Origin of the sequence: Pseudomonas sp. CBZ-4 (assembly GCF_000346755.1) — a bacterium.
Lineage (GTDB): Bacteria > Pseudomonadota > Gammaproteobacteria > Pseudomonadales > Pseudomonadaceae > Aquipseudomonas.
The window spans coordinates 115,344-173,014 of the sequence record NZ_ANNV01000150.1 but is presented as its reverse complement, the minus strand read 5'-3'; the positions used below and the strand labels follow the sequence as shown (position 1 = coordinate 173,014).

The 57,671-nt window shown below is 60.4% G+C and carries 35 protein-coding genes and 1 pseudogene (2 of these 36 cut by a window edge); 12 read left to right on the top strand and 24 right to left on the bottom strand.

Annotated features, from left to right (window positions below; translation table 11 throughout):
* From B348_RS1000000132260 to gap, 7 genes and pseudogenes are all read right to left on the bottom strand, one after another.
* Window positions 1-929 (bottom strand): annotated as a pseudogene (locus B348_RS1000000132260) (HAMP domain-containing protein); its annotated part reaches 211 nt to the left of the window's first position; the annotation flags it as partial.
* 277 nt (window positions 930-1,206) lie between these two features.
* Window positions 1,207-1,608, bottom strand: a complete 402-nt coding sequence (locus B348_RS0121365; protein WP_017738083.1) for a YbaN family protein — start codon at window positions 1,606-1,608, stop codon at window positions 1,207-1,209.
* A 158-nt stretch (window positions 1,609-1,766) separates the two neighbouring features.
* Window positions 1,767-2,375: a biliverdin-producing heme oxygenase gene (locus B348_RS0121360; protein ID WP_017738082.1), complete on the bottom strand. Its 609-nt coding sequence runs from the start codon at window positions 2,373-2,375 to the stop codon at window positions 1,767-1,769.
* 137 nt (window positions 2,376-2,512) lie between these two features.
* Window positions 2,513-5,083 (bottom strand): TonB-dependent receptor, encoded by a 2,571-nt coding sequence (locus B348_RS0121350; RefSeq protein ID WP_017738080.1) that lies wholly within the window; start codon window positions 5,081-5,083, stop codon window positions 2,513-2,515.
* 115 nt (window positions 5,084-5,198) lie between these two features.
* Window positions 5,199-6,167, bottom strand: a complete 969-nt coding sequence (locus tag B348_RS0121345) for a FecR domain-containing protein (RefSeq protein WP_026136963.1) — start codon at window positions 6,165-6,167, stop codon at window positions 5,199-5,201.
* Window positions 6,168-6,228: 61 nt separating this feature from the next.
* The gene (locus tag B348_RS0121340; protein WP_017738078.1) at window positions 6,229-6,747 is read right to left on the bottom strand and encodes an RNA polymerase sigma factor; all 519 of its coding nucleotides are present in this window, start codon (window positions 6,745-6,747) and stop codon (window positions 6,229-6,231) included.
* A gap of 220 nt (window positions 6,748-6,967) precedes the next feature.
* A complete protein-coding gene (gap, locus tag B348_RS0121335) occupies window positions 6,968-7,969 on the bottom strand; it encodes a type I glyceraldehyde-3-phosphate dehydrogenase (RefSeq protein ID WP_017738077.1) in 1,002 nt (333 codons plus the stop codon).
* Window positions 7,970-8,190: 221 nt separating this feature from the next.
* Here gap and edd point away from each other — a divergent pair, with 221 nt between their 5' ends.
* From edd to B348_RS0121315, 4 genes are all read left to right on the top strand, one after another.
* Window positions 8,191-10,017 (top strand): phosphogluconate dehydratase, encoded by a 1,827-nt coding sequence (edd, locus tag B348_RS0121330; protein ID WP_017738076.1) that lies wholly within the window; start codon window positions 8,191-8,193, stop codon window positions 10,015-10,017.
* Window positions 10,014-10,970, top strand: coding sequence for a glucokinase (locus tag B348_RS0121325; protein ID WP_017738075.1), 957 nt, complete (start codon window positions 10,014-10,016; stop codon window positions 10,968-10,970). Before edd ends, B348_RS0121325 begins: the two co-directional genes overlap by 4 nt.
* A 127-nt stretch (window positions 10,971-11,097) precedes the next feature.
* The gene (locus B348_RS0121320) at window positions 11,098-11,832 is read left to right on the top strand and encodes a response regulator (protein WP_017738074.1); all 735 of its coding nucleotides are present in this window, start codon (window positions 11,098-11,100) and stop codon (window positions 11,830-11,832) included.
* A complete protein-coding gene (locus B348_RS0121315) occupies window positions 11,822-13,291 on the top strand; it encodes an ATP-binding protein (RefSeq protein ID WP_017738073.1) in 1,470 nt (489 codons plus the stop codon). Before B348_RS0121320 ends, B348_RS0121315 begins: the two co-directional genes overlap by 11 nt.
* A gap of 154 nt (window positions 13,292-13,445) precedes the next feature.
* On the opposite strand, the gene B348_RS0121310 is transcribed toward B348_RS0121315, so the two are convergent.
* Window positions 13,446-14,375, bottom strand: a complete 930-nt coding sequence (locus B348_RS0121310; protein ID WP_017738072.1) for an AraC family transcriptional regulator — start codon at window positions 14,373-14,375, stop codon at window positions 13,446-13,448.
* Window positions 14,376-14,703: 328 nt separating this feature from the next.
* Between B348_RS0121310 and B348_RS0121305 the strand changes: the two genes are divergently transcribed.
* Both B348_RS0121305 and B348_RS0121300 read left to right on the top strand, forming a co-directional pair.
* The gene (locus tag B348_RS0121305) at window positions 14,704-15,045 is read left to right on the top strand and encodes an antibiotic biosynthesis monooxygenase family protein (protein WP_017738071.1); all 342 of its coding nucleotides are present in this window, start codon (window positions 14,704-14,706) and stop codon (window positions 15,043-15,045) included.
* Window position 15,046: 1 nt separating this feature from the next.
* The gene (locus tag B348_RS0121300) at window positions 15,047-15,325 is read left to right on the top strand and encodes a hypothetical protein (RefSeq protein ID WP_017738070.1); all 279 of its coding nucleotides are present in this window, start codon (window positions 15,047-15,049) and stop codon (window positions 15,323-15,325) included.
* 127 nt (window positions 15,326-15,452) lie between these two features.
* Here B348_RS0121300 and B348_RS0121295 read toward each other — a convergent pair whose 3' ends face one another.
* On the bottom strand, window positions 15,453-16,085 hold the full coding sequence (locus tag B348_RS0121295) for a flavin reductase family protein (protein WP_017738069.1): 633 nt from the start codon (window positions 16,083-16,085) through the stop codon (window positions 15,453-15,455).
* Window positions 16,086-16,251: 166 nt separating this feature from the next.
* Here B348_RS0121295 and B348_RS0121290 point away from each other — a divergent pair, with 166 nt between their 5' ends.
* On the top strand, window positions 16,252-17,007 hold the full coding sequence (locus B348_RS0121290) for a membrane protein (RefSeq protein WP_017738068.1): 756 nt from the start codon (window positions 16,252-16,254) through the stop codon (window positions 17,005-17,007).
* Between the two features lie 118 nt (window positions 17,008-17,125).
* Here the strand turns inward: B348_RS0121290 and B348_RS0121285 are convergent, their stop codons facing one another.
* The 9 genes from B348_RS0121285 to B348_RS0121250 all read right to left on the bottom strand — a co-directional run bounded on the left by B348_RS0121285 (window position 17,126) and on the right by B348_RS0121250 (window position 40,553).
* A complete protein-coding gene (locus tag B348_RS0121285; protein ID WP_017738067.1) occupies window positions 17,126-18,445 on the bottom strand; it encodes an MFS transporter in 1,320 nt (439 codons plus the stop codon).
* 271 nt (window positions 18,446-18,716) lie between these two features.
* Window positions 18,717-20,042, bottom strand: coding sequence for a sigma-54 dependent transcriptional regulator (locus B348_RS0121280; protein WP_017738066.1), 1,326 nt, complete (start codon window positions 20,040-20,042; stop codon window positions 18,717-18,719).
* Window positions 20,027-21,802, bottom strand: coding sequence for an ATP-binding protein (locus tag B348_RS0121275; RefSeq protein ID WP_017738065.1), 1,776 nt, complete (start codon window positions 21,800-21,802; stop codon window positions 20,027-20,029). The genes B348_RS0121280 and B348_RS0121275 overlap by 16 nt, the downstream gene beginning before the upstream one ends.
* Window positions 21,803-21,865: 63 nt before the next feature.
* Entirely contained in the window at window positions 21,866-24,709 is a 2,844-nt protein-coding gene (locus B348_RS01000000130195) for an RHS repeat-associated core domain-containing protein (protein WP_017738064.1), read from the bottom strand.
* A 3-nt stretch (window positions 24,710-24,712) separates the two neighbouring features.
* Window positions 24,713-27,514: an RHS repeat domain-containing protein gene (locus B348_RS01000000130190; RefSeq protein WP_157356539.1), complete on the bottom strand. Its 2,802-nt coding sequence runs from the start codon at window positions 27,512-27,514 to the stop codon at window positions 24,713-24,715.
* A 4-nt stretch (window positions 27,515-27,518) separates the two neighbouring features.
* Window positions 27,519-32,138, bottom strand: a complete 4,620-nt coding sequence (locus B348_RS0121260) for a SpvB/TcaC N-terminal domain-containing protein (RefSeq protein ID WP_017738062.1) — start codon at window positions 32,136-32,138, stop codon at window positions 27,519-27,521.
* Window positions 32,135-33,022, bottom strand: coding sequence for a hypothetical protein (locus B348_RS1000000132045; protein ID WP_050558328.1), 888 nt, complete (start codon window positions 33,020-33,022; stop codon window positions 32,135-32,137). Before B348_RS1000000132045 ends, B348_RS0121260 begins: the two co-directional genes overlap by 4 nt.
* Window positions 32,962-36,978, bottom strand: coding sequence for a neuraminidase-like domain-containing protein (locus B348_RS1000000130520; protein WP_050558327.1), 4,017 nt, complete (start codon window positions 36,976-36,978; stop codon window positions 32,962-32,964). Before B348_RS1000000130520 ends, B348_RS1000000132045 begins: the two co-directional genes overlap by 61 nt.
* A 5-nt stretch (window positions 36,979-36,983) precedes the next feature.
* The gene (locus B348_RS0121250) at window positions 36,984-40,553 is read right to left on the bottom strand and encodes a Tc toxin subunit A (protein ID WP_017738061.1); all 3,570 of its coding nucleotides are present in this window, start codon (window positions 40,551-40,553) and stop codon (window positions 36,984-36,986) included.
* A gap of 225 nt (window positions 40,554-40,778) precedes the next feature.
* Here B348_RS0121250 and B348_RS0121245 point away from each other — a divergent pair, with 225 nt between their 5' ends.
* Entirely contained in the window at window positions 40,779-47,252 is a 6,474-nt protein-coding gene (locus B348_RS0121245) for a hypothetical protein (RefSeq protein WP_157356538.1), read from the top strand.
* Window positions 47,253-47,333: 81 nt separating this feature from the next.
* Here B348_RS0121245 and B348_RS0121240 read toward each other — a convergent pair whose 3' ends face one another.
* Window positions 47,334-48,857, bottom strand: a complete 1,524-nt coding sequence (locus B348_RS0121240) for a fumarate hydratase (RefSeq protein WP_016971118.1) — start codon at window positions 48,855-48,857, stop codon at window positions 47,334-47,336.
* 215 nt (window positions 48,858-49,072) lie between these two features.
* Between B348_RS0121240 and B348_RS0121235 the strand changes: the two genes are divergently transcribed.
* Both B348_RS0121235 and B348_RS0121230 read left to right on the top strand, forming a co-directional pair.
* A complete protein-coding gene (locus tag B348_RS0121235) occupies window positions 49,073-50,005 on the top strand; it encodes an iron-sulfur-binding ferredoxin reductase (RefSeq protein WP_017738059.1) in 933 nt (310 codons plus the stop codon).
* A gap of 30 nt (window positions 50,006-50,035) precedes the next feature.
* Window positions 50,036-50,785, top strand: a complete 750-nt coding sequence (locus B348_RS0121230) for an enoyl-CoA hydratase-related protein (protein ID WP_017738058.1) — start codon at window positions 50,036-50,038, stop codon at window positions 50,783-50,785.
* A gap of 166 nt (window positions 50,786-50,951) precedes the next feature.
* Here the strand turns inward: B348_RS0121230 and pyk are convergent, their stop codons facing one another.
* Complete coding sequence (gene pyk, locus B348_RS0121225) at window positions 50,952-52,403, bottom strand: pyruvate kinase (RefSeq protein ID WP_017738057.1); 1,452 nt, start codon at window positions 52,401-52,403, stop codon at window positions 50,952-50,954.
* A 173-nt stretch (window positions 52,404-52,576) separates the two neighbouring features.
* On the opposite strand from pyk, the gene B348_RS0121220 reads away from it, so the two are divergent.
* Both B348_RS0121220 and B348_RS0121215 read left to right on the top strand, forming a co-directional pair.
* A complete protein-coding gene (locus tag B348_RS0121220) occupies window positions 52,577-52,951 on the top strand; it encodes a hypothetical protein (RefSeq protein ID WP_017738056.1) in 375 nt (124 codons plus the stop codon).
* Window positions 52,952-53,176: 225 nt separating this feature from the next.
* On the top strand, window positions 53,177-53,536 hold the full coding sequence (locus B348_RS0121215) for a pilus assembly protein PilZ (protein WP_017738055.1): 360 nt from the start codon (window positions 53,177-53,179) through the stop codon (window positions 53,534-53,536).
* Window positions 53,537-53,595: 59 nt separating this feature from the next.
* Here the strand turns inward: B348_RS0121215 and B348_RS0121210 are convergent, their stop codons facing one another.
* The 4 genes in view from B348_RS0121210 to B348_RS0121195 are tightly spaced (at most 7 nt apart) and all read right to left on the bottom strand, a layout consistent with a single transcriptional unit that may run on beyond the window.
* The gene (locus tag B348_RS0121210) at window positions 53,596-54,927 is read right to left on the bottom strand and encodes a DUF58 domain-containing protein (RefSeq protein ID WP_017738054.1); all 1,332 of its coding nucleotides are present in this window, start codon (window positions 54,925-54,927) and stop codon (window positions 53,596-53,598) included.
* Window positions 54,928-54,934: 7 nt separating this feature from the next.
* On the bottom strand, window positions 54,935-55,930 hold the full coding sequence (locus tag B348_RS0121205; protein ID WP_017738053.1) for a MoxR family ATPase: 996 nt from the start codon (window positions 55,928-55,930) through the stop codon (window positions 54,935-54,937).
* The gene (locus B348_RS0121200; protein WP_017738052.1) at window positions 55,927-57,084 is read right to left on the bottom strand and encodes a DUF4350 domain-containing protein; all 1,158 of its coding nucleotides are present in this window, start codon (window positions 57,082-57,084) and stop codon (window positions 55,927-55,929) included. The genes B348_RS0121205 and B348_RS0121200 overlap by 4 nt, the downstream gene beginning before the upstream one ends.
* A protein-coding gene (locus B348_RS0121195; protein WP_026136961.1) for a DUF4129 domain-containing protein crosses the window boundary here: on the bottom strand, window positions 57,081-57,671 show its 3' end. Its footprint extends 939 nt past the window's final position; the window shows 591 of its 1,530 coding nt (coding positions 940-1,530); the start codon falls outside the window, past its right edge — the gene reads right to left on this strand; the stop codon is at window positions 57,081-57,083. Before B348_RS0121195 ends, B348_RS0121200 begins: the two co-directional genes overlap by 4 nt.

Below are 57,671 nucleotides of genomic sequence, written 5' to 3'. Positions count from 1 at the left end.
CCAGCGTCCTGGGCTTTGTCGAGCAGGTTTTGCAATTTTTCCGTGTCAGCCAGCATCACCTGTTTGGGCAGCTTGATCAGCACGCCCCAGGATTTGGCGTCGGCGATCGGCTTGACCGGGTACACGGCTCGGATGGTGTCGTCCTGTTCGCGGATCGTGTGCGTGCCGTTGGCCAACAGTTGCACGATCTCCTTGCCTTCGGCGCCGAGGATGTCGACCAGGTTTTTGCCGACCCGGCCCGGCTCGCCACTGTAGGCCGCAATCAGGCCGGTGCTGGAAAGGATTTCCAGGTGGGCGGCGCCGTCGAACAATTCTTTTTGCGCAACGTCCGTGGTGGCTTGCAGGGTGTCGAGGGCGATGTCGATACCGACCACGCCGATGACGTTGCCGTCGACGATCAACGGCAGGGAGATGGTGGTCATCAGCATCGACTTGCCCGCCACTTCATCGGCGTACGGGTCCAGCAGGCAAACACTGCGGGTGTCCCGTGGGCAGGTGTACCAGATGTTGTAGGGCGTACCGCTGAGGTTGAGGCTGGTCTTGGTCAGGTCGTCCTCGACCATGATGGTGTTCAAGCCTGCGCCGCCGGCGCGGCTCCAGTAGGTGGAGAAGCGCCCTTTCTCGTTGGAGACGCGGGCCTTGTCGTCGATGAACTCGCTGTCCTTGCCATCCAGTCCGTTGGGCTCGAACGACAGCCAGATGCCCAGGGCCTTGCGGTTGCGCTCAAAGGCGGTCTTGACGCTCTGGTTGAGGGCTTCGCGCAGGGCGCCGGGCTCCAGCGAGCGTTGGCTGGCGAGGGCGCGCAGGTCTTTGACCTGGTCGGCGAGGGCGGTCACCACCAGCAGGTTTTCGCCAAAGGTTTTCTGCAGTTGCACCGCTTGTTCGGCGGCCTTGGCCTGCAACAAGTCCTGCACGCTGTCGGTGAGCATTCGCGAGCTTGAGTCGCGGACCAGATGGTTGTTCTGATCGGCTTCGTACAGGTTGACGCCGACGACCAGGGCAATCACGCCCAACAGGCAAAGGCCGGACAACAGGACGATTTTCAGGCGGATGGAGAGGGTGTCGAACATAGGTTCACTCGCGAATGGACTTATTGGTATGCGAAGCACGGCCAAGTCCATTCGGCGCTATGTCTTGGGCATCGGCGCAGAGGGGCGTTTCATGAGAGGGAGGCGATGAGTGGTAGGAAGTGTCCTACACGCAGCGTTATGCGGGCCGTGCGAGCCGCTCTGGGCGCGACCAGATCCACAGGTTGCCCAGGCTCATTCCGGCAATTGCCAGGTAGATCGGCCAGCCGTGATCGAGCATCACCAGCATCAGCCCGGCGCAGAGCAGCATGCTTACGGTGGCGCTGACCTTGGCCCGGCGGGCGATGATCTTGCCGTTGCGCCAGTTGAACAGGATCGGCCCGAACAAACGGTGGTTTTCCAGCCAGGCGCTGAGACGCGGTGAGCTTTTGGTGGCGGCCCAGGCGGCAAGCAGGATGAATTCGGTGGTGGGCAAACCCGGTATGACAATCGCCACCAAGCCAATGCCCAGGCTGACGTAGGCCAGCAGGCCGAAGAGGACCCGGGCGATTTTCGAGGTGGATTGGGTTTTGCCGGTCATGGGGGTATCACAGGAATTCAATATGAAATCAGACCTGAATGTGGGAGCGGGCTTGCCCGCGATTGCGGTGTATCAGTGGTGAATGTATTCACTGGCACACCGCAATCGCAGGCAAGCCAGCTCCCACACTAGCCTGCTCCCACATTTTTATCGAAAGGTCAGGCCAGTTCAGGGGCGCTAGCGTACGCCTGTTCCAGCAGCACGGTGAAGCGTACAAACGCATCCACGGCACCTTTTTCCACAGCAGCTTCTTCTTCAGCGCTGAACTCCAGGCCATCGAGGGTGCGGGTGAAGCTCTTCCAGCCTTCAGCACGACCACCGGCCGGCTCGCCCAGGTGACGGGCACCGAAGGTTTCGCTCAGGCCCAGGCCCACGGCGCGCTTGATCAGGAACGCGGCGCCCAGCTTGGAACCTTCGGACACGAACAGCCAGCCCAGGGCTTCGGCCTTGCTCGGGCTGTTCACCGCACCGGCAACGGGCGCCGGCACGTCGGTGTCGAGGTCGGCCAGGTCCAGCTTGGCGGCGTCGGCGCGGCAGCGTGCGGCCAGGTCCGGGACGATCTTGATCAGTTCGGCATCGGTGTACAGGGCCACCAGTTCCGACTGGAACAGGTATTGCGCCACCACAAAGCGGGCAAAGTTGGCTTGGGTTTCGAACGGCGCGTGGGCTTTGACGAGGGCGTCGAGCTTGGTGTGCGGCTCGTTGGTGATCTGGTTCAGGCGCTGGGAGCGCAGGCTTGGGCGTTCTGCGGTAGAGGTAGCGGTCATGAAAAAAGTCCTTGAGAAGGGGGAGCGCCTTGTTGCTCTTAAAGAGAGCCGTTATCAAATAGACGAACAAGAAGACGCGGCACAGTAAAAAAACCTCACCCCGCCGCGGAAATATCGGCGGGGTGAGGCAGGCGCTGTCAGATATCCCAGATCAGGTTGATCGCAAAGTTGCGGCCGGGCTGGGTCAGGCGGTCGATATTGGCGGGCGCGGTCACACCGGCTTCGCCAATGCTGTCGAAGCTGCGCACGTCGTCCCAGTTCCAGTATTTCTTGTCGGTCACGTTGTACAGGCCGCCATTGATGGTCACGTCGTGGGTGACTTTGTAGAAGCCGGTCAGGTCGACGATGCCAAAGCCTGGGGTCTTGAACGGGGCTTTGCTGGTGTCGCCGTCGGGCGAGAAGAAGGTGTTCTTGTCGACACGATCCTGCTTCTTGACCAGGGTCCAGCTGACCAGTGCGCCATAGTTTTGCTGCTCGTAACCCAGGCCAAACACGCCCTTGAGCGGGTTGACGCTGTTGATCGGCTCGCCGGTGTCTTCGTTGCGGCCGTAGGCATAGGCCACCGAGCCCTGGGTGTACAGGCCCTGCGGTGCGCCGAAGCTGTCGAGGTTCAGGCGACCCTTGGCTTCCACGCCCTTGATGGTGGCGCGCTTGATGTTGCTGGCCTTGAACGCAGTGCCGGTGGGGGACAGCAGTGCCGCGTCTTCGTTGATGAAGTCGTGGTACTTGTTATAGAACACCGCCACGTCGAAGTTGCCTTCCTCGAAGTTGCCGCGCAGGCCGGTTTCAAAGCTCTTGCTGCTTTCTGGCTTGAGGTCCGAGTTGGGTTCGACCACGTAGCCTTGCTGGATATTTTCGAAACGGCCGTACAGGGCCTTGGCCGACGGCGTGCGGAAGCCTTCGGCGTATTGGCCGAACCAGGTGTAGTTGTCGGTCAGGGCGTAGGTCAGGCCGAATTTCGGTGACACGCGGTGCCAGGTCTTGTCGCTGTCGTCGTGGGCGTAGATGCGATTCGGGTCGGTGGCGTTGAGGAAATCCTCGGTCAGCTTGGGCTTGAGCTGGGTGTAGTCATACCGCACGCTGGGCAGGAAGGTCCATTTGTCCCAGGTGATCTGGTCCTGGGCGAACAGCGCGTAGGTGTTGATGGTCGGGTCCGGGAAGTCGCTGGCCGGGACGACCTTGTCCGACGGGAAGGTGCTCGGGCCGCCGACGGTTGCGCAGTAGGTGCTGACGGTCAGGCAGGTGGCGCTGCCGGTGCGTGAACCGGTGACTTTCGCCTGCTTGATTGTGGTGCCGTAGGTCACCACGTGGTCGGTGTCGCCAATGGCAAACGCCTTGTCCAGCTGGGCGTCAAACACCCATTGTTTTTCCTCGTAGAGCGTCTGCCGCTGGCGCAGCAAATTGCGCGCGCCCGACACGTAGTGTTCGTCCGTGGTCTGGTCGGTCTTGGCGATCTGGTAGTTGAGGCTGGTCTTGATGCGGTCGGCAAACAGCGTGTCGACGGCAACGCTGTTTTCCAGGCCGAAGCGTTCGCGGCTGATGGTGTCGTTGCCGGTGCGAGCGCGGTACAGGTTGCTGTTGAAACCGGTGTTGTACGGGCCGCCCACGGCGCTTTTCTGGTTGGTGTCGCGGTCGTCCTTGTACTTCTCGTAGGTGAAGCCCAGGCGGTTGTCATCGCCGTAGTTCCAGCCGAGCTTGGCCAGCACGTTGGTGGTGCGCGCGTCTTCCGGGTTGGCGGCGGTGCGGTTCAAGCCGGTGACGTTGTTGCCGTCGTAGGATTCGGTCTCGTGGCCGTTGCGCTGGCTCAGGTGCAGCAAGCCGTCGAAGTCCTGCACGCGGCCGGCGACGGTGCCGGAGGTCAGCCAGCTCTCGTCGGCGGAGCTGTAGCCGGTCTTCAGGCGGGCGCCGACGTCCTGGCCGGGCTTGATGATGTCGTCGGGGTCGAGGGTGAAGTAGCTCACCGCGCCGCCGATGGCGCTGCTGCCGTACAGGGCCGAGGCCGGACCGCGCAGGATCTCGACGCGCTTGACGATCTCCGGGTCGACATAGTTGCGGCGGGTCTGCGCGTACGGGCCGTTGGAGAAGTGATCGGGCACTTCGACGCCATCGACCTGGGTGAGGATGCGGTCGCCGTCGATGCCGCGGATATTGAAACCGGCATTGCCCGAACGGGTGCCGGCGCCGCCCACGGAGACACCGGGCTCGTAGCGCACCAGGTCGCGGCTGTTGCCGACGTTGAGGCGGTCCAGCTCCTGGCGGTCATGCACGCTGACGGTGCTCGGTACGCTGGTCACGTCCTGCTCATGGCGGGTGGCGCTGATGGTCACTTGTTGCAGGTTGAGGGTGCCACCGGCGGCGCGCTTTTCCAGGACGATGTTGTTGTTGCCCAGTTTGCGGTAGCTCAGGTTGGTCCCCACCAACAACTGGTCCAGGGCTTTTTCCGCTGACAGCGGGCCACGTACGCCAGGGGACGACACACCCTGGCCCAGCTCTGCCGGCAGGCCGACTTGCCAGCCAGTGACATTGGTGAAGGCGTTCAGCGCCGACACCAACGGCTGTTGCTCGATGCTGAAGGTGTAGTTGCCGTGGCTGCGCGGGGCAGGTTCGGCAGCGGTGGCGGCCATCGCCGGCGCGCCAGCCAGCAGGATGGCGGCGGTCAGCACGGACAGCACGGGCAAGGAAGACCGGCGGTTGAAACGAGAGGACATCGAGAGCGCTCCGGGGTACGAATCTTATAGTCGCGAACTGAAACAAATAGGAATCAGTTGCATTGGCTAAGACGAGACGTACCGCCAGAGGTTATCGAGTAAAAATAATTCTCATTTAGTTCAAGATCACCAACGCCGGGTATTCCGACAGCTTGGCCGAGGTGATGTGGGCCAGTGAGCGCACCACGTCCAGGGGCTGGTCGAGGCGGTAGTTGCCGGTGACGGCGACGCTGGCCAGTTGCTCGTTGTTGTTGACGATCCAGCCGGGGTAGTAGCGGCGCAGCTCGGCGAGCACTTCGCTCATCGGGCAGTTTTCAAAGATCAGCCGGCCCTGGACCCAGGCCAGGTCCTTGTTGGCGTCCAGCTTGGCGGGCGGGCCGAAGCCCTTGGGGCCGATGCGGATACTTTGCCCGGCGCTCAAGCGCACGCGGGCGTCGTCGAAGGTGTTGCTCAGGTCGACGTCGCCACGTTGCACCTGCACCTGCGCCTCGCCATTGAGGTAGCGCACGGCGAAGGCGGTATCGCGCACGCTGGCGCGCACCGGGCCGGCGTCGATCTCCAGGGGCAGGCCGTGGTTGGGAGCGACTTCAAAAAAGGCTTCGCCCTGGTACAGGCGGGCGATGCGCTGCTGGTCCTTGATGCGGCTGGAGAACGCCGAGTTGGTGTTCAGCAGCACCTTGGCGCCGTCGTCCAATTGCACGCGCTGGCGTTCGCCGACCACGGTGAGATGGTCGGCTTGCAGGCGCACCGGCAGGTTGCTGAAGCTGAACAGGCCGATCAGCAGCACGGCGGCGGTGGCCAAGGGTTTCCAGTGCGGTTTGATCCGGCGCCAGGCGCTCGGCTTGCGCGGCGCGGCGAGGGCCACGGCGGCGCTGTGCACCGGCGCGCCACCCCAGGCCGCCTGGGCCTTGGCGAATGCCTGGACGTGGGCCGGGTCGCTGGCCAGCCAGGCTTCGAATTCGGCCTGCTGCCCGGGCAACGGGCATTGCAAGGCGATCAGCCAATCGAGGGCCTGGTCCATAGCCGTGTCTTGCAACACCTCATGAGCCAGCTCATGGGGGTGTCGTTTATTCGGGTCCGTCACGGTGTTCCTCGGGTCTTCGCCACGTTTTATTGATCTTTCCTACCGCTGAATCGGATGCAGCTTAAGGCCGATCCAGCCTTTCGGCCACACCTACGCAGATGGCCATGATCAATTTGAGTTCCTTTTGCACGGTGCTCAAAGACACTTCCAACTGATCGGCAATCTCCTGGTAGCTGCAACCGTGCAGGCGGCTGAGGATGAAAATCTGCTGCTGGCGGGCGCTAAACTGGCCCAGGCTGACGCTCAGGTGCTCAAGCAATTGCTCGGCCTGGGTGGCATCTTCGGGCGTGCTGATGGGGGCGGCGACGCTTTGCAGGATGTCCAGCGGGACATCTTCCTGCAACGTGCGGGCCTGGATCCTGCGGGAGCGCAGGTGGTCCAGCGCCAGATTGCGCGCCGTTTGGTAGACGAAAGGTTCGAGGTGATCGATAGGCCGCTCACTGAGGGCCCGGGTGACGCGCAGGTAGGTTTCCTGCAACAGGTCCTCTGCGGTGCTGTGGTTATTCACCATGCGCTGCAAGGTGCGCAGCAGAATCACCCGTTGGGTGAGAAAGACGTGGTTGAAGCGAGATTGGCTCACAGTGATACCAGACCGATTTGCAGTGAATGATAATGCTTATCATCAGCGCAAATGGCAAGCGGCACTTTTTGTGGGCCGACACCAAAGCCAGCAGGTTGCACAAAAACCCTGTGGGAGCGGGCTTGCCCGCGAATGCGGCCTATCAGAGCCAGATGTGCTGTCTGATCCACCACTATCGCGGGCAAGCCCGCTCCCACAAAAAGCCCGGCCCTACTGGGGATTATTCGGCGTTGCACAGCGCCAGGCAGTTATCCAGCATGCGGTTGGAGAAGCCCCATTCGTTGTCATACCAGGCGAGCACCTTCAGCAATTTGCCGCTGACCTTGGTGTGATTGGCATCGAAAATCGACGACAACGGGTTGTGGTTGAAGTCACTCGAGACCAGCGGCAGGGTGTTGTAGCCGAGGATTTTCGAGTGCTGGCTGGCTTCCTTCAGCAGCGCGTTGACCTGTTCGGCGCTGGCTTCTTTCTTCAACTGGACGGTGAGGTCCACCAGCGACACGTTGATCACCGGCACGCGCACGGCCATGCCGGTCAGCTTGCCCGCCAGTTCCGGCAGCACCAGGCCGACTGCTTCGGCGGCGCCGGTCTTGCTTGGGATCATGTTCTGGGTGGCCGAGCGCGCGCGGTACGGGTCGGTGTGGTAGACGTCGGTGAGGTTCTGGTCGTTGGTGTAGGCGTGGATGGTGGTCATCAGGCCGCTTTCGATGCCCAGTTCGCGGTGCAGCACCTGGGCCACCGGCGCCAGGCAGTTGGTGGTGCACGAGGCGTTGGAGATGATCTGGTGGGATTGGCGCAGAATGTCATGGTTCACGCCGTACACCACGGTGGCGTCCGCGCCCTTGGCCGGTGCAGAAATGATCACCTTGCGCGCACCAGCGGTAATATGGGCGGCCGCCTTGTCACGGTCAGTGAACAGGCCGGTGCATTCGAACACCACGTCGATCTTGTGGGCAGCCCACGGCAGCTCGGCCGGGTTGCGAATGGCACTGACGGCAATCCGGTCACCATTGACGGTCAGGCTTTCCTGATCGTGGGCGACCTCTGCTTCGAAAGTGCCATGTACGGTGTCGTATTTGAGCAGGTGGGCGTTGATCGAACTGTCGCCCAGATCGTTGATGGCGACGATCTGCAAATCCTGGCGGTAGCCTTGGGTATACAGTGCGCGCAGGACATTGCGGCCGATACGGCCAAAACCATTGATTGCGATACGAAGAGTCATTGGAGAGTGCCTGTCGTCGATTTGTTGTAAGAATTACAAGATTATTCGCATAAAAATAGAAAACAAGCCTTTTTAGTGGCAATATTTTGTTCAATCTACAACGAGTGACCTGAATCAACTGGTCCGATGATTTAAACGACACCCTGCCATCCCATGCGTAGCGGGCGTTTGATCAGCATAGACACTCAGGTCGCCACATCCGTTAGCCTGGAGTTCTACACATGCATCCCCGCGTTCTTGAGGTCACCGAACGGCTTATCGCCCGCAGCCGCGCCACCCGCGAGGCATACCTTGCGCTCATTCGCGGCGCAGCCAGCGACGGTCCGATGCGCGGCAAGCTGCAATGCGCCAACTTCGCCCACGGCGTGGCCGGTTGCGGTACTGAAGATAAAAACAGCCTGCGCATGATGAATGCCGCCAACGTGGCAATTGTTTCGTCATATAACGACATGCTCTCGGCGCACCAGCCGTACGAACATTTCCCCGAACAGATCAAGAAAGCCCTGCGCGAAGTCGGCTCGGTCGGCCAGTTCGCCGGCGGCACCCCCGCCATGTGCGACGGCGTGACCCAAGGCGAGCCCGGCATGGAGCTGAGTCTGCTCAGCCGTGAAGTGATCGCCATGTCCACGGCGGTAGCGCTGTCCCACAACATGTTCGACGCCGCACTGATGCTGGGCATCTGCGACAAGATCGTCCCCGGCCTGATGATGGGCGCGCTGCGCTACGGCCATCTGCCGATGATCTTCGTGCCCGGCGGGCCAATGCCTTCCGGCATTTCCAACAAGCAGAAAGCCGACGTGCGCCAGCGCTACGCCGAAGGCAAGGCGACTCGCGAAGAGCTGCTGGAGTCGGAGATGAAGTCCTACCACAGCCCCGGCACCTGCACCTTCTACGGCACCGCCAACACCAACCAGTTGCTGATGGAAGTGATGGGCCTGCACTTGCCCGGCGCGTCATTCGTCAACCCGTACACGCCGCTGCGTGACGCGCTGACCCGCGAAGCCGCGCACCAGGTCACGCGCCTGACCAAGGCCAGCGGCAACTTCACGCCGATCGGCGAGATCGTCGACGAGAAATCCATCGTCAACTCCATCATTGCCCTCAACGCCACGGGCGGCTCCACCAACCACACGCTGCACATGCCGGCCATCGCCATGTCGGCGGGCATCATCCTCACCTGGGATGACATGGCCGACCTCTCCGAGGTGGTGCCGACCCTGTCCCATGTCTATCCAAACGGCAAGGCTGATATCAACCACTTCCAGGCGGCGGGCGGCATGTCGTTCCTGATCCGCGAACTGCTCGAAGCCGGCCTGTTGCACGAAGACGTCAACACCGTCGCGGGCAAGGGCCTGAGCCGCTACACCCAGGAACCGTTCCTGGTGGACGGCGAGCTGATCTGGCGCGACGGGCCTATCGAAAGCCTCGACGAAACCATCCTGCGTCCGGTGGCCCGTGCGTTCTCCCCGGAAGGCGGCCTGCGGGTGATGGAAGGCAACCTCGGGCGTGGCGTGATGAAGGTCTCGGCCGTGGCCCTTGAGCATCAAATCGTCGAAGCACCGGCGGTGGTGTTCCAGGATCAGCAGGATTTGGCGGACGCCTTCAAGGCCGGCCAGCTGGAAAAAGACTTCGTTGCTGTGATGCGCTTCCAGGGCCCGCGCTCCAATGGCATGCCCGAGCTGCACAAGATGACCCCGTTCCTCGGTGTGTTGCAGGACCGTGGTTTCAAAGTCGCGTTGGTCACAGACGGGCGCATGTCCGGCGCCTCGGGTAAGATCCCCGCCGCGATCCACGTCAACCCCGAAGCCCAGAGCGGTGGGCCACTGGCGCGGGTGCGTGATGGCGATATCATTCGCGTCGATGGCGTGAAAGGCACCTTGGAGCTTAAGGTGGACGCCGAAGAATTTGCAGCGCGCGCGCCTGCCACGGGCCTGTTGGGCAATAACGTGGGGGCCGGTCGCGAGCTGTTTGCATTTATGCGCTTGGCCGCAAGCTCCGCAGAGCAGGGCGCCAGCGCCTTTACCTCTGCCCTGGAGACGCTTAAGTGAAGCTTGCGCTGGTCGGTGATATCGGTGGAACCAACGCGCGGTTTGCGTTGTGGCGGGACCAGGAACTGCATTCGATCCGCGTGCACGCCACGGCGGATCACGCCAGCCCTGAGGACGCGATCAAGGTTTACCTCAAGGAAGAAGGCCTGCACATCGGCGACATCGGCGCGGTGTGCCTGTCGGTGGCGGGGCCGGTGAGTGGCGATGAATTCAAGTTCACCAACAATCACTGGCGCCTGAGCAAGACCGCGTTTTGCAAGACGTTGCAGGTGGATGAACTGCTGCTGGTCAATGACTTCTCGGCCATGGCCCTGGGCATGACCCGTCTCAAGCCCGACGAATTCCGTGTGGTCTGCGCAGGCACGCCGGAACCGTTGCGCCCGGCCGTGGTGATCGGCCCGGGCACCGGCCTGGGCGTCGGCACCCTGCTGGACTTGGGTGGCGGTCGCTTTGCGGCGCTGCCGGGGGAGGGCGGCCATGTCGACTTGCCTCTGAGCAGCCCGCGGGAAACCCAGCTGTGGCAGCACATCTACACGGAAATCGGTCACGTCAGCGCCGAAACCGCCTTGAGTGGCGGCGGCTTGCCGCGTCTGTACCGGGCGATTTGCGCGGTGGACGGGCATGCGCCGGTACTGGACACGCCCGAGGCCATCACGGCCGCAGGCCTGGCCGGCGACCCGGTGGCGATGGAAGTGTTGGACCAGTTCAGCATCTGGCTGGGCCGCGTGGCCGGCAACAACGTGCTGACCACCGGCGGGCGCGGCGGTGTGTATATCGTGGGCGGGGTGATACCGAGGTTTGCCGACTTCTTTATCAACAGTGGTTTCGCCAAGAGCTTTTGTGACAAGGGCTGCATGAGTGACTATTTCAAAGGTATTCCAGTGTGGTTGGTGACGGCGCCTTACTCCGGGTTGACTGGGGCGGGTGTGGCACTGGAGCAGGCTTTTGCGTAGGCAGTGATGGCCCTGTCGCAGGCAAGCCAGCTCCCACACTTGATCGGGTTCACACGGTCAACATGTGGGAGCTGGCTTGCCTGCGATGAGGCCCGAGAGAACACCCCATAACAACAAGGAGGCCCCCGTGAGCGTAATCAGTAAATCCATTCTCCTCGTCGACGACGACCAGGAAATCCGCGAATTGCTGCAAACCTACCTCAGTCGTGCCGGCTTCCAGGTGCGTGGCGTGCCGGACGGCGCGGGGTTCCGCCAGGCGATGAACGAGGCGCCGTGCGACCTGGTCATCCTCGATGTGATGTTGCCCGACGAAGACGGCTTCAGCCTCTGCCGCTGGATCCGCCAGCACCCGCGCCAGGCGCAGGTGCCGATCATCATGCTCACCGCCAGCTCCGACGAAACCGACCGCGTGATCGGCCTGGAACTGGGCGCCGACGATTACATCGGCAAACCCTTCAGCCCCCGCGAGCTGCAAGCGCGGATCAAGGCGCTGTTGCGCCGTGCGCAGTTCGGCCAGGAGCAACGGGGCAGCAGCGACGTGCTGGTGTTCGATGAATGGCGCCTGGATATGATCAGCCACCGTCTGTTCCACCTCGACGGCGAAGAAGTGATCCTCTCCGGCGCCGACTTTGCCCTGCTCAAGTTGTTTCTCGACCACCCGCAACAGATCCTCGACCGCGACACCATCGGCAACGCCACCCGTGGCCGTGACCTGATGCCGCTGGACCGGATCGTCGACATGGCCGTCAGCCGCCTGCGCCAACGCCTGCGCGATACCGAAAAACCGCCACGGCTGATCCGCACCGTACGCGGCAGCGGTTATCAACTGGCAGCCAGCGTGGTTGCCGGCAATGCCCACTGAACCTGTGACCGAGCGCCGCCGGCGCCTCCCGGTGCCGCGCTCCTTGCTGGGGCGCATGTTGCTGCTGACCTTGCTGGTGGTGCTGTTCGCCCAGGCGCTGTCGAGCGTGATCTGGGTCTCGCAATTGCGCGCCACCCAGCTCGAAGGCCTGGTCACCAGCGCCCGCAGCCTGGCGCATTCGATGACTGCCAGCGTGAGTTATTTCCGCTCGTTGCCCGTGGCCTATCGCCCGTTGGTCCTCGACCAATTGCGCAGCATGGGCGGCACGCGGTTTGTGGTGACCCTCAACGACCGTCCGCTGGACATGCAAGTGTTGCCGGAAACCCCGCGCAAGCAGGCGGTGCTGGTGGCGGTCGACGAAGTGCTGCGCCAGACCCTCGGCGCCGACGTGCATATCTCGGTGGAATTTGTCAGCGCCGAAGACCTGCGCATCTTCAATGCCGGCCTCAAGCTCGATGAGCTGCCACGCTCCTGGGCGCATTACGCACTGACCCTGGAACCGGTGAACCCGCCGGTGCTGGTCACGCAGATCCAGCTCGCGCCCGGCGAATGGCTGTACATCGCCTCGCTATTGCCCGAGCCGTACACCAGCCTTGAAGAACAGGGCCTGCCGTCCCAGCAAGTGTGGTTTATCGTGCTCACCAGCGGCTTTCTGCTGCTGTTCATCGGTTTGTTGGTGCACTGGCAAAGCCGCCCGCTCAAGCGCCTGGCGCGGGCCGCACGGGACATGTCCCTGGGCGCCGACGTCGAGCCGGTGGCCGAAGGCGGCGGCAGCGAAGTGGAGGAAGTGGGGCGCGCCTTCAACGCCATGCGGGAACGCATCAGCCGCTACCTGACCGAGCGCAGCCAATTGTTCAGCGCGATTTCCCACGACCTGCGTACCCCGATCACCCGCCTGCGCCTGCGTGTGGAATTGCTCGAAGACGACAACCTGCAAGCCAAGTTCGGCCGCGACCTGGATGAATTGGAGTTGCTGGTCAAAGGCGCGCTGCAATGCGTGAAAGACACCGACATCCACGAAAACATCGAGCCCGTGGACCTCAACCACGTCCTCGATTGCCTGGTGGAACCCTACCTGGCGCCTAACGGCAATGGCCGCGTGACCCAGCACGGCCGCGCGCTGACCACGTATCCGGGCAAGCCGCTGGCGCTCAAGCGCTGCATCGGTAACCTGATCGACAACGCCTTGAAGTACGGGCAGAACGCCCATTTGCACATCGAGGACGATGGCGCGCAGTTCATCCTGCATGTGGATGACGAAGGCCCGGGCGTGCCGGAGCAGCGCTTGGAGCAGGTGTTCGAACCGCACTTCCGCCTGGCCGGGCAGCAGCAGGGGTATGGGTTGGGGTTGGGGATTGCGCGCAATATTGCCCACAGTCATGGGGGGGAAGTGAGTTTGCAGAATTTGCGTGAGGGTGGCTTGCGTGTGACCTTGCAACTACCCCGCGGATTGGACTGAATACACGCCGAACCACTGTGGGAGCTGGCTTGTGTGGGAGCCGGGCTTGCCCGCGATGCAGGTACCTCGGTGTGTCAGACAGACCAGGGTGATGCTATCGCAGGCAAGCCAGCTCCCACACAAGCCAGTTCCCACCGTTCGATCTGCATTTGGCTCAGATGCTTTGGCGCAACCTGGCCAAATCCCTGAGGGGCGGCGCACCAAACAACCGGCTGTATTCCCGGCTGAACTGCGACGGGCTTTCATACCCCACCCGATACCCCGCCGCCGACGCTTCCAGCCCTTCGGCAATCATCAGTCGCCGCGCTTCCTGCAAGCGCAACTGCTTCTGATACTGCAGCGGGCTCATCGCCGTAATCGCCTTGAACCGGTGGTGCAAGGTCGAGACGCTGAGGTTCACTTCCTTGGCCAGGTCGTCAATGCGCAGCGGTTGTTCATAGTTGCCATTCAACCAGGTGATCGCCTGGCTGACCCGATGGCTCTGACTGTTGGCCACGGCAATTTCATACAGCCGATAACCCTGCGGCCCACGCAACAACCGATAGAGGATCTCCCGGTTGATCAACGGCGCGAGCATGGCGATGTCTTTGGGCGTATCCAGCAGGCGCGTCAGGCGCAGCACCGCGTCCAGCAGTTGGTGGTCGATGCGATCCACGTACATGCCACGGGATGTCGGCCGCGACGGCACACCCATCGGCCCGGCCTCGGCGATCAGCGCGGTGAGTTGCGCGGGGTCGATGTTGATGCGCACCGACAGGTTGGGGTCTTCAGGTGTGGCGTCGATAATCCGCCCGGCCACGGGCATGGCGACCGAGAACACCAGGTAGTTGAGCGGGTCGTAGGCGAAGATCTCATCGGCCAGGCGTACTTCCTTGCTGCCACTGGCGAGGATGCACAGGGCCGGCTCCACCAGCACCGGCATGAAATCGCGCGGCGTATTGTGGCGGTTCAGGTACAGCGAGGTAATCGCGGTACCGTAGGAACCGTCTTCCCAGGTGTGCCGATGCACGATGCTGGCCAGTTCGGCGCGCTGTTTTTCCATCTCGGCATCGAGGGGAACGGGCTGATGTTCAGGCGACGACATGAGGGGGCCTCTACACGCTTTTTTGATGGGCTCAGCTTAGCGGCGGGTTGCGCAAAAGTGTTACGTCGATCCTGCACAATCCTTGCCTGATCCTGCGATAAGTCGTGAATCAGGCAAGCGCGCGGCCTGTCATCTGCCTGAAACACTGAGTCTGTGCCGGCCATAAAACCAGCGGGTCAGGTCGCCTGTCTGCGCTTCTCGCAGGATTGTGCAATAAGCCGGCAGGAATCGACTAACCGCGCCCGGCCCCGCGCCGTTATCTTTGATCCTGTGGCAACACGCCCCCACAGTGTTTGCCGAGCATCACTTCTCAACGGGAGAGTCGAACATGTCCACCCCCATTCCCGCGAGCCATATGGCCTTTATCCGCGCCCGCAGCGGGTGCAGCACCGAACTCGGTGCACGCTTGAGCAGTTTGATCGAACCGGGCCGCCAGGCTCAGGGTTGCCTGCAATTCTCGTTGCAGCAGTCCCAGGTAGACGCCGATGTGTGGCTGGTCTCGGGTTTCTGGAGCAGCGAGCAGGCGATGAGCGGCTACTTCAACTCGCCGGCCTTGATGATCTTCACCGAGCTGTTGAACGACATGGTCATCCGCAGCATGGATTTCCAGACCTTCACCGATGCATCCGCCGCCCATGCCTATGGTGAGTACCTGCAACTGGCGGGTTAGAATGGCCGACTTCCCATTGGCCAGGACCTGCAACATGGCACGTAAAGAATTTGCCCACCACGAAGCCGTTTCCGCCGTAGTGCCGGGAGAGGGTGGCTACAGCGCCGCCGTCGCCGTGAAGGCACTGGATGGCATGGGCGCGCCGCGTTTTCACAAGATCCTTGATGGACAGAAGTTCAAGACGGCGTCCGATGCCGATGATGCGGCTGCGTTGCAGCTGGAGCGGTTGGTTGACGTTGACGAAGAAGGCCAGCTTTCCTGGGCTCCTGCCACAGCCTAACCAACACCACTGATCCAAACTGTGGGAGCGGGCTTGCCCGCGATAGCGATCTGTCAGTCACAGCTGTGATAACTGACCCTCCGCTATCGCGGGCAAGCCCGCTCCCACATTTTTTACTGTATTTCAGTCAGGGTTTTGTGGCGCCTGGGCGGTACATCTTGAACAGCGCTTCCGGGCCCAACTGGAAGTAATCCGCTGGGCCACCACCGCGCAAGATCGGCTCGGCGGCGGCAGTGTCATAGACGCCATCCTTGAGCAACCACTTGGCAATATGCACCGCCACCACCTCGCCCAGCACCAGCCAACTCGGCACCAACTCCTTGTCGGCCCGTTGCAGCTGGATAATCTGCGTCACCTTGCATTCAAACGACACCGGGCTCTCGCCGACCCGTGGCACCTGGATGACCTTCGACGCCACTGGCGTCAACCCGGCCAGTTCGAATTCGTTCACCTCAGGCGATACCGCCGCGCAACTCTGGTTCATCTGCTCGGCCAGCGGGCGGGTCGCCAGGTTCCACACAAACTCACCGGTCTGTTCGATGTTATTCAGGCTGTCTTTGCGCCCGACACTGGAAAAGCCAATGATCGGCGGAATGTAGTTGAACGCATTGAAAAAGCTGTAGGGCGCCAGGTTCAGGCGGCCGTCACGGTCGTGGGAAGAAATCCAACCGATGGGCCGCGGGCCGACGATGGCATTGAACGGGTCATGGGGCAGGCCGTGGCCGTTGGCGGGTTCGTAGAAGTGAATATCGTCGGGCATGGCCGGGGTTCCTGCGATCGGGTGTCATGAGGCGCCCATACTGCAAGGCGTGGCGGAGAATTTCCATCGGCGATATGGAATTTTCATACCGCGCCCACCTATTTTTCACAGCTCCCCGTTCAGTCTGCGCGCAATTGAATGACTGCGCCTCGGAGCCTTCCACCCCATGAATAAACTTCCTCAGATCACCCTGGCGTTCTGGGTCATGAAAATCTGCGCAACCACCCTGGGCGAAACCGCCGGGGATTTGCTGTCGATGACCCTGAATGTCGGCTATGCCCTCAGCTCGATGATCCTGATCAGCGTGTTTCTCGTCACCCTGCTGACGCAACTCTGGTCGAAAACCTACAACCCGGTGCTGTACTGGATCGTGATCCTGTCCACCAGCACGGCCGGCACCACCCTGTCGGACTTTATGGACCGCACCCTGGGCCTGGGTTACGCCACGGGGTCGATGATCCTGATTGTGATCCTGATGATCATCTTCGCCATGTGGCACCTCAGCGGTGATTCGCTGAACGTGAACAAGGTGCAGACCTTTCGCGGGGAGTTGTTCTACTGGATGGCGATTCTGTTTTCCAACACCCTGGGCACCGCGCTGGGCGACTTCCTGGCGGACGATTCGGGGCTGGGTTTTGCCGGCGGCGCGTTGTTGATCGGCTCGACCATTGCCGTGGTCGTCGCGCTCAAGTACTTCACGCAGATCTCGTCGGTGTTGTTGTTCTGGGTCGCGTTTGTGCTGACCCGGCCGTTTGGCGCAACACTGGGGGACTTCCTCACCAAACCCCATGAAAAGGGCGGGCTGGATTTCGGCACGATTGGCTCGTCAGCGGTGCTGGCGGCGGTGTTGGTGGTGATGATTGCGGGGGCGTCGTATATGCAGCGGCGGTATGGACGCAAGGCGATGGCTGAGCTGTCCTGATTCAAAACTGTGGGAGCGGGCTTGCCCGCGATAGCGGTGTGTCAGCATCAGTCAATGCTGACTGGCCCACCGCTATCGCGGGCAAGCCCGCTCCCACATTTAGAACTGCATTCAGCTGTTAGTCGGTGGTAATCCGCGAATGCTTTCGGGTGTCTTTCATGGTCACATAGACCACCAGCGACACCGCGATACACGCGGTCACGTACCAGTAATAACCGGTCTCCATGCCAATGCTCTTGAACCACAGCGCGATGTATTCAGCCGTACCGCCGAAGATCGACACGGTCAGCGCATACGGCAGGCCTACGCCCAGCGCGCGGATTTCGGTGGGGAACAGTTCGGCTTTCACCACGGCGTTGATCGAGGTATAGCCGCTGACGATGATCAGCGCAGCCATGATCAGGAAGAACGCGCCCCACCAGGTCTGGATGGTGTGCAGGGTGGTGAGGATCGGTACGGTACACAGGGTGCCGAGGATACCGAACGCGATCAGGATCGGCCGGCGACCCACCTTGTCCGACAGCCCGCCGACCAGGGGTTGGATGCACATGAACAGGAACAGCGTCGCCGCCGAGATGGTAGTGGAGTCGGAAATGCTCATGCCGACGGTGTTCACCAGGTATTTCTGCATGTAGGTGGTGTAGGTGTAGAACGCCAGGGTGCCGCCCATGGTCAGGCCGACCACGGTCAATACTTCCTTGGGGTGGCGCAGCAAGGTGCGCATTGCGCTTTCCTTGGCTTTTTCCTTCTTGGTGAACGACTCGGTTTCTTCCATGCCACGACGCAGGTACAGCGCAACCACTGCACACAGGGCGCCGATGGCGAACGGGATACGCCAGCCCCAGGCGTACAGCTGCTCGGTGGTCAGGGTCTGTTGCAAGACGATCAACACCGCGAGGGCGATGAGCTGGCCGGAAATCAGGGTCACGTACTGGAAGCTGGAGAAGAAGCCACGACGTTCCTTGGTCGCCATTTCACTCAGGTAGGTGGCGGAAGTGCCGTACTCGCCGCCGACCGACAGGCCTTGCAGCAAACGGGCGAGGACCAGCAGGATCGGCGCGCCGATGCCGATGGTGTCATAACCGGGGGTCAGGGCGATCAGCAGCGAGCCGAAACACATCAGCAGCACCGAGGCCATCAGCGCCGCCTTGCGACCTTTGTAGTCGGCATACATGCCCATCAACCAGCCACCGATCGGCCGCATGATAAAGCCCACGGCAAAGATCGCGGCGGTGTTCATCAGTTGTGCGGTAGAGGAGCCGGCGGGAAAAAAGGCTTTGGCGAAGTACAGCGAGAAGGCGGCGTAGACGTACCAGTCATACCACTCGACCATGTTGCCGACGGAGCCACTGAAGATCGACTTGATACGGCTGGAGGTGGTGCGCTCTTTCGCCGGCGCGGCCGCCGACCCCAGAGGCAGGGTGTTGGAGTTATCCATTGAAGGATCCTTCATCTAGTTGTTTTTATGGAGCGTGCCTGGGCACAGCCTGGCTGGGGCTGTAGCAGGAGCTGTGCCAGGTGGATGAAGGCCCGGTCTAGAAGGGTTGGGGGATTTTTTTGAGCGGAAAGTTGCTGATGAATTGGGGGTGATGAGCGGAAATCCGCTTATGGCGGCTGACCTCATCGCAGGCAAGCCAGCTCCCCCATGGGAATGTGTTCACAGATCAAACTGTGGGAGCGGGCTTGCCCGCGATGAGGCCTGAAGGTCGCTAGAGAAACATCTCCCTGACCAACCCATGCCGCTGCATCTTCTCATTCAACGTCCGCCGCGGCAGTTGCAACTCTGCCAGCACCGCCTTGATATCGCCTTTATGCCGCGTCAACGCCGCCTTCAAGCAATGCGCTTCAAACGCTTCCTGCTGCGCCGCCAGCGATTGCCCCGCCTCGATCCCTTCCGGCTCCGGCTCGCCCAACCCCAGCACCTGCCGTTCGGCGACGTTGGCCAGCTCGCGCACATTCCCCGGCCAGTCATGGCTGAGCAGGCGCCCCAGTTGCGCGCCGCTCAGCGGCTCAGCCGTACGGCCCAGGCGTTCGCCCGCGCTGTGGGCGAAGTGCTCGAACAGCAACGGAATATCTTCGCGCCGCTCACGCAACGGCGGCAGGCGCAGTTGCGCGACGTTCAGGCGATACGCCAGGTCCTCGCGAAAACGCCCGGCGCGGGCTTCATCCAGCAGATCGGGCTTGGTCGCGGCAATGATGCGCAAGTCCACGTGGATGCTCTGGTTGGAGCCCAGGCGTTCCAGTTTCTGCTCCTGCAACACCCGCAGCAGTTTGACTTGCTGGGCCAGGGGCATGCTTTCGATTTCATCGAGGAACAGCGTGCCGCCGTGGGCGTATTCCAGCTTGCCGATGCGCTTGCCCTGGGCGCCGGTGAACGCGCCGCTTTCGTGGCCGAACAGCTCGGCTTCAAATAGTTGCTCGGGGATCGCCGCGCAGTTGAGCGCGACAAACGGTTTTTTCGCCCGTGGGCCGAAGTCGTGCAGGCAGCGTGCGACCAGTTCCTTGCCGCTGCCGGTCTCGCCGCGGATCAGCACGTTGACCGGCAGGCTCGCCAGGTCCAGCACTTGCCGGCGCAGGTTCTGCAAACCCCGGGACACGCCGAGCAGTGTCGAGTCCAACTGCGACCGATGATCGGCCTGTTGATGCAGGCGGCGGTTTTCCAGGATCAGCCCGCGCTTGTCCAACGCCCGGCGCAGGCTGTTGAGCAGGGCGTCGGGGCTGAAGGGTTTTTCGAGGAAGTCGTAGGCGCCGTCGCGCATGGCTTCCACCGCCATCGGCACATCGCCGTGACCGGTGAGCAGGATCACCGGCAAGTCGGCGTCGCGGCGCTGCACTTCGGCGAGCAGCTCCAGGCCGCTGAGGCCGGGCATGCGCACATCGCTGAGGATCACCCCGGGAAAATCCCTGGGCAATTGCGCCAGGCATGCTTCGGCGCGACTGAACAGCTGCACCTCAAAGCCCGACAGGCTCAACCACTGCTCGACGGCCGTGCGGATGCTGGCTTCGTCATCGACCACAATCACTGCGTTAAGCATAGGTCGGGCGTCTCCAGCGCAATGGGCAAGGTCAGGGTAAAGACGGCGCCGTCGCCACGGTTGCCGGCGATCAGGCGCCCGCCAAGTTCGTGCACGATGGCGTAGGACACGGCCAGCCCCAGGCCCAAACCGTCACCCACCGGCTTGGTGGTGAAGAACGGGTCGAACACGCTGTTGAGGTGTTCTTCGGCAATCCCGCCGCCACTGTCGCTGACGGTCAGTTGCCACAGTTGCTGGTCGGCGTGCAGGCGGATTTCCAGGCGTTTGCGCGGGGTGTTGGCCATCGCATCGAGGGCATTGCGCAACAGGTTGATCAGCACCTGTTCCAGGCGGATCGCGTCGCCGCGCACCCAGGCCGGCCGGGTCAGGTCGAGCACCACGCCGATGGACTCGTCGCGCAGGCGCGCGTCGAGCAGGTGCAGGGACTGATCGACCACCAGCGCCAGGTCCAGGCGTTCGCGCAGGCCGCTGGGGCTTTTGCGCGCAAAGGTCTTGAGGTGGCCGGTGAGCGCGGCCATGCGCGTGAGCATTTCGTCCAGCGGGGTGAGGGCCTTGTAGGCGTCGTCCACGCGGCCGTGGTCGAGCAGCAGGCGCAAGGTGGCCAGCTGCATGCGCTGGGCGGTCAGCGGTTGGTTGATCTCATGGGCGAGGGCGGCGGACATCTGCCCCAATGCCGCCAGCTTGGCCGATTGCACCAGGCCATCCTGGGCCGTGCGCAGGGCCTGGGTGCGCTCTTCCACCAGTTGCTCAAGCTCTTCGCGGCTGCGCTGGCGCAAACGGGCCAGGCGCCAGCGCTGCGTGAGAAACAGCACGAGGAACACCAGCGCCAGCCACGAACCGGCGGCGGCGAGGCCAGCGTTGCGTTGGTCCTCAAAGGCAAACTGCGGCTTGCGCAGCAAGTGCAGGGTCCAGCCTTCGGCTTTCAGCGGCAGGGATTCCCAGATGTAGTTGGCCTTGCCGTCGGGGCCGTTGACGCGCACCAGGTGGCTGTTGTCGTCAAAGCGCTGCAGCGCCTCGGTCTCCAGGGGCTCCAGTTGTTTCTTGTCGTATTGGCGAGTGGCCTTGAGTTCGGCCAGGTCGGTGGCCGACAGCGGCCGCAGGTTGCGATAACGCCAGCCCGGCTGATTGGCGATAAACACGATGCCACGCGCGTCGCTGACCAGCAGCAGGTCGTTGCCCTGGGCCCATTCGCGCTCCAGTTCGGGGAACTCCAGCTTGACCACCATGGCACCGAGGAACTGCTCGCGTTCATCCACCACCGCGCTGGAGAGGAAATACCCCGGCACCCCGGTGGTCACCCCGACGGCGTAAAAGCGCCCGGTGCCCTGGCTCAGGGTCTGGCTGAAATACGGACGGAACGCGTAGTTGTGCCCGACATAACTGCTCGGCAGGTTCCAGTTGCTGGCGGCCACGGCCAGGCCGGTGCGGTCCATCAGCTCCAGGGTGGACGACTGCGCGGCGCCGTTGATGCGCTCCAGCTTGCGGTTGAGCACGTCCTGGGTGGTGGCATCCAGCGGGCCTTTCAACGCATTGATCATTTCCGAGTCCAGCGCCAGCACGGCGGGCAGGGCGCGGTAGCGTTCGATCAGGGTGTGCAGGGAATTGGCGTACAGCGCAAGTTGCTGATTGGCGCGGGCGGCGTCGTCTACCAACGCCTGGCGTTCGGCGTGGCGGGTGGCGAGTGTCGCCGCACCGATGGCTCCGGCGACGATCAGCAAGGTGTACAGCATCAGGCGCAGCGTGCGGGATGTCGGCATCATGCTATGGAAAACAGGTGGTAACGGGGATCGCACCATAGCATGTGGACGGCATCCGGCATCACGTCAAATTGAACGTCTGCGGCGTAATGGCGCAATGGGCAATTGCGCCATTCGATTGGCCTGTGTCCGGTCAGTCAGCATGTAGATCAGTGGTGAGACGATCCCGCTGCAGTGGTCGCATGACGGGAACTCAGGGTTTGGCGCTTCTACTCTTACCGTGTACATGGCTGTATCGCGCAGCCCAGCGCTGATGCTTGAGCCCTGAGCGTCCAAACGGTGCAAGAGGCTGTTTTGTGCAAGGACTTCGGCATGGGTTCCAGGCACACCCGCATGGGCGGGAAGACGGAAGTTGCTGTCTTGGATGTGGGTCCTCAGTTGCTGTTCGGTAAACGGGTGCATCTTGGTCTTGGTTTGGCCATAGAGTTTTTTGACACCCGTGACCATCGCGTCCAGGTCGGTGACCTCGATACGATCAATGATTGATTCAAGGGTGACGGGCAGCTCTTTTGCGCCATTGAAGCCGGGTATTGGCATGGTTTGGCGAATGGTTTTGCGTGTTGCCGTTTCGTTGGCGCTCATGCCTTGAACAAATCGAAGCCCCGGGAATTTCGTGGGCTTGGCTTGCACGTTGAAGAAAAGGTTTTCTGCGAGTTCATGTTTTAAACTGGTGTAGCCGGCGTGCGCTACCTTTGGCGGGAGTAAGTCTGGGTTGTCTTCATTTTTCAGCCCTTCTCTGGCAATGATGTTTTTCTTCTCCTGCCCGGACGTACCCAGGGTTGCTTCGCGAAACGCGGCGGCACGCTGCATCATATTCGCGGTTTCTGTATTGAATGTGTCGAAGTGGGCCGCCAATGAGGTGTCAGATGACAGCGCAGCCTGCCTGACTGGCAGCGGGGAGGGCGCCGGCGCGAGGTCCAGATAATCCAGGCGGCCTCTTGCCTGGCCGGTGGGGTCGACATAGCTCATCGGGTTGTTTTTCACCATGGCGTACAGGTTCAGCCCGTCCACCGTCCCCGCGGGATCGGGGCTGACCCAGCGCATCATCCACGGCGCGTAATAGCGCGCGCCGTAGTAGTAGAGTCCGCTGGCGTCACGCTCCTTGTTGGAGTAGCGAATGGTCTTGTAGCTGGCTTGTACCTCTGAGGTCGCCGCCCACCAGGCTGTGCCACCGAACGGGTAGTAGCCTTCATTGCTGATGACGCCAGCTGCACTGTCCAGCTCCAGTACCGTCGAGCCCTGTTGGTCGCCCAGGCAATAGCGCATCTGGTCGTTTTCGATGCCCTTGGGCAGGTCCTCTACCCAGTGCAGAAAGCGAATCTGGCTACGACCGGCGTGCAGGTGGATCACGTGATATTTCTCACGATCATCCACACGCTTTATTTCGAGGCCAGGCGAGTAGCGAACTTCACGGATATGGGCCACCGCGCTGGCGCGCGTACTTTGCCATTTGCGCAGGCGATTGCCCTGTGCGCTGTAGGCATAGTGCTCGCGATCATCGGCTGAGCCTGTGCGACTGATCTGGACGACGCTTTGCAACTGGTTGCGGGTGTTCCATTCGAGGGTTTTCCCGGCTGGCGGCAGCGTTTGCAAATTGCCGTCTGCGTCGTAGTGCAGGGTGCGATTGCGCGCCGTGTTGCCTTGGCTCCAGCTCAGGCAGCGGTTGGTGGTGGCGTCGATAGCCATTGCCACGGTATGGCCCTGACCGGTGATGCCGGTGGTATGCACTAGCTTCGTGAGGTTTTCACTGAGGTCGTATTCATATTTCTGGGTATAGTTGCGCAGCCTGTCGAGGCTATCGAGCGGGGCCCAGTCGGGTAAGTCGGGGCGGGTACTGGCCCCCGCTGATTCGTAGCCGGTGGCGCGGATCAGTTGGTAGCGTGAGTTGTATGAAAACGTACGCGTGGGCTCAATGCGCTGGCCGGAAAAATATTCGGTGGTGCGGGTCGCGTCAGTGATTTGGGTCACATTGCCCACCGGATCATAGCTGTAGCTCAGGTGTTGGTACCGCGTTGTGCCCTTCGCTGCCGTTTGTTCGATGAGTCGCCCGCTGGCGGGGTCAAAGGCCCAGTTGCTGATGACACCGTTGCCGGCCTTGTGCTTTTGCAGTTGCCCATCGGCGTGGTAATCGAATTGCTCCAGGACGGTTTGCGGCGCAGAGCCACTGATCACGAGTTGAAGGCGTTCCAGTTGCCCGGCGATATCGAATGTAAAACGTTGCTGATATTGGCGAGCGTCGGTCTGGCGGCTCTGATCGCCTGTTGCGATGTACTCCCATTGGGTTTCAAAAAAGGCGGGTTCAAGCATCGCGTCCTGGGCCTCCGGCAGGTCTGGCCAGTGCGGCAAGTCCAGCGTCTTGAGGTAACGGCGCTTCTCATGTAACGGGGCGCTGCCCAAACCAAAGTCAGGGACATCCAGGCTGCCGGCCGGGTCAAGATGCCTGACCAATTGGCCGCACCGGTTATGCAGGGCGTTCTGTGCCGAGTTGTCGCCGTACACCAAACGCTCGATGGTCAAGCTGGCAGGTTGCGTGCTGCTCTGTTCATGGCGGGCGACGGTTCGCAGTTGACGGTCGTATTCGATCGTTTGCCGGCTGCCTCGCTGGTCCCATCGCCGCAGAACCTGCCCGGCCTCGCCATAGAGTTCCATGCGCCAACCGGAGTCACCGTGCCAGGTGAACAGCGGCACTCCCGAGAGGCCGTGGGTGCGCTGCAGGTCAGGCTCGGATTTGCCGGGTCGGGCATCCCACTGCCTGACCAGCAAGCCCCCCGGGCTGTATTCCTGGCGCTGGATATGGGCCGTGGGCGATTGCCTGGCGTGGGCGCGCAGATAGTTGACTTGCCGCACGGCCAAGCCCCTGGCGTCGTTGGCCGTCAGGGTGGGGGTATGTCGGTCGGCGCCGTCTACCATGGCCTATCTCCTTGCCCTGGCGACAATTTCGCTGTGTTTGTCCATGCGTTGCGGGTAGAAAACGCCCTTGATCTGGTACAGCACTAGTCGCCAGTCTCCACGACCTCCAGCGGTGCCCTCGAAAGAGGTTACGTCCAGGGTATGGATTTCGCGCAATGTGCGTGGGGTGCCTAATTGATAGGTTATGTTCTGATCCTGCTCGGTATCGTAGCCATACTTATGGTAGTTGGCCGCCGAGATGGAGCGGCTGAACTCCTCAAGGACGCTTCGGATTTTTTCTTGTTGAGCGGTATTCCAATTCAGGAAGTGGGGGCTGTTGAAAAAAACGTCGGTGTCTATCGTGGCGCCTCTTTGTCGGGTGGCGGCTGCCGCAACGGGTTGCACGACCTCTTCGATGGCGGCGATCCGGCTGGTTTTTTTGCTGGAAACCTTGGTGGTCGCCGCCACTTCAAAGGGTGAGTACGCCGCCGGTTCGACGGTTTTTTTGACCGGCGCTACGACCGGTGGGGCGTCGCGCAGTTTGATCGAGGGAAACACGCCCTTGGCAATTTGTTTCAGCAGGTTGATGTCACTGGCGTTGGACAGGTCAGTCGCGTGCTGGAGGTTTTTCGGTACGTAGGCCCACACGGCTCCGTCGTTGAGTTTTCTCACTTCCGAGGGCCGCCCGGCAGGCAGCTGTTTGTTGAAGTCCTGTAGTCGCGCCTGTTCGGTCGGGTGCAGCTCGATACCTGGCGTTAGACGCGCGGGCTCAGGCGTGGGCGCGGCCCCTCTGAAATAGGATGCGGCGGCAGCGACTGCCGCCACCACTGCGGAGACGCCGGCGATCAAGTACGCGACTTCCGCATTCAGGCCTTGGCTGTCCACCTTGGTGACCGGGCTGTTATGCACCATGCAATAAAGATTGAGGCCGTCTGCGGTTCCGGCCGGGTCCGCGCTGATCCAGCGCAGCAGCCAGGGCGCGTAGTAACGTGCGCCGTAGTAATAAAGGCCGCTGTTGTCACGCTCCTTGCCGCTGTAGCGCAGGGTCTTGTAGTTGGCATGGATCTGCGAGCGCGCTGCCTGGCAGGCCGTGCCGCCGTAAGGGTAATAGTCTTCGTGGCTGAGTAATTGGCCGTCACTGTCAAGTTCTGTCAGGCAGGATTGTTGATGGTCCGACAGGCAAAAACGCAGGCTGTCTTGGTCAATACCGGCAGGCGAGCCGTCAGGCCAGTGAAGGCAGTACACCTGGCATAACCCGACTTGCAGCCTGATAACGTGCCTGTCTTCACGGCCATCCTTGGTGTGGAGGGTGAGCCCCGGCAGGTCATGCGCCTTGTGTATGTGGGTGATAGACGCTGCCCGGGTGCTCTGCCATTTGCGTATCCGGTTGCCATCGGCTGCGTAGTTGAAGTGCTCGAAATCATCCTCGTCGTCCTCACGGCGCAGCATGACCACGCGCTCCAACTGATCCCGCGGGTTCCAGGTCAACGGTTGCGCACCGGGTTGCAGCACCTGCAGGTTGCCGCTGGCGTCGTAGGTCATCGGGATCGGCTGGACGGCGTCGTCACCCTGGCTCCAACGCAGCACGCGATTGCTTGAGGGATCAACCGCCATGCCCCGCGTATGGCCTTGGCCAGGGATGGGGCTGGTGTGCACCAGCTTTGTCAGGTTGCCACCGTCGTCGTAGGTGTAGTGCTGGGTGTACGAACTGCGCCGGCTGAGATCAATCGGTGTAATCAGACCGGGGAGTTGTGGTTGGGTGGTGGCTCCAGGGGCTTCAACGCCGGTGGCGCTGATAAGTTGGTTGAGGCTGTCGTAGGTAAAGTGCCGAGTGTTGTCTGCCCGGTGGTTGGCTGCGTAGTGGGTCGCTTGCAGCTTATCCGTCAGCGAGGTCAGGTTGCCCACGGGGTCGTAGTGATACTGCGTGTGCTGGCGCACGAGTTGATCCTTCATCGCCAGGATGCGCGCAAGGCGGCCGTCTGCCGGGTCGAAGTCGAACTGACTGACGACGCCATTGCCGGTGGTGTATCCCAGTTGTCTGCCGTTCGCGCCGTAGCGAAGGTTACCTACGATCAGTTGCGCAGCCGAAGTATGCTTGAGTTGCAGGGACAAGCTTTTGAGTTGCCCCGAGACGTCAATTGCAGACAGCTGGCGATGACCCTTTGCATCGGTTTGCAGCAGCGTTTCGTTTAGCGCGTTGTAGTGCCAGGCAGTGTCGTAGGCCGTCGGCTCCAGCGCGTTACGTGCACGTATCAGGTCGGCGGGCCAGTCCACAGGAGTAAGGCTGAGTGCAAAGCTGCGCGCCTGGCTCAAGGGCGCTCCGGCCAATGCAAAGTCCGATGTAGACAGCAAACCGCCGGGGTCGTAGTGATGAATCAACCGCCCGCATCGATTGTGGCTCGCCGACTGCGCAGAGCTGTCGCCATAGATGAGGCGCTCCAGGGTTCGCCGGGGTTGCTGGTGCGCGGTCTCGTGACGCGCAACGGGGCGTAGCTGTGAGTCGTAGTCGGTTTGCCAGTGGCTGGCGCCTTGGTCCCAGGTTTGCAGCACTTGCCTGGCTTCACCGAGCAAGCGCAGCTGCCAACCGGCGTCGACATTGCGGCTGAGCAGGCGTGCGCCGCTCAGGCAGTACACGTTGGTCTGGCTCGGTGATGTGCCAAGCCGTGGGTCGTGCTCGCTGAGTACCTGCCCGGCGCCGTCGACGTGTTGGCGGTGTATGCGCAACTGGCTGTGTGTGGCACCCGGCAACCGGCAGTACTGCACCTGCCTGACGTTAAAGCCGCGGCTATCAACAGCGCTGAGGGCGGGGGTGCGAGTGGCGTTCACGGCGTTATGTCTTCGATTGCCAAGCGTGCCGCTTTTTAACGGGCGGCTCGTCAAACAAGTCATTTTCGTCGAAAGCCACCGTTGTCCACAGCCAATACCACATCTCCCGGCGTAGTGGCGCGAGCTGTGGCGGGTTGCCTTGCAGCATCTGTTTGGCCAACAGCGTTACGGTCGGACGGCCGATTGCATCGTAGAACTGCTGATCGTGAAGGGCGTGCGCGCGCATTGAGCGGTCGTTGATGTAGCGCCACTGATCGGCGAAGTAGGGGCGGTATTCGCGCACGGTCAGGCCCTTGTTGTTGTACTCGACTGGTTGGCTGATTCGCCAGCGTCGGGGGGCGTACACCTCTTGCGGCGTGTTGTCGGGATTGAGCAGCAGCTCGCCGTTTTCGTCCACCCGCCATGCCAACCCCGGCGGGACTTCCTGCTTGGTTTGCAGAACCCGGCCGAGACCGTCCAGGCAGGTGATGCTGGCGCGTATCTGGACCGGTTGCAGTGGCTTGTCGGGGAATTGGTCGGCCACGAGGCTGACGCTGTACACCGGTTCGCGGTGTACGGCGTCAAGTTGTGCCTTGAGGATCTGCTCGTTGCTATCCAACGGGTCCCGGCCCTCCAGGTGGCGCCGTGCACGGTCGTAAAAGTGCCCGCTGGGTAAGATAAACCCTTGCGCCATAGCCCATGTGCGCCAGGCGGGGGGCGATGTGGCGCTGACCTGGCCCATCCAGCAGAGCAAGTCCCAAAAGCCCGCCGTGGCGAAGTTGCCCAAGGCAAGTGCCTTGTTTTCAATGGCGATGCCCGGGTTGCGGTCTGGTGGTGGCAGGTAACCTTCCAGGGAATAAAAACCGGTCTGCTCACCGCGCTCGGTACCGTGGAAAGAGGTGATAAAGGGCTCACCGAACGCACTGTAGTAAGCTTGCTGCAGATTGCGATTGGCATCTTCCAGGGTGCCTGGCAGACCGGTGCGGTAGTCAACATCGCGTACGCGAGTGGTACAGCCATCCGGCAACTCCACTTGGGTAATCAGGCATTCATACGTGTCATAGGTGAGCCGAGTAACGCCATGGCTGCGGGTTTCGCGGTAGCTGCGCAGGTTGTAAAACCCCGCCAGGCCTGCGTACACCGCAAACCCCTGATGCACGGACCACAGGTAGTCCTTGGCATCGTCGCTGTTCATCCTCTTGGGGTTGGCTGCCGTGGGCAGGAAAGGCTCCATGATGTGGTAGCCGACTTCCGGCGATTCGAGCGTTGCCTTCATGTTGAAGGGCAAGGTGCCGTCATCGTCCCTGAGTGGCTCATAGGCCTCTAGCGCATCGGCGTTCAGTTCGGCGCTTTCGTTGTAGGCCGGCAGGGCCTGAAACGTTGCCTTGCCCGCAGGCAGGGGTTGAGCGCTGAGCGGGTCCATGTAGAACCGTCGGGACATGCCGGTGAGTGTGGCGTGGCGCGCCCATTCGCCGTCTTCCCGGGTCCAGGCCAGCAGGTTTTCATAATGGATAGTGGCGGCATCGAGCGCCGATTTTTCCAGCACCAGGCTGTTGCTGCGCTGCAGATACGGCAGGCCCAGGGACCAGGCTTCAACGTTCGGCTGCGCCGCCCCAAGGTGGTGAATGAACTGGGCCTTTTCTTGCGTCAGATACCAGGTTTGCTGGGCGTCGTCATGGGCGTCCCGCCACCACTGTTGCGCGTATTCATCGCTGAACGGTGGCGCATCCGCGGCGGTCTTGCGCCGGGCGTAATACAGCGTGACAGCGTGGGTGACCTGGCCGTACTCATCCCATTCAAGGTTCAATTGGTGTTGGCAGATCGGATCATCAGGGATCTGCGGTTCATATTGATAACTGAGGGTTTCAAGGCGTTTCGGCTCGATCACAGCATACGGTTGATGCTGGTTTTTGTGGCGCAGCACGCGTGCCAGATAGCGGTGCTCTGTGACGGTGTACGGTACGGCGGTTGCCGGGGCGCCATCGGCGTTAGAGGTTTCAGCGCGCAAAACCAGACCGCTCAGGCTGCGGGCTATTTCCCTGGTGATGTCCGAGGCTGGCGTGACAATAGGTTGTGCGGCCTTGTCGTTGAAGTGGTAGTCGTGCAGCACCGTCGGCTTAAGGGGCACCGCCAGCGGGTCGTGAGTGCTGTAACCCTGCCTGGGCGGATCTATCTGCTGGCCGGTATGGAACCAGGTCTTGTTCAGTAAGGGCGGGCTGAAGCCGGACGTCGCGCGCTCAGCCTCCGAAGCTTGCGTATCGGTCTGCAACAGCAGTCCAAAACCGCGAAATTCCCGCTCGACGCCATCGTAGTATCCCGCGCGGTAAGCCAGCCCTTGGGTCAGGCGGTTTCCGGTGATCTCGTCCAGTTGGATCAGCTGTTTGATCACCTGTACCACCAGTGGCAGGTGCGAGACCGGGTTGGTGACACCGTTGTTGTGTTGCTCCTGTTTTTCGTCAAGCCATTCCTGGGCGCTACTGCGGTAGACCACAAGACTGCTGGCCCCCATGTTGTTGCAGGTCGCGCACATCAGGTAAGGCTTGGTGTGGGCAAGATCATACCGCCAGTGCCGAGGTGTCATATGAGGCACGGTCAAAATCAGGCTGGAGCACCCGTTGCCTTGCAGGTCAGCGCTGCTGAACTGGCACAAGTCGTCGTATTGCACGCCGGCGGGCCAGGGCAGATCGATTGAGGTCGATGAATAGCCGCTGCCCGCGTGGTTCATAAAGACCCTGATGGCATTGGGTGTGAGGTAGAGCAAGTCAGCCGCGCCTGAGCCATCGAGGTCCGCCAGGTGGACCCGCGTGCTGTTGAACTGCGCAGCGTCGAATGGCAGCTCGCACAGTTCGAAACCGTTGCCGAAACGCCCGTGGCCCAAGCTCGGCCAGCACTTGACTTGATTGTGGCGGATACGCACCAGTTGCGTGCTGCCACTGCCCAGCACATCGGCAAACGCGGTCAGTTCAGTTTTGCTATCACTGGCCAGCGGTAGTTCATCCGCCTCGGCCGGGTCGTGCGGGTGCGGGACATCCACGGCGGGGGCGAACCCCGTCTCACGTCGATTGGCATACAAGCGTACGCTGCGGGGGCCGATCAGCGTCATGTCTGCCAGGCCATTGCCGACCAGGTCAGCCATGCGAGCCATGGGGTGAAGCATTTCATTGGGAAACGCGTCGAAAGGCACGAAGTGTGACCAGGCCCGGTCCGGCCCCAGGGTGAAATAACCCCTGAGCCCGGGCGCTGCCACGACCCAGTCGAGTTTGGCATCGCCGGTGATATCGGTCAGGAACTGGCTAAACGGTTGGCGAGTGTCTGCGATCGGTACGTGTTCCAGTCGCGTCCATTCGCTGTAGTGCACAGCGTCGCCACCTTGGGCCGCGCGCAACGGTTCGCAGTAGTGCCATGCCTGGTCCTGGCGCGATAACACTCCTGGCAGGCCTTCGCCGTACAAGTCCGCTAGTTGATACTGCTCACCGTCGTCGAGGCCGGGCATGGCGTTAAACGGCGTCCAGGCTTGAGCCCGTGCATCCAGCGCGAAGCTGTTGTAGTGATATTCCTGCGGTGGACGGCGTTCGATTTGGCCCAGGCTGTCATAGGCCTGGGCATGGGTCGCGGTCAGCAGGTTGAACCCCAGGGCATTTGGCCGATGTTCCAGCACGAGGCGCTGCACCAGGACCGGGTCGGCCCCCAGCTCGGTGGGAAAGTGATGGAATAGCAGAACCTGCCGGCACAGGCGCCGCGTGCCCAGTTCAAAACCCAGTGTGTAGCTCGAATAGGGGTCGCTGCGCAACGCCCAGGGCTGGCGCTCGTCAAAGGACGGCAGGGTTTGCGGATCAACCGCGTGCTCCCCATAGTCGAAGACCAGTTGAAAGTGCCAGTGCTGCTGTTTCCAGCTGTCGGCTTTCCAGGCGTACAAATGCGCATGGGCGGTCGCGTTGCCATAACGCACGTACTTGAGGTAGCGCTGGGCGCGGTAGTCGCGCATCTGGGGCGGTGTGGGGGCTTCCAGTTCGGATTTGTACCCATAGACGATATGTTCGCCTCGCACATTGAGGCTCTCACAGATCAACCAGGCAACTATCTGGTCGGGCACCTGGGGATCGAATCGGCGTGACTCAGGGGTCTTGCCGTAGATATGCAGGCTGCCGTCGGCGTTGTGGGCCAACCAGAAACCCGCTTTATCGGCGGCGCTGGTCCAGTGTTCAAGCAGTGTGAATTCACCTTCGACCCGTGGCCAATGGCGGACCACGCTGTGCTCGGCGCCCAGGGACACGCCGTTGTAGGTGCTCACCTGCCTGGCAATCAAGCGGCCGTCATCGCTACGTTCCGGCATCCACACGTCGCCATTCGGGCCGGTTATCTGGTCGGTGCCGTCATGGCTCGGCACCCCTAGCGTCATGCGCATACTGACGGCATTGATCGGCAGGCTCCACCCCAACCCGAAAGGGCTATTCCCTCCCTGGCTGGTGTAGGCCAGGTCCAGTGGTGGCGCAAAGCCGCGTCCGGGTGAAATCGGCAACTCTATACTCAGCTGCGCCTCGCCGCGGGTGCCAACCGCGCCCCAGCCTTTGCCGATGCTTTGGATGCTGCCACCCATCTTGGGCAAGGTGGGGGTGTCGATTGGCAGGGAGGCCTTGGGCGTCATGACGAACCTCCGCCAGGCCTCGCGGTGTAGCTGATATGCGCGATGACATCGGTCAGTGACTCCAGGACTGCTTTCTGCGCCGTGGGGTTGGGAAAGATCAAACGCCAGGAAGAGATGGCACCGGTGTATTCAAACGGCAAGTAGCGTTCATCGTGGTAGTCGAGCTGAAACTGGCCGTCATCATTGAAGCCCCGGGAGAGTGCAATCTGTTGGTTGACCCTGAGGTTGTCTTTGGGCAAGGCGCCAAGGGTCGAAGACATTTCAACCCGGCTGCTGCGCTGAACGAGGATGGCGCGCAAGTCTTCGTAAGGGCCCATGACCACAGGAAAGGACAGACTGATGGTTTTAATGCGGCGCAAATAGTGATTTTGCCCGGCGTAGTCGTCATCGAACATTTTTTGCGTCAGTTCAAAATCACAGCTGCCGGCCAGGAGTGCGGCCTTGATCTGGTCCCAGGGTTTGTTGATGGAGGATGACTTGTCCTTCTCCCAGAGTGCTTTGAGCGAAACGGTTTTGCGAATCTCCAGGTCACGCACATGTTGCTGGACGTATTCGCGATACATCTGCTGCAACGCCACTTTGAGTTCTTCACCCGCGCCCAGGCCGCGGTAGCTGTTGTTCCACACGCCGGGGCGGATAAAGGACTGCTCGTAGCGACTGGTTTCATATTGCCAACAGGCCTCTGCGGCCTTGCAGATCGATTGCGCGGTAGCAAATGCGCTGGCGTAGAAACTGGCGAATCTGCCGTTGAGCCACTCGTAGGTCTGTGCCTGGCTGAAGCGGTTGTTGCTCAGCAGGAAGTCGTAAGTGGTCTTGGCCTGGTTCAGCGCTGTTTGCGCCTGGCGCACTTGCAGGCGTGTGGCTTTGTGTTGTTCCTCAAGCACTTTGCGTTGTGCCTCGATATGCGCGACCTCCTGTCTCGCCTGCTCACCTGCCTGGGTCCATTCCTGGGCCCGGCGGCGGTATTGCTCGTAGGCCGAGAGTGTGTCGCTGGTGCCATGGAGGACGGTGGCAGTGGCCTGCAGCAAGTGAATGAGGCCTGAGAAGCGCCTTCGATGCGCGCACCACCGATGCTGAAACCAAAAATGTTCGGCACCATTTTGAGCATCTCCGCCGCACTGCCAAAACCACCGGCCGACGCCTCCAGTAAACGCGCGCGCAGGCGTAAGTCGATGCTGAGTTTTTCCAGGAAACTGCTGCCTTCATTGGTCAGTTTTTCGTAATAGTCGACACGGCCTTGTGCAATGGCTTGTGCGGCGCTCAGCGCTTCCCTGTTCGCATCGTCCACGCTGCTGAGTTGCAGCTGGATATCCACGGCCGCCTTGGCCAGGTCCCAGGCCTGGCGTTGTTGTAATTCAAGGTAGTGCGCCTGCTCTTTGCGTTCGATCAACGAGAGCAAGGTTGAGCCGAACTGAATCACGCTCTCGACCGCGTTTTGGGCCAGGGCGAACATGAAGCTGAAGCGGTAGTGGGGGATCTGCGGGTTCAGCAACCGGTTCAAGCCGCTTCCGGAGATGCCTTGCGCCCGGGCGGCAAGCAGTGCACGTGGGTCGATCGGGGTGGCGAACAGCGGCAGGTCCATGGCATTTCCGCCGATGTCGAGGTTGTGCCGCAGGTTGTACAAACGGCTCTGCGCCCGCTCCCAGCGTTTGATCAGCTCAGGGTTGAAGGGCCGCAGCAGATAGGGATTGTCGAGGCTTGAGAGTGCCGTATCCACCGTGAAGGGTCGCAGACATAACAGCGGTGCCGGGGTTGACGCCGCTGCAGGTCCGATACGCAAGAAGGTGGGGGCGCGAACGTGGTCCTGCGCGGCGAGCAACGCCTGTTCGAATTGGCGCAGATGATTATTCTGTGCGCTGCTCAGTTCACTGAGGGTGATGGGCGTCCAGTCGTCTGTCTGCCTGGCGTCGGGGCGCTCTCCCAAGAGATCCAGTATGCGCGTGTAGCGAAGCTTGGCCTCTGCCAGCCCGTCAGGGGTCTGCTCCAGGTAGGCGGCGTCGGCCTGGTTGCTCTCGATGTCAATGTAGAGCCCGTATAGCGCTTTACGCAGGTGTACGGGAAAGCTAAGGGCAATTCGATGCGGGTCATACGAGTACAGCATGGCTTGGCTGGGGTCTGGCGCGTCCAGCCAGGCGGGTTCTTCAAGTGGCCTGGCTTGCCAATAGCCTGGGTGCCCGGACTCGTCGGTCTGGCGTGTGGGGTTGAACAGATAGGCCAGCCAGCGTTTGGCTTCGTCGTACTGCTGTTCTTGATTTAAGCGGTAGGCGACTAGCCAGGGCAGGTACAGAAAGAGTTCCAGGAAGTACAACGAATAGCCGCCAGCAAAGTCCATGAATTCCCCGGTTGCGCTCTGCCGAAGAGGGGGTTCCAGCAAATCCTGGGTGTCCCATGCGAGCAAACTCTGCATACCCGATTCTGCACGCTCAATCAGGTGCCGTGCGAAGGTGGTGTTCATGCGGATCGGGTCACGGAGCGATAGCTTTTTGCTGCTGTTATCGTTATCCGAGTGCTGGATGCTTGAACCTGAAAAATCAATGAATTGCGCCTCGCCCAGCGAAGGGGTAACGCCCGAGGACGTGTTGATCCAGGGCGCTATTTGCGGTGTTGAGCCAGGTTCTGCACCCCATGCAAGCCGTACCATTTTGAGTGCGCCGCCCTCCACAGGGGCTAACGGGTTACTGTGGTCAAACACCAATACGCCGTAAATGAGCGGAATCTCGATGCTCTCTTTGTCCTTTGGCCATGACACCCCCCACCCTTCTGGTTGATAGGTGTTTTGATCGATGGAGAAGGTGTATTCCAGCCGGGCATCCTTGCTCAAACGATTAACGAAAGGGCTGGAATTACTCAGTATCTGTATTCCGTTCATGTCGGTTGGGGGGAGCGCCGCCTGAACATTCGTTGGACAAGCGACGACCAATGAAAAATCAAAGGGTCCTCCGGTAATACGCTGCATGTTCGCCTTGACTTGAATCGTTTCAAGGGGGACGTTCCGTCTCACGGAATCCAGGTATCCACCGTCGTAGGTAATGCTAATCCACGCTTTTTGGGACAGCAGTTTATTTGTCAGTGCAGTCGTTTTTCCTTTTGGCGTCCTGGGTATTAAAAGTTGCGGTTCGCCATTACTTTCGAAAATCACAGATTGATATTTTTTTCTGAAGTAACTTGAAAAGGTATAGATGGTGTCAGGCTGGTCAAAAAAATCGATATCGACGGGTAGCAATATCGAGCCTGGCAGCAGCGTGTAAAAACCGTCATGCAGGCTCGCCTCATCAAATAACAGGACAAGCCTGAACAGGATTATGGTTTTTTGATCATCGCCGTACAGGGTCAGGTGCTCTTCCCGAATTTTTTCAAAGCTCTGATTCAGGCTGACTTTCAGGGTGACATTGGATTTTTCCCGGTCATAAATGAGGTCGAGGTCTTTTTCGACGGTTTTGATTTTCGATTGCCAAGTGTGCGAGTTCCATAGCCAGCTTGGGCTGCTTGGCGAGGTGGTAACAACCGCACCGAAAACCGGCACGGAGGAGGGCAACCAGAATTGGAAACGGCCCTGGTTTTTTTTATTGTTGGCGAAGGTGCGCCCCATCAACAGTACATGGGCTCTGCTGTCGTCTTGTGGTGTTCGTGGTGCGCGATAGAGATCGGGAAGCACTGATCCGTTGGAAGGGAACAGCGCTGTTAAATTGAAATTTTTATCGATGCGCACGCTTCTTAAAAATTCGTACTGGTCTTTATCCCCCGTTTCATCATTATTTTGAACGTAACCGCTGTAGAGCATCAGCACCATCGACTCGGGTGATGTCGAGTGGTCGTAGACGGCGATCGAGTGTGTTTGCGCGGCGATGTCTTCGGGACTTTTTCCAATCAGGGCGGGTGTCTGGCAGGGGGATTCGATGTAGATCCTTGGTGTACTCCATGTGTCGTCGTATTTCTTGTAGCAGCCATATAGACGAAACAGTGGGTAGGATTTAACCGCTTCTTGCGCAATGTGGGTTGTAGGGGCGGGTTCCATGAGGTTCGGGTCGGGATTATCGATCTGCGCCCAGACGATAAAAAGCCTGTTGTTAAACCAGCAGGGGCGAATCGTGTGTTGCACGGCCTTGTCCGAAATCGGCACGGTGGCCCGCTGCCAATCTTGCCAGGCGTAGGGCAAGGGTTTGTCGTACTTGGCAGGTGTGGCCCGAGACGAGGCCGTTGGCGCTTTCAGTGGCCGTTGCGACATGTCCAGAGCGCGCCAGTAGTAGGCGCTTTCAGCCGGTGAGTGGGCGATGAAATAGTAGTGGCTGTTGGCGAAGTCTTCGCCGTCGATATAACCATTGCAGATACGCAGGTTGGCAATTTCTTCGAAACGCCCCAGGTAGGCCAGGACCGCTGCCTGGATCGTCTCCGGCTGGATCTGCGCCTGGGTGATGTCGTCCTCCAATTGCTTGAAACTGTCCGTCTTGGTTGGACGCAACGTCGGGTCCAGATAGATATCCGGGAAGTTGAGTAGTTGCTGCAGGCCGGCCCAGATCGGGTAACGGTTAAGCCCGTTCTGCCAGGCGCTGAGCTGTTCAGGGCTCAGGCTGTGGTCGCTGTAGCCGGGCTCCATGTTCATCATCATGCTGTTGATCAGTTGTTGCAGGCTGGCAATGGCGCAGGCCACGGGGCTGGTAGGCACGTCTTGGCTGACCAGTACATCCAGCAACCAGAACTCATACAGGTCGGTGGGGGTCTTGATGTTGTCGACCAGGCCCTGCTGGACGATGTACGCGTTCTTTGGCACGGCCTCGTGCAAATACAGCGCGAGCATGGCATCACGCAGGCTTTCGGTGAGTTCAGCGTCGAAGGAAGTCATCAACGTCACTCCTGAACGGTGTCTGATGGGGTGTTGGCTGTCACGACGGCCTCACCGACGGCCTTCCAATTGTCCAGGCTGCTGTTGGCGGTGATCGCGGTTGCCAACAGCAATGCCTTGGCGGACAAGCCGCTGGCGTTGCAGGCGGCTTGGCAGCGGCGCACCCAGTCCACGTGTTGCATAGACTTGGCTACCGCACCCGGCAAGGTCGCCGTCAGGTTCTCGACTTCCAACGTAGCCCAGCCCAGCAACTTGGCCAATGCGACGTTGGCGGACTCACTGATTTGCAGCTGCAGCTTTTTCGTCATGCGCTTGGGGGAGGGCGGGTTGGCGAGGCTGAAGTAGCTGGTCAGGGCTTCTTCGGGTTGGTCCTGGCCGTTCAGCCAGTGGCTGAAGCGCTCAAATAAATACAGATCGGATAGCGTGGGTTCGCTGTTGGTGATGGGGTAGCCACCCAGCCAGTCGCGGTTGCAGAGGAACATACGCAGGGCGCGGTTGCTCAAGCGCAAGTTCACGGCGATTTCGGCATGCCGCGAAACGCGCTGGAAGTGTTCGACCAATAGCGCGCTTTTCATCAACGCTTCGACAAGGATGGCGTAGGGCGACGTGTTCGCCCAATGAATGACCGCCACAGTGCGATCAACTGGCAGCGCGGCGGTTTCCTGGAAAAGATCCTGCAGTAACTGAAGTTGCCGGTCATGGGCATCCAGCAGGAAGGCCAGCAACTTATCCTTGCTGTCCTGCTTGGCTGCGGCGCTGAGGGTCACGTTGGCCAGCAGTTTGTCCAAATCGACGCCTATCCAGCCCTTGGGATCATCGATAAGCGCTAGCGATTCGTCCAGCGACACCAGCAGACCGGAGTTATTCAGAACGTTCCAACTGGTGAGCAGGGAGAACCAGCGGATCACAGTGTTCGCATTGTTGTGTGTCGGCAGGTTCAGTTTGAGGACCTGCGTTTCGGTGACCCGGCTGAATTCGGTATCGTGCTGCAGCTTGGACAAGCGGGCACGCAAGGCATCCGTCAGGGGGCTGGGTTCGTCCGTCGCCGTTGGCAGTTTGCCCGGCGACGAACGCGGTTGCTTCAGCGGGATGTTCGGGCCCAGCCGCTGTTCGAGTTGCGTAATGCTTTGTTGGCTGTCGTGGAGCCAGTCCATGGCCCACTGCAATTGCATCAGGACATCAAGTATGTCCGGGGAGGCAGTCTGGTCGTGCGGGCGCAGTGTGCCCTTGGCCAGTACGTCCTTATAACCTTGCCCTCCCAGCAGATTGGCCAGGGTCAGCAACTCGGCAACCGTACAGCCAAAGAGGCGGGCAATCCGCGCCTGGCGAAACAGGGATGACACGGTCGCCAGGTCGCGTTTCAGTCCTGTCAGCACTCGACTGGTCTGCGCCGCAATCAATAGGAAAGAGTCTTGCGTGAGTTGCAAACCAAGGCCGGCGCACAGTTGCATCAGGGTGATGCGGTTAGCAAGGACACTGTCGGCAACCGTGAAAGCGGTCTTGTCCAGCACCAGCGGGGTTTCGAATAGCCGAATTGAATTAAACACACGGTCGAAGAGTGAAAGTTCACTTTTCACGTTGGTGTAGGGGGTGAGGTGGTGCATCAGCGCGCCGAACTCTTCAGGATCGATGCCGTGGCGCTGATTCAGGTAGCGATACACCCCCAATACCCGCAGCGTGTTTTCATTGAGCGCCATGTCGAGGTTGGTGGCGCCCTCGGCGCGAATGGCACACATGATCAGGGTGTCGAGTTTGTGGAACGGGATACCGGTCCAGCGTTGCAGGCGAATCATGCGTTGCAGGCGGTCGAAGCGGTCCAGGGAAGTGAGTGTCAGGTGCCAGTATTTGCGTTCGCCGATGTCGATTGACTCAAGGTCCATTGCATTTTCGAACTGCGCATACTGCCGGGACACGTCCGCAGCCGATGTGTCGGGGGCGAATCGATCTGAGCCGTTGCCATTGACGTAGCAGGCGCCATAGTGGTTTGGGTGTGGGAACGGCAGGCCGCGGTTGTAGAGCAGACCCAGCCGTTGTGCGTTGCTACTGGGGCAGTTGGGGGATAGGCGTACCGCGAAGGCGTGTCGCGATAGGAGCATTTCAACCTGTTCGGCGTTCAGCCCGGTGTGTTGCATGAACGTATCGAGGTCCGCCAGCGCATCGGCATTGGGACCTGTTATTTCCATGCCGAACACCTTGGCGAAGTAGGCTTTCTCATTAGTAGTGGGGGCGTATTGCGCATCAGCGGACAAGGTGAGCGTGCGCCTGGCGACGCTTACCGGGTTAGATACCGTACCGGTGGTGTGGACGGCTTTGAAAGTGGCGGTGTAGCCCGTTTGGGTGGCAGCGGGCAGCCCGGTAGTCGGCTTGACATGTATGCAGTGCGTAGCCTGTGAGGGGAGATGTAAATGGTTGAAAAGGTACGTGTTATTGTTTACGGCGGCACCGCTGGCCAGCCGCATATTAACGCTACTACTGGCCCCCCCGGCTTTTCGAAAGGTAATTGCGACAGTATTCGACGAGCCTGCCCCCCCATGGGCGTTCGTCAGGACAGTAACAGGCGGGTTGCTCGTCCCGACATCTGGTTGTCCCGCTGGCAGCAGATACCCCGATCCAAATGCAACATGCGGGCTGAGATGGCAATTGCCAGGGCTTTTCCACCCATTCACCAGGTCGGCGCGGTTGAGATAGAACGTGCTATACGCCGGTGACGCGATCAGCAGCTTCTGTTGCTCTGGGCCCAACCCGGTCAATAAATGCTGTGCGTGCGGTGTCAGCAATTGCACCTTGCCGTAATCGTTGCTGTCGGCTTGTGTGATCGGCAGCAGATAACTCCCGCGATAATTGAGTTCGCCCAGCCTTGGTTTTCCCCCAGACAAACCCAGTTGGCATTGATGATGGTAGAAGTTGTAAGGCAACTCGAACGGGTACTGGCGTTCGCTCAGCACTTGGTACAGCGGCTTGCTAGCGTCAGCCGGCTGGGTTTTCAGGTACGCGCTTAAATTGTCCCCCAGCACCTGATTGACAATTTTCAGCATAGGGCGCGGGGTGAAGGTGCTTTCATGGGTGATCAGCAAGTCCTTCAGATCAGGGCGGCGTGAGTCCAGCAACAGGCGTTTGGGGTCGTTGCTGGTGGATTCCAACTGCTGAACAAAGACCCTCAGGGCACTCAGGTAGGCTACCGGCGAGTCATCAGCCGCCAGGGCACCGACCTTGCAGAATTTCGACCAGTTTTCGTTGAAGAGTTTGGGATAGGTCGGCCCAAGAGGCACCAATGCGCGAACACCGCTGTGTTCCACTTGCGGCTCATAGGTGCCTGACGACGTCAGCTGTTCGCGCCGCAACCTTGCCAGCAACGTGGCATAGGCCTGGGCATTGGTGTAGGCGAGGTCACCATCGACGCCGCTGAGCTTGGCCAGTTGCCTCACAAAGTCCGCTTTGGACAGGCGCACGATATCGAAGACTGAATGTATGCCCATACGGGTCATGGCGGTTTTGAAGGTGACCTGGCCTTTTTTCCGCTTCTTGGTGTCAGTGGCAACCAGTGAGCTGAGCAGCGAGTGTTGTTTGGTGGCCATTGACCGTGGCTCCTTTCAGAGGGTGAAAACCAGGTGCATGGAGACACAGTAGAGCGCAGCTAGGTAGTAGCTGTAACCTGTAAAACTTGACAGGTAGCCGCTGGTTTTTCTTAGTGAAGCCCGGTATTGAACAAAAACCGTTTGTCGTAACTGGTAGTTTTCACAGTTATCCGCAGGTCATTCGATAAGGTTACATCTAGCACTATCACTGTTGGCGGCGACGCCATGGATTGGAGTGCAGATACCGTGAGAAGACGCAAAGGCAGGACTGTACAAAGTAACGATAATGAAAGCGCCATAGGCCCTTTGTTTGTTCATTGGAAAAAGCCGGATGTTATCTATCCCCTGAATGATGCAACTGTTCTGCACACATTTGTATTCACGGCAAGAGCGGCAACGGTCAGCGTTCCCATCCATGGCTGGAAAGTTGAAATGCGCTATGTGGACATGGCGGGCAAGTGGGTGACTGTGCAGTTAAAACACACGTTCGAACTTGTATGGTTTGGGCTGTGGATGTCAGAGATGAAATGTGTGGTGGCGTTCCCTCCTGGGGTTACTACTCTGCATTGGGTGCGAGCTGAATACCATGCTGGTGTTTCCAGTGTCTGGGGTTATGCCGAGCGGTTGAAACTGCGTGTGCCCTCTGCGCCAGTGATTACGCAACCCAGCACCAGCTGGACAGCGTTCCCTCGCTTCAGTGGAACGGGGGAAGAGGGAGCGACGGTTATTTTGACATCTGACGTGGTCAACATAATTGGAAAGGCGGTCGTCAAAAATAAACAGTGGGAATTGACACCCACTGCCGCCTTGCCAATGACGGAAGTTATCACGCTGAAGGCTTTTCAGAACCAGCATTTTCAGGGTTCGAAACCGTCAAAACCCGTCAGTTTTTCGCTCCTGTTTCCTCCTCAGATACTTGATGTCGAGGTGCCTCTTTCTGGAATGCCCACCGTAAGTGGCAGTGGCGGGCTTGCTGGATTGACAGTTGAGGTGTTTCTCGCGGATGACACGGGTGGCGTGCAATTGGCTACGACCGTTTTGGACGGTGGTAGCTGGTCGGTTTCCGCCCAGCGAGCCTGGCCTGCCGGTCATTACACAATAAAAACGCGGCAACGCAGCACACTGACGAACGCGGTATCCGATTGGTCGTTGGAACGGTCGTTTTCAGTGGGGCCTTCGAGACCTGGCTTGCACAATCCAGGGTTTGTCAAAGTAGCACGGCCTCTTCTGCGCGGAACCGGCGCGAAGGGTGCGACGATCAAGGTCTATCAAAACGCTGATTATGGGAGGGTGATTGCCTCTACAGTGGTGGCGGACGGGCAATGGAGTGCCACACCAACGCAAGACTTGACGTCAGGAGATCCGACCACGCTGGTTGCTGAGCAGTGGCGCAATAATACGTCAACAAGATCAGAACCCGTTACGTTCACGCTGCTGTTGCCCCCCGAGTTGAGAGAGGTCATCTTGGGGGAGGATGGCATCGCCACAGTGAGTGGCAAAGGTCTTGCGGGCTGTACCGTTAGCGTCACGGCCAGCCAGGGAAGCGTGCCGCCGCTGGAGGCCACTGTCCAATCGAATGGCCGTTGGTATGCCATTGCTGCGGGTCGTTGGGCTCCAGGCATACACATGCTCACTGCGGTGCAAATAGGCAAGAACTTTTACTCTCACCGATCAGACGTGTCTGAATTACTTCACGTTGATGTCAGACCTGATGCGCCGCTGATCGCTCAGCCGCCGATACCGACGCTTCCCACACAGGCGCTGGTCATTACTAACGTTATTCCAGGCAACTCCACGTTGCTGATGTATGACGCGGACACCAAAAAAACCATCGCTGGCAGCTTCAGCGGATTCACCGCAAACCGCACCTTCACGCCTGCACAGCACTGGGCGCTGGGCACTCGTTCGGTGTACGCGATACAGACATTCAATGGTGCGATGTCGGCGCCCAGCATTATTTGCAGGTTTTTTGCCACGCTTGAAAAACTCACCGTCCTCTCTCCAGAACATCAAGAGGTCATCGAGCAGGGGGGCGCGTTTTCCGGCAGGGACGGCTATGGCGGTCCGGGGTCAACGGTGGTGTTGTACACCAGCCAAAGCAGCAGCCCGGTTGCCACCGCCATACCCAATACCAACGGCGTCTGGAACTCAACAGCGTTGCCGCTGCTGCCCGGAGAGCATTTGCTGAAGGTCGCCATCAAGCTGGGAGCGCTATTGTCCCCACCCTTCTTGCGAAGTTTCATTATCAAGCCGCGCAAGCTTTCCATCACCGCACCGGCAGCGTCACCGATCCTGCCGCAGCAGGCGTTGACGATTGTCGGGGATCATATTCCCGGAGCCATTCTGAAGATGCACAACGACGCGGGTCAGGTCGACGGGAGCTTCAGCAAAAGCGGTACGCATTACACATTTGTCCCGCTTAAAGCCTGGCCGCCTGGCGCGCAACAAGTGTGGGTCACGCAGACGTACAGCGGCATACGATCGGATCCCAGCAGCTCGGTTAGTTTTTCCTCCCGGCCGGTTCAGCCGCTGATCGGTCAGCCGCAGGAACAGTTCTTGGCGGCCCCCGACGCGCCGGTCATTGGTTCATGCAGCCCGGGTGCTGCGGTCTTTTTGCTCGGCCGGGATGGCAATATTCTGACGGAGGCAGAGGTCACAGGCAGCCGCTGGCAGGCAAACTATGCTTGGCCGGCACCCGGTGTCCAAAGTGTTCGGGCGATACAGGTGTTGAACCATGTTGACTCCCAGCCCGCAGATATTCGTACCTTTTATATCAAGCCCCGGATGGCCGTAATCAGCCCACCCGTAAAACCGATATTGGCAAGACACCCCTTGAAAATTACCGGGGTGTATCCAAGCAGTGTGATACGGCTGGTTGATGATGGCGGCAAGAACATTGCAGGGGGCTTCTCCGGGTCAGGCGTCGAGCGCCTGTTTACCCCGACTGGGGATTGGTTAACGGGCAATAACACGGTTCGTGCGATTCAAACGGTGAATTCGGTAGCATCCGACCCGGGCCCGGCTTGTGTCTTCAGCCGTCTGCCGATGCCCCTGAAAATCATCCCCCCTGCGGATATTGCCGAGCCGGCACAAGCGTTGACCGTAGTGAACGTAGATCCGTCAGCCAGCAAACTGATCATGTACTTGGACGGTCATGTTCAAGTCTCCGGCCATTTCAGCGGTAGCGCGGGGACATTCACGTTCACGCCCACCGCCTATTGGGCGCCAGGGGTTAGCACTAGCGTCTACGCAACACAGATAGTCAATGATGCGGAGTCCTTGCCGAGCGAATCTTGCAGGTTTATCGCCAAGCCCTTTGCTCCGGCCTTCGAAGTGCCTCAGTCCGGCGGGTACTACGATGCCGGGTTTGAAATGGGCGGTGCTTGCGCCCTAGGTGCTGCCGTACAGGTGTTGAACCTTGACGGTACCGTCCTCGGTACCTGGCAAGCATCCGGTAACCGCTGGGCTGGCATCCATACCTGGGCAATGCCAGGGACTAAACACAAACGTCTCAAGCAAATCGTCAACGGTGTTGAGTCAGATCCAGGGCCTCAGTGTGATTTCACGATTGAGGTGAATGCGCCGAGTGTCACGCTACCCGGGCGTCTTTTCAACGCGTTTGACCCCATTGAAATCACAGGTGTTCACCCCAGCGCTGATGAGGTGAGGGTTTTCAATCCTCGGAATCAGGTGCGTGGCACTGTCGAGGGCACGGGCAGCGTGCGTTACTTCACGCCAGATACCGCCTGGGCGCCTGACAGTGAAATTCGCGCAGCGCAAGTCGTTGAGGAATTTCAATCGGACCCGGGGGCGATAGTCCGCTTCAAGGTTAATCCCCCTATGCCGAAGATTGTTCTGCCCTTGCATGGCGCGCAGTACAACGCCACTGTTGAGCTGTCGGGAGAGGGCACTTCGGGGTCGATGGTTTATGTGTTTGACCTCGACAACAATCAACTGGCGTCTTTTCCCGTGTCTGGCGGTTTCTGGACGGGGCAATGCAGCAGTTTCAAGGCCGGAATACAATATATCAAGGTGCTTCAGTCCTACGACGGCAGGCATTCCCCTCTCTCTGCTGTCCGTGAGTTCGCCGTAAAACCCCAAGCGTTAACCATTGTCCCCGCAGAGCCTCCGATCAAGCCGTTACAGGCTCTCACTGTGCAGGGGGTGGAGGCTGGCTCGACCTCGTTGCGACTCATCAGTAATGGCACGCCGGTAGCGGGCGTCTTTGTTGGTGACGGTTCCGTGCGTCGATTCATTCCCGATCAAATGTGGTGGGCGCAGAACAAGGTGTATGCAGTACAGACGGTGGATGATATCGACTCCGATTGGAGTCTCGCCTATGCGTTTTCTCCCGCCCTTGAGCCGCCGATCATTGATTACCCAGTACCGAATCAATCGATGGCGTTGCGCGAGTCGATCTACGGCCATGTCCAGGCCTCGCTGGAAGGGGCGCGGATGATATTGAAAGATGCCACCAGCGGGCAATTTGTCGCGTTTGTTGATGTGCAAGTGGATGGCAGTTGGGTTTCTGCGGGCGCTTTGAGGCTTGGTCCAGGTTTCCATGACATTGTCGCGACGCTGACGCTGGGTGACCTGCCAACCGTTGAAAGTGCGCCTTGCTCGTTCAGACTCATGCCCGACGCACCGGACATCGTGCCGCCAATTGAACCGGTGCAATCACGCCAGGCGCTGACTATCGCCCATTTATATGCGCAGGACGCGAGCATTACCGTGATTGACGCTCATGGTCATGACGTGGCCGGCTCAATCGTCATCGGCGGTCTTAGGGCGACGTTTACGCCTGACCAGAGTTGGCCGAGTGGTGAGAACCGAATCCGGGCGTCCCAGATGATAGGGGGCGTCCGCTCCCTACCAAGTGTGGAGCGAATCTTTAACGTACCGTCGGCGCTGGAGATTCCGTCCTTCGTATTCCCCCATGAGGGGACACAGAACCCGTCACGCCCGCGCATAAAAATCGCCGGCCTGCCCTCTGCGTTGATCAGCCTGCGCAATGCCAAAGACAATCAGCTATTGCATGTGCAATCGGCTGATGGAAATGGGTTCCTGGACCTTGTATTGACGAGTCCATTGCCCCCAGGCGAAGCGCAGCTACAGGCTAAGCAAAGCATTCAGGACAGAGAATCGCCCTGGGGCGAACCCTACCGGTTCTTTGTCTGGCCCAAGCCGCAACCCCCCATTATCGACCGGCCAACCCAAAACAGTGGTGTTCAGGCGAATCGCGTGGAAATTTCGGGTAGAGGCGCTAGAGGAGGAGAGTTGTTGCTGCATCATGAAAGTGATGAGATCGGTTTGCTGGCAACGCTCACAAACACCAGTAGCACTTGGCGGTGGTTGTCGACGACCCAGTGGGCAGAGGGGGAGCATGGCGTTCGCGCGCAATTGGTGCAATCTGGAGATGCCTCCGATTGGTCGGAAGTACGTAACTTTAAGGTCAAAAAGGGTAAGTTCTCGATAGGGGAGGTCGGGCCGGTCCTGTTTCAGCCGGTTGTGGGCGAAAACCAGAGCGTGCTGTTGCGTATGCAGGTGGTCGACACTGAAACCGGCGAAGGGCAACAAGGGGTTGCGGTACGCTGGATCACTGATGAAACGGCCGACCGTAAGGGTTTGTGGGTCGTCTCGCAAACGACGCCCGGGGGGTGGGCGGAGTATCGATATACACCCGATGCAGAAGGTGAGCATCCCGTTGAGGCCGAGGTGAGCGACACAGATTCAGATCTCATCCTGCACGTAGGGTTTACGGTCAACGCCCTGCAGGAGAACCCGTGGTCGAAACACTTCGTGATGTACCTGGATGATGTGCCCGTTAACCTGGCCCTCAGTGAATTGAAATTTCGACGTGGGATGACCCACTCGCTGAGGCTGGAGGTGCGGGACAGCTCGATGACTGGCTCCACTGTCACGCTGGAAGACTTGGCGGATGCCGAAGCCTCGGGACTTGAATTCTCTCCTGCGTTGGGAGAGCCGCGTATGGTGGACGGGCAGCCGATGTCCTGGTCGGTTACATCAAGTTCTGGCGACGATACTCATTGTGGCGTGAAATGGGTCAGCTCGAACTTGCCGGATTGGCACGTGCCCTGCCTGTTATTGTCGGATGACTTGAGGTCGCTGATTGAGGTCAAACTGGATAAATTCAGCGGTAAGGCACTGGGACAGACGCTCTATTTGTGTCGTGGTGCAGTGCATACGTTGGTGCTGGATCCCCGCTCTGATGAAGTGATGGATAAACAAGTGAGCTTGGTATCTGCGGGAGACCCCGTTGATCACGGCGTAATCCTGAGTCCGTTGGAGGGTGTCCCGCGAACCATGAAGAAAAGTGGGTTGTCCTGGACACTCGATTGCACAAAGAGTACTGCCGATGTGCTGTTGGCGCTTGAAATGAAAATTGACGGGTGGGCGATCGCATCAAGGGTATTGCCGATTTCGTTGGCACATCATAAAGCGGTGTTCTCAGAAACCTTCGGTCCCCAGGCAGTGCCGGGCACACCGCCGTATTTGCGTTACGGTGTTCGAGTGACTTCTGCTTACTCTGAACAGATACTGACCAATCACCCCGTAATTCTTATCAAGGATCGGCAGGACTATCATCTGGCAACCGATGAAAACGGCTGGGTTTATGTTAACTATTATGAAAAAGAGACGGTAACGTTCAACCTGGATAACCTCTACGATCACCAATGATTCACTGTTCTTTCAGATTGTTCCAAAAAAAAAGCCACGCAATCAACGTCGATTGCGTGGCTTCTTGAGCGGTGGAAGTGCTTACTGCACTTCTACCGCCAGGCTTTCACTGATCTTTTTCTGCCAGATGGCAGGACCGGTGATGTGTACGGATTCGCCCTTGCTGTCTACCGCAACGGTGACCGGCATGTCTTTCACGTCGAACTCGTAGATTGCTTCCATACCCAGTTCGGCGAACGCGACAACGCGGGACTTCTTGATGGCTTGCGCCACCAGGTAAGCGGCGCCGCCGACGGCCATCAGGTACACGGCCTTGTGGTCCTTGATCGCTTCGATGGCGGTAGGGCCGCGCTCGGATTTGCCGATCATGCCCAGCAGGCCGGTTTGCTCCAGGATCTGGCGGGTGAACTTGTCCATCCGCGTCGCGGTGGTCGGGCCTGCCGGGCCAACCACTTCTTCGCGCACCGGATCCACCGGGCCGACGTAGTAGATGAAGCGACCCTTGAGGTCCACCGGCAGGGTTTCGCCCTTGTTGAGCATCTCGACCATGCGCTTGTGCGCCGCGTCGCGACCGGTGAGCATCTTGCCGTTGAGCAACACGGTTTCACCCGGCTGCCAGCTCTGCACTTCTTCCGGGGTCAGGGTGTCGAGGTTGACGCGGCGGGCCGATGGGCCGGCTTCCCAGACGATTTCCGGGTAGGCGTCCAACGGTGGCGCTTCCAGCGACGCCGGGCCCGAACCGTCGAGCACAAAGTGCGCGTGACGGGTGGCGGCGCAGTTGGGGATCATGCACACCGGCAACGAAGCGGCGTGGGTCGGGTAGTCCATGATCTTCACGTCGAGCACGGTGGTCAGGCCACCCAGGCCCTGGGCGCCGATGCCCAGTTGGTTGACCTTCTCGAACAGCTCCAGGCGCATCTCTTCGATACGGTTCTGCGGGCCGCGCTTTTTCAGCTCGTGGATGTCGATGGATTCCATCAACACTTCCTTGGCCATCACCGCAGCTTTCTCGGCGGTACCGCCGATGCCGATGCCCAGCATGCCCGGTGGGCACCAGCCGGCGCCCATGGTTGGAACGGTCTTGAGCACCCAGTCAACGATCGAGTCGGACGGGTTGAGCATGGCCATTTTCGACTTGTTCTCGGAACCGCCGCCCTTGGCCGCCACGTCCACTTCCACGGTATTACCCGGGACGATGGAGTAGTGGATGACCGCCGGGGTGTTGTCCTTGGTGTTTTTACGCGCGCCTGCCGGGTCGGCCAGGATGGATGCACGCAGGACGTTTTCCGGCAGGTTGTAGGCGCGACGCACGCCTTCGTTGATCATGTCGTCCAGGCCCATGGTGGCGCCATCCCAACGCACGTCCATGCCCACGCGCACGAACACGGTAACGATACCGGTGTCCTGGCAGATCGGGCGATGGCCGGTGGCGCACATGCGCGAGTTGATCAGGATCTGGGCGATGGAATCACGGGCCGCTGGCGATTCTTCGCGCAGGTAGGCTTCGTGCATGGCCTGGATGAAATCAACCGGGTGGTAGTAGGAAATGAATTGCAGGGCGTCGGCAACGCTCTGAATCAGGTCGTCTTGCTTGATCACGGTCATGAGTCGCGCTCCTCTATAAGGGAACATTCAATAAAGGTGGCTCCAGTGTTGCATCGGTCGGCTGGAGCCACCTTTCCAAGGCACGCCAATGGTGCAGGCGCGACGCTAAAAAGGCGCGGCAGTATAACCCGGCGCGGTGGCCGATACACCCGACTATGGTCAAACTGTCGCAGGCATGATTCCCTGTGCCCATCCCCTGAGATTGAGACCTTTATATGCCTGAACTGCACGTCGGCGAACGCCACTGGTCGGTCGCCCCCGGCAGCAATCTGCTGGATGCGCTGAACCAGGCAGGTGTGGCCGTGCCCTACAGTTGCCGCGCGGGCAGTTGCCATGCGTGCCTGGTGCGCTGTGCCGGTGAGGTGTCTGACCGGCAGCCGGAGGCCCTGAGCCCGGCGCAACGTCAGGAGGGCTGGCGGTTGGCCTGTCAGTGCCAAATCAGTGGTGATCTGCGGGTTGAAACCTTTGACCCGGCGCGTGACGGCTTGGCGGCTGAAGTGGTGGGCGTCGATTGGTTGAACACGACGGTGCTGCGCCTGCGCCTGCAACCGGAGCGCGGCCTGCGTTATCGCGCCGGGCAACATCTGGTGCTGTGGGCGGGGCAGGTGGCGCGGCCGTATTCGCTGGCGAGCTTGCCCCAGGAAGAGCCGTTCCTGGAGTTTCACCTCGATTGCCGTCAGCCCGGTGAATTCAGTGATCGTGCCCGACAGTTGCAGGTTGGCGACGTTTTGCGCCTGGGTGAATTGCGTGGCGGCGCGTTGCAATACGATCCCGATTGGCAATCCCGGCCGTTGTGGCTGCTGGCGTCGGGTACAGGCTTGGGCCCATTGTGGGGGGTGTTGCGCGAGGCGTTGCGCCAGAATCACCAGGGCGCCATTCGCGTGATTCACCTGGCCCATGATGCGGATGGACATTATTTGGCCGAGCCCTTGGCCGCACTGGCTGCGCAGCATCCGAACCTGACGGTGGAGTTGTGGACGGCGGCGCAGGCGTCCCAGGCATTGGCGCAACTGCGGCTTGTTTCGCGGCAAACGCTGGCCTTACTCTGCGGGCACCCCGCCAACGTCGAGGCATTCTCCAAGCGCCTGTTCCTGGCGGGGCTGCCGCGCAATCAACTGCTGGCCGATGTGTTCCTGCCCCGTGGTTGAGCGCTGACTTCCAAGGCCGCGAGAATCGCCATGACCGACGCCATCCTGCAGTACCGCGAACGTGGGTTGCTGACCTTGCAACTCAATCGCCCCGACAAGAAAAACGCTCTGACCCGCGCGATGTACACGCAGTTGGCCGAGGCGTTTGAGCAGGCAGATGCGGATGATGCTATTCGTGCCGTGCTGATCCAGGGCAGCAGCGTGTGTTTTACCGCCGGCAACGACATCGGCGACTTTCTCGAACAACCGCCCGCCGACCTCGACAGCCCACCGTTTCACTTTATGCAAAGCCTGCTCAACTGTCGTAAACCGGTGGTCGCCGCAGTGGCGGGCGCGGCGGTGGGTATCGGCACTACGCTGTTGCTGCATTGCGATTTGGTCTACGTCAGTCGTGATGCGCGTTTGCGCATGCCGTTTGTCAACCTGGGACTGTGTCCGGAGTTTGGTTCCAGCCTGATCCTGCCGCGCTTGTTGGGGCATGCGAAGGCGGCTGAATTGTTGCTGTTGGGCGAAGGTTTCAGCGGCGAGCAGGCGGCCGCCTGGGGGATTGCCACCGAAGCGTTGGCCAGTGGTGAAGCGGCCTTGGCCAAGGCGCGGGAAATGGCCGCACGTTTTGAAGACCTGGCGCCGGGGGCGGTGCAGGTGACCAAGCAGCTGATGAAGCGTGTGGATCGCGAGCAGTTGCGGCAGGTGATCGAGGAAGAGGGGGCGTTGTTTACCCAGCGGTTACGGTCGCCGGAGGCGGTGGCGGCGTTGTCGGCCTTTGTCACTCGGCGGTAGAGGTGTGTTGGTTGGTCGGGCCTTATCGCGGGCAAGCCCGCTCCCACAGGGGATTGCGGTCAAACTGTGGGAGCGGGCTTGCCCGCGATGAGGCCCTCCAAGCCACACAAAAACCCAGGCATAAAAAAGCCCCGAACCAGTCGGGGCTTTTTCATTCAGCAGTCACTCAGACCTGCGGGTCGCCCACATGCAGGATCTTCATGCCATTGGTGCCGCCGGTGGTGTGGTAGCTGTCGCCCTTGGTCAGGATGACCCAGTCGCCTTTCTCCACGACGCCGCGCTTGACCAACTCGTCGATGGCTGCCTGGCTGACTTCATTCGGTGCCAGCGAAGCCGGATCGAACGGTACGGTGTACACGCCACGGAACATCGCCGCGCGAGCCTGGGCTTCGCGGTGTGGGGTGAACGCGTAGATCGGCACCGAGGAGCGGATGCGCGACATGATCAACGGCGTGTAGCCACTTTCGGTCAAGGCGATGATCGCCTTCACGCCCGGGAAGTGGTTGGCGGTGTACATGGCGGCCAGGGCGATGCTTTGGTCGCAGCTTTCGAACTCTTTGCCGATGCGGTGGCTGGAGGTCTTGCTGGTCGGGTGCTTTTCGGCGCCGACGCAGATACGCGCCATCGCTTGCACCGCTTCCAGCGGGTACGGGCCTGCAGCACTTTCCGCCGAAAGCATCACGGCGTCGGTGTAGTCGAGCACGGCGTTGGCCACGTCGGACACTTCGGCGCGGGTCGGCATCGGGTTCTGGATCATCGACTCCATCATCTGGGTCGCCACGATCACCGCTTTGTTGTGGCGGCGTGCGTGCAGGATGATCTTCTTCTGGATACCGATCAGCTCGGCGTCACCGATCTCCACACCCAGGTCGCCACGGGCAACCATCACGGCGTCGGAAGCCTTGATCAGGCCGTCGAGGGTCTCGTCATCGGCCACGGCTTCGGCGCGTTCGATCTTCGCCACCAGCCAGGCGGTACCGCCGGCTTCGTCGCGTAGTTTACGGGCGTATTCCATGTCGGCAGCGTCGCGCGGGAAGGACACGGCGAGGTAGTCCACTTCCATTTCGGCGGCGAGCTTGATGTCAGCCTTGTCTTTTTCAGTCAGGGCCGGTGCGGTCAGGCCACCGCCACGACGGTTGATGCCTTTGTGGTCCGACAGCGGGCCGCCGATGATCACGGTGCAGTTCAGTTCAGTCGGAGTGGCGGTGTCTACGCGCATCACGACGCGACCGTCGTCCAGCAGCAGTTCGTCGCCGACGCCGCAGTCCTTGACCAGGTCCGGGTAGTCGATACCCACGACTTGCTGGTTGCCTTCGGTCAGCGGGTGGCTGGTGGAGAAGGTGAACTGGTCACCGATCTTCAGCTCGATACGCTTGTTGGAAAATTTGGCGATTCGGATTTTCGGGCCTTGCAGGTCACCCAGCAGTGCCACGAAGCGGCCGTGCTTGGCGGCCAGGTCACGCACCAGCTTGGCGCGAGCCTTGTGCTCGTCCGGGGTGCCGTGGGAGAAGTTCAGACGGGCGACGTCCAAACCAGCCAGAATCAGCTGTTCGAGGACTTCCGGCGAGTTACTGGCCGGGCCAAGGGTGGCGACGATTTTGGTACGACGGACGGACATGCACAGACTCCTGAGTTCAAGCGCTGGGGAAGGCTACTATGCTCTTTCGTTGTAGTCATTGTTCGTTTGCACTACTTATCGACGATTGACTTGTTTTCGCGATGGCGGATTACGAACAACCTTGAAGATTTTGGGCGAGGGGTCGATACATTGCACAAGACAGGAGAACCCTCATGCGAATTTTGCTCATTGCTGCCCTGGCCGTCAGTGTTGTCGGCTGTACCCGCTGGTCGATGGACCACCATTTGAACAACGCCTACCGCGCCTATAAGGTCGGCGATTGCGAGCGTGTCACCCTGGAGTTGTCCCAGGTCGATCGCGAAAGCCGCACTCGGCGGTATGTGCAGCCAGAAGTCTCGATGTTGCGCGGGCAGTGCCTGGAACGGCAGAAATTGTTTGTCGATGCGGTGCAGACCTACCAATTCATCATCAATCAATACCCGTCGAGCGAGTACGCGTACCGTGCCCGCGCGCGGCTCGATACCCTGCAACAGCTGGGGCATTATCCCGGCGCAAGTACTGCACAGACACGTCCGGCGTCTTTGTGATGATATTCGTCATTTAATAGCTGGCCTGCTGCCAGTCTTGGGCTATTCTTTGAATGTTCGTTTGTACAAGTTTCTATTCGAACGGATGCGGGGCCCGGATTCGGCAGTTGTCCAGTGACAAACGCGGTGTTGTTGTCACGTCGAAATCCAGGGAGAGCGAGCGATATTGCTCGTTCCGAATCACTGGCACGGCCAAAGTCATGGCCACTGGATGGCGATCTCATCATGTTTACCGACCGACGGATCGAGCGGCATCAGTTACCTTGTTTCCTGCAAGTCTTTAATCGCCTTACCGACAAGCCCATTGGCTTTTTAGGTAATGTCTCGCAAGACGGGCTGATGCTGATCAGCCAGTTGCCCATGATGGTCGGCGTTGACTTCGAGTTGCGCTTGAAGATGCCAGGGCCTGACGCTTCCGTCCATGTGGTTGATCTCACTGCAACCTGCTTATGGAGCCGCGAAGATATCAACCCGCAGTACTACGATTCGGGTTTCAGCGTGTCCCCTGCGCCGTTGGAGTACGGGCAACTGATCAGCCTCCTGTCGCATTACTTCAGTTTTGACCACGTACAGGCTTCCGCCTAGAGCCAACGCGTCAATGGTGCGGTGAGGGGACTACCCCAGCCGTGCCCGTGTGCGTTGTTTCAAAATACCCCGGCTTTTTTCCAGCCCAGGTAGCGTGTCACCAGATCCGCTCCCAGTTCCGATGGCGACGTGTCCAGCACCGACAGACCGTGGGCGGTCAGCCGGTCGTGCAGTTCATCCCGGGTATTGAGGTAGTCGATGGTTCCGCTGTAAGCCAGGGCTTCGGGTAAGGTCTGCACCGGGGCCTGGCGCAGTTGATCGAGTACTTCCTCGCGCAAGCTCGCCACCAGCACCCGATGTTGGCGGCCGATACGTTTGACGGCACTCAGCAGCGTGTCATCGTCCTCATCCCTGAGGTTGGTCACCACGATCACCAATGCACGACGTTTCTGGCGAGCCAGCAGTTGGCTTGCCGCGGCCTCGTAGTCGGCCGTGCGTTGGCTCGTGTCCAGGTCGTACACCGTATTCAACAGCAGGTTCAACTGGCTGCTGCCCTTGACCGGCGCCAGGTAGCGCGGCCGCTCGCCGGCGAAGGTGCACAACCCCACTGCGTCACCCTGGCGCAAGGCAACATAGCTGAGCAGCAGGCAGGCGTTGAGCGCATGGTCGAAATGCGAGAGCTCGCCATCCTGGCTGCGCATGCGTCGGCCGCAATCGAGCATGAACACGATCTGCTGGTCGCGCTCGTCCTGGTATTCCCGGGCGATGGGCGTGCGTTGTCGGGCGGTTGCCTTCCAATCGATCTGGCGCAGGCTGTCGCCTTCGCGAAACTCGCGCAGTTGATGAAACTCCAGGCCTAATCCGCGTCGCTGGTGCTGGCGAACCCCCAGTTGGCTCAGCCAGTTATCCACCCCCAAGAGCTGCGCACCGTAGAGGCGGGCAAAGTCCGGGTAGACACGGGTGGCGTCACTGGCGTCGATAAACCGTCGTGCCGCCCAAAGCCCCAAGTGGCTTGGCAGGTGGACTTCGCAGCGACTGAAAGTGAAATGCCCACGGCGTAAGGGGCGTAGTCGATACACCAGCCCGCTGCGCTCGCCGGGACGCAACTCGATGGACTGGGGCATGTTCTCCACGCCCAGGCCGTCGGGGACGTGGTCGAATACGTGCACGCTCAGGGGCTGTGGGTAATCGTGCTCAAATGTTAGGTGTACCTCGCCCCAACGGCCCAGTGCCAGGCTGCCGGGCATCTGCCGTTGCACGCGCGGGGAAGGGCGCCGGCGCAGGCGGGCGGCATCCAGCATTGCCAGCAACAAAAGCGCCAGCAGCAGCCCCCAGGCGACTGAATGCAGGGCGTCGGGCACCTCGAGCTGCAATGCCGCGGCGGCGCCCAGCACGGTATTCAGGCCCAGCAGCACAGCAAGCCAGGCCAGCAGCAGGCGGGTTGGTTTCATGGGCGGCTCACTGCCGAGGGGCCGGGATCTGGTCGAGCATTTGCTTGAGCACCTGGTCCACGTCCAATCCATCGATGTCCAGTTCCGGGGCGATACGGACCCGGTGGCGCAATACGGCCAAGGCGCAACTCTTGATGTCATCCGGGGTGACGAATTCGCCGCCGCGCAACAGGGCCCTGGCCCGGGCACCGCGCACCAGGGCGATGGACGCACGCGGGCCGGCGCCAATGGTCAAGCCGGGCCAACTGCGGGTGGCGCGTGCCAGGCGCACGGCGTAGTCCAGGACTTGCTCGTCCAGGGCGAGTTCACTGGCGACCTGTTGGAGTTGCAGCACATCGTCGGCGTGCAGCACGGTGCGCAGGGGCTGTACGTCGAGCATGTCGGCCCGGGACGAGCGCGTGACTTCACGCACCATGTCCAGTTCCTGCTGGGCATCGGGGTAGTCCATGCGCACCTTCAGCATGAAGCGGTCCAGTTCGGCTTCGGGCAAGGGGTAGGTGCCTTCCTGTTCGATGGGGTTCTGGGTTGCCAGCACCATGAAGGGTTGGCCTATGGGCAATGCTTCCCCTTCCAGGGTGACTTGGCGCTCCTGCATGGCTTCGAGCAAGGCGGCCTGGGTCTTGGCTGGGGCACGGTTGATTTCGTCAGCCAGCAGCAAGTGGGTAAACAGTGGCCCTTTGCGCAGCTTGAACTGTTCGGTGTGCAGGTCGTACACGGCGTGGCCTGTAACATCGCTGGGCATCAGGTCCGGGGTGAACTGGATGCGCGCGAATTCACCGCCGAAACACCGCGCCAGGGCACGCACCAGCAAGGTCTTGCCCAGGCCGGGCACGCCTTCAAGCAGCACGTGACCGCCGGCTATCAGTGCCGTGAGCACGTCATCGATCACTTGATCCTGGCCAATCACTGCCTTGCGCAGTTCAACACGCAGGGCCTGTGCCTGTTGGCTTGCGAGGTGCAGGGCTTCGGTTGTCAGAGCCGGTGCCGGGGAATGTTCGCTCATAGGGCGTTCCTGAGAGTTTGCAGGCTTGCCACCTGCCGGCTGAAATCGGCACTGGAAAGCCGTTTTGCCGGAAGTGGGTCGAGGGCCTGACTGATGACGTGAGAAGGTTGGCGTGTCAGCTGTTCTAGGGCTTGTTGCTGTTCAGCCGTGTCGAGGTGTTCAAAACCTGGGTGGCGACGCCGGGCGGCGCGCAGTATGTCGCGCTGCAAGGCTTGCAACAGGGCACCCTGGCCACTGCGGCGCAGCAGGAAGTCGGCGCTGGCCTGCAAGTGTTCCAGCAATTGCCGGCGCGCCTTGGGCGCGGGGGCGCGTATCGGACCTTGCCGCATGCCGGCGTGCCATAGCGCCAGGGCGAGCAGTGCGACGAGTGCCACCAGGGCTTGGGGGAAATAGCGCAGCAACAAGGTGAAGAGGTCGTCCACGTCGCTGTTGAACAGCAAGGTCACAACGGTGCCTTGGTTGAGGTACCACAACAGCCAGGCGTTGTCGTGCTTGCCGATTGCCGGGTATTTCCACAGGTCGCTGTCGGTGATCACCGTCACATTGCCCTGCCCGAGCTTGACTTGCATCAGGTGGCTGGACTTCGCGCTGTTGGCGGAAAACTGCGCCAGGTGCTTGGGGTCGGTGAGGTTGAAGTCAGTGTCGAAGCTGAAATAGGCCGGGGCGGTTTCGTTGTCGACATAGAGTTTGGTCAGGTCGGGCGCCCGCTTTTTTCGGGCCTGGGCGGGCTCTTCAGGTTCGTCACTCAATGTCTGGCGCAGATGCAGGCGATCAAGCAGCAAGTCGCCGCTTTTGCCGCTTTCGTCGTCCCACAGTGCTTCGGCTACCAGCAGCAGGTGGCCGCCGGCCTTGGCCCACGCCAGGAGTTGTTCGACCTGGCGAGGCGACATGTTGCTGCGCTCCCCCAGTAACAATAGGCTGCTGCCCTTGGCGGGAAGGGTCTCCAGGCGCTCCAGGCCTTTGGCGTGTTGGACACTCAGGCCGTGCTGGCGCAGAAAGTGTTCCGCCGCCAGGTAAGGGTTGGCCCTGGCTTCTGGCGAGGGGCCGTGGTCGATGACTTCGTCGTAGGGGACCATCCGGCTCCAGAGGAAATAGCTCCCTGCCCCCAGCAGGCCCATGAGCAGCAGGCCGATCCACAGGAATGGCCGGTTCATTGGGTCGCTCCCGAGTTGAACAGGGTGCGCCAGTGACTGCACAGTTGCTGTTGAGCCTGGACCGGGGGAAGGCGATGGCCGTACGCAAGGTTTTGCCAGTGTCGAGTCAGCTCGTCGCTGAAGGCCAGCAGTTGCGGCTGCTGCAATCGCTGAATACGTTCCAGGACCTCGCCTTCGGTGTCCGCGCTCTTGAGTGGCAGGTTGAAGTCGTGCAACAGCCGGCTGAGCAGGCCGCGATAGAGCAGGCCAAGCGCTTCCCGTGGCTGCGTGGGCCAAAGTCGCTCAGCGGTGCTGGCGATATCGTCCGGCAGGGTTTCAACGCCCAGTTCCAGGCCGAACAGTTGCGTCGGCAGCGGCTTGCCGGTTTTGGGCTGGCGTGGCCGGCGCCGGGTGACAAAGGTGTGCAGCCAGTCGCGATAACGCCAGACCAACAGGGCAATGCCGCCTGCCAACAGGCTCCAAAGCAGTATCTCGACGCCCTCGGCAATGCGCTTGAAGGCATTGCTGTTGAGGTTGTCGAGCAATGCCTGCAACCAGGCAGGCAGTTTGCCGTCACCTTTGTGTTTGGCGCTTGCGGCGGGTTTTTC

Bases quoted from the DNA above. Each gene is read 5' to 3' on its own strand.
- B348_RS0121275 (WP_017738065.1), bottom strand. From the start codon at position 21,802: ATGATGCCGACATCCCGCACGCTGCGCCTGATGCTGTACACCTTGCTG.
- B348_RS0121235 (WP_017738059.1), top strand. From the start codon at position 49,073: ATGCCTGAACTGCACGTCGGCGAACGCCACTGGTCGGTCGCCCCCGGC.
- B348_RS0121290 (WP_017738068.1), top strand. From the start codon at position 16,252: ATGAATAAACTTCCTCAGATCACCCTGGCGTTCTGGGTCATGAAAATC.
- B348_RS0121350 (WP_017738080.1), bottom strand. From the start codon at position 5,083: ATGTCCTCTCGTTTCAACCGCCGGTCTTCCTTGCCCGTGCTGTCCGTG.
- B348_RS1000000130520 (WP_050558327.1), bottom strand. From the start codon at position 36,978: ATGACTTCCTTCGACGCTGAACTCACCGAAAGCCTGCGTGATGCCATG.
- B348_RS0121295 (WP_017738069.1), bottom strand. From the start codon at position 16,085: ATGCCCGACGATATTCACTTCTACGAACCCGCCAACGGCCACGGCCTG.
- B348_RS0121240 (WP_016971118.1), bottom strand. From the start codon at position 48,857: ATGACCGTGATCAAGCAAGACGACCTGATTCAGAGCGTTGCCGACGCC.
- B348_RS0121280 (WP_017738066.1), bottom strand. From the start codon at position 20,042: ATGCTTAACGCAGTGATTGTGGTCGATGACGAAGCCAGCATCCGCACG.
- B348_RS0121205 (WP_017738053.1), bottom strand. From the start codon at position 55,930: ATGAGCGAACATTCCCCGGCACCGGCTCTGACAACCGAAGCCCTGCAC.
- B348_RS01000000130195 (WP_017738064.1), bottom strand. From the start codon at position 24,709: ATGGTAGACGGCGCCGACCGACATACCCCCACCCTGACGGCCAACGAC.
- B348_RS0121285 (WP_017738067.1), bottom strand. From the start codon at position 18,445: ATGGATAACTCCAACACCCTGCCTCTGGGGTCGGCGGCCGCGCCGGCG.
- B348_RS0121365 (WP_017738083.1), bottom strand. From the start codon at position 1,608: ATGACCGGCAAAACCCAATCCACCTCGAAAATCGCCCGGGTCCTCTTC.
- B348_RS0121360 (WP_017738082.1), bottom strand. From the start codon at position 2,375: ATGACCGCTACCTCTACCGCAGAACGCCCAAGCCTGCGCTCCCAGCGC.
- B348_RS0121200 (WP_017738052.1), bottom strand. From the start codon at position 57,084: ATGAACCGGCCATTCCTGTGGATCGGCCTGCTGCTCATGGGCCTGCTG.
- B348_RS0121310 (WP_017738072.1), bottom strand. From the start codon at position 14,375: ATGTCGTCGCCTGAACATCAGCCCGTTCCCCTCGATGCCGAGATGGAA.
- B348_RS0121315 (WP_017738073.1), top strand. From the start codon at position 11,822: ATGCCCACTGAACCTGTGACCGAGCGCCGCCGGCGCCTCCCGGTGCCG.
- B348_RS0121300 (WP_017738070.1), top strand. From the start codon at position 15,047: ATGGCCGACTTCCCATTGGCCAGGACCTGCAACATGGCACGTAAAGAA.
- B348_RS0121305 (WP_017738071.1), top strand. From the start codon at position 14,704: ATGTCCACCCCCATTCCCGCGAGCCATATGGCCTTTATCCGCGCCCGC.
- edd (WP_017738076.1), top strand. From the start codon at position 8,191: ATGCATCCCCGCGTTCTTGAGGTCACCGAACGGCTTATCGCCCGCAGC.
- B348_RS0121245 (WP_157356538.1), top strand. From the start codon at position 40,779: ATGGATTGGAGTGCAGATACCGTGAGAAGACGCAAAGGCAGGACTGTA.
- gap (WP_017738077.1), bottom strand. From the start codon at position 7,969: ATGACTCTTCGTATCGCAATCAATGGTTTTGGCCGTATCGGCCGCAAT.
- B348_RS0121215 (WP_017738055.1), top strand. From the start codon at position 53,177: ATGTTTACCGACCGACGGATCGAGCGGCATCAGTTACCTTGTTTCCTG.
- pyk (WP_017738057.1), bottom strand. From the start codon at position 52,403: ATGTCCGTCCGTCGTACCAAAATCGTCGCCACCCTTGGCCCGGCCAGT.
- B348_RS0121230 (WP_017738058.1), top strand. From the start codon at position 50,036: ATGACCGACGCCATCCTGCAGTACCGCGAACGTGGGTTGCTGACCTTG.
- B348_RS0121210 (WP_017738054.1), bottom strand. From the start codon at position 54,927: ATGAAACCAACCCGCCTGCTGCTGGCCTGGCTTGCTGTGCTGCTGGGC.
- B348_RS0121260 (WP_017738062.1), bottom strand. From the start codon at position 32,138: ATGACGCCCAAGGCCTCCCTGCCAATCGACACCCCCACCTTGCCCAAG.
- B348_RS0121220 (WP_017738056.1), top strand. From the start codon at position 52,577: ATGCGAATTTTGCTCATTGCTGCCCTGGCCGTCAGTGTTGTCGGCTGT.
- B348_RS0121250 (WP_017738061.1), bottom strand. From the start codon at position 40,553: ATGGCCACCAAACAACACTCGCTGCTCAGCTCACTGGTTGCCACTGAC.